General features: G+C 51.8%; 55 protein-coding genes, 1 tRNA gene, 3 rRNA genes and 1 pseudogene. 35 read left to right on the top strand and 25 right to left on the bottom strand.

All coding sequences use genetic code 11. The features are described 5' to 3' along the window. Window positions 1–53: 53 nt before the first annotated feature. Entirely contained in the window at window positions 54–1,232 is a 1,179-nt protein-coding gene (locus tag WC593_09150; protein ID MFA4825309.1) for an NDP-sugar synthase, read from the top strand. 542 nt (window positions 1,233–1,774) lie between these two features. Here WC593_09150 and WC593_09145 read toward each other — a convergent pair. Then, window positions 1,775–2,560: a CBS domain-containing protein gene (locus WC593_09145; GenBank protein ID MFA4825308.1), complete on the bottom strand. Its 786-nt coding sequence runs from the start codon at window positions 2,558–2,560 to the stop codon at window positions 1,775–1,777. 393 nt (window positions 2,561–2,953) lie between these two features. On the opposite strand from WC593_09145, the gene WC593_09140 reads away from it, so the two are divergent. Together WC593_09140 and WC593_09135 are read left to right on the top strand one after the other, a co-directional pair. Next, window positions 2,954–3,646 carry a hypothetical protein gene (locus WC593_09140; GenBank protein ID MFA4825307.1) on the top strand — a complete coding sequence of 231 codons (693 nt, stop codon included), beginning with the start codon at window positions 2,954–2,956 and terminating at the stop codon, window positions 3,644–3,646. Between the two features lie 44 nt (window positions 3,647–3,690). Continuing rightward, a complete protein-coding gene (locus tag WC593_09135; GenBank protein MFA4825306.1) occupies window positions 3,691–3,951 on the top strand; it encodes a thioredoxin family protein in 261 nt (86 codons plus the stop codon). Between the two features lie 180 nt (window positions 3,952–4,131). On the opposite strand, the gene WC593_09130 is transcribed toward WC593_09135, so the two are convergent. Then, complete coding sequence (locus WC593_09130; protein MFA4825305.1) at window positions 4,132–4,710, bottom strand: HVO_0476 family zinc finger protein; 579 nt, start codon at window positions 4,708–4,710, stop codon at window positions 4,132–4,134. A 33-nt stretch (window positions 4,711–4,743) separates the two neighbouring features. Between WC593_09130 and WC593_09125 the strand changes: the two genes are divergently transcribed. Beyond that, a complete protein-coding gene (locus WC593_09125) occupies window positions 4,744–5,172 on the top strand; it encodes a DUF371 domain-containing protein (protein ID MFA4825304.1) in 429 nt (142 codons plus the stop codon). On the opposite strand, the gene xseB is transcribed toward WC593_09125, so the two are convergent. Both xseB and xseA read right to left on the bottom strand, forming a co-directional pair. Continuing rightward, on the bottom strand, window positions 5,156–5,341 hold the full coding sequence (gene xseB / locus WC593_09120; GenBank protein MFA4825303.1) for an exodeoxyribonuclease VII small subunit: 186 nt from the start codon (window positions 5,339–5,341) through the stop codon (window positions 5,156–5,158). The genes WC593_09125 and xseB overlap by 17 nt on opposite strands. Then, window positions 5,325–6,575 (bottom strand): exodeoxyribonuclease VII large subunit, encoded by a 1,251-nt coding sequence (gene xseA / locus WC593_09115; protein MFA4825302.1) that lies wholly within the window; start codon window positions 6,573–6,575, stop codon window positions 5,325–5,327. The genes xseB and xseA overlap by 17 nt, the downstream gene beginning before the upstream one ends. A 42-nt stretch (window positions 6,576–6,617) precedes the next feature. Here xseA and WC593_09110 point away from each other — a divergent pair, with 42 nt between their 5' ends. The 14 genes from WC593_09110 (at window position 6,618) to WC593_09045 (ending at window position 17,578) form a co-directional block, all read left to right on the top strand. Beyond that, window positions 6,618–7,439 (top strand): sugar phosphate isomerase/epimerase family protein, encoded by an 822-nt coding sequence (locus WC593_09110; protein ID MFA4825301.1) that lies wholly within the window; start codon window positions 6,618–6,620, stop codon window positions 7,437–7,439. A gap of 94 nt (window positions 7,440–7,533) precedes the next feature. After that, complete coding sequence (locus WC593_09105; protein MFA4825300.1) at window positions 7,534–8,814, top strand: hemolysin family protein; 1,281 nt, start codon at window positions 7,534–7,536, stop codon at window positions 8,812–8,814. Window positions 8,815–8,847: 33 nt separating this feature from the next. Further along, on the top strand, window positions 8,848–9,450 hold the full coding sequence (gene purN / locus WC593_09100) for a phosphoribosylglycinamide formyltransferase (GenBank protein MFA4825299.1): 603 nt from the start codon (window positions 8,848–8,850) through the stop codon (window positions 9,448–9,450). A 115-nt stretch (window positions 9,451–9,565) separates the two neighbouring features. Further along, window positions 9,566–9,895, top strand: coding sequence for a ribonuclease P protein component 4 (locus WC593_09095; protein MFA4825298.1), 330 nt, complete (start codon window positions 9,566–9,568; stop codon window positions 9,893–9,895). Beyond that, window positions 9,876–10,127, top strand: a complete 252-nt coding sequence (locus tag WC593_09090) for a YhbY family RNA-binding protein (GenBank protein MFA4825297.1) — start codon at window positions 9,876–9,878, stop codon at window positions 10,125–10,127. Before WC593_09095 ends, WC593_09090 begins: the two co-directional genes overlap by 20 nt. A 109-nt stretch (window positions 10,128–10,236) precedes the next feature. Beyond that, the gene (locus tag WC593_09085; GenBank protein MFA4825296.1) at window positions 10,237–10,827 is read left to right on the top strand and encodes a 30S ribosomal protein S19e; all 591 of its coding nucleotides are present in this window, start codon (window positions 10,237–10,239) and stop codon (window positions 10,825–10,827) included. A gap of 9 nt (window positions 10,828–10,836) precedes the next feature. Next, window positions 10,837–11,175, top strand: a complete 339-nt coding sequence (locus tag WC593_09080) for a DNA-binding protein (protein MFA4825295.1) — start codon at window positions 10,837–10,839, stop codon at window positions 11,173–11,175. After that, on the top strand, window positions 11,172–11,759 hold the full coding sequence (locus WC593_09075; protein ID MFA4825294.1) for an alpha hydrolase: 588 nt from the start codon (window positions 11,172–11,174) through the stop codon (window positions 11,757–11,759). Before WC593_09080 ends, WC593_09075 begins: the two co-directional genes overlap by 4 nt. Before the next feature lie 15 nt (window positions 11,760–11,774). Next, window positions 11,775–11,927 (top strand): 50S ribosomal protein L39e, encoded by a 153-nt coding sequence (locus WC593_09070; GenBank protein MFA4825293.1) that lies wholly within the window; start codon window positions 11,775–11,777, stop codon window positions 11,925–11,927. A 3-nt stretch (window positions 11,928–11,930) separates the two neighbouring features. Continuing rightward, window positions 11,931–12,197, top strand: coding sequence for a 50S ribosomal protein L31e (locus WC593_09065; protein MFA4825292.1), 267 nt, complete (start codon window positions 11,931–11,933; stop codon window positions 12,195–12,197). After that, the gene (locus WC593_09060) at window positions 12,198–12,860 is read left to right on the top strand and encodes a translation initiation factor IF-6 (GenBank protein MFA4825291.1); all 663 of its coding nucleotides are present in this window, start codon (window positions 12,198–12,200) and stop codon (window positions 12,858–12,860) included. A 5-nt stretch (window positions 12,861–12,865) separates the two neighbouring features. Then, window positions 12,866–13,057, top strand: a complete 192-nt coding sequence (gene rpl18a / locus WC593_09055; GenBank protein MFA4825290.1) for a 50S ribosomal protein L18Ae — start codon at window positions 12,866–12,868, stop codon at window positions 13,055–13,057. Window positions 13,058–14,813: 1,756 nt separating this feature from the next. Next, window positions 14,814–16,886, top strand: a complete 2,073-nt coding sequence (locus WC593_09050; protein MFA4825289.1) for a PAS domain S-box protein — start codon at window positions 14,814–14,816, stop codon at window positions 16,884–16,886. A 212-nt stretch (window positions 16,887–17,098) separates the two neighbouring features. Next, window positions 17,099–17,578 carry a RidA family protein gene (locus tag WC593_09045; protein ID MFA4825288.1) on the top strand — a complete coding sequence of 160 codons (480 nt, stop codon included), beginning with the start codon at window positions 17,099–17,101 and terminating at the stop codon, window positions 17,576–17,578. A 152-nt stretch (window positions 17,579–17,730) separates the two neighbouring features. On the opposite strand, the gene WC593_09040 is transcribed toward WC593_09045, so the two are convergent. The 4 genes from WC593_09040 to WC593_09025 all read right to left on the bottom strand — a co-directional run bounded on the left by WC593_09040 (window position 17,731) and on the right by WC593_09025 (window position 21,791). Further along, complete coding sequence (locus WC593_09040) at window positions 17,731–19,740, bottom strand: PAS domain S-box protein (GenBank protein ID MFA4825287.1); 2,010 nt, start codon at window positions 19,738–19,740, stop codon at window positions 17,731–17,733. 87 nt (window positions 19,741–19,827) lie between these two features. Beyond that, a complete protein-coding gene (locus WC593_09035) occupies window positions 19,828–20,076 on the bottom strand; it encodes a hypothetical protein (GenBank protein ID MFA4825286.1) in 249 nt (82 codons plus the stop codon). Window positions 20,077–20,227: 151 nt separating this feature from the next. Beyond that, window positions 20,228–20,779 (bottom strand): hypothetical protein, encoded by a 552-nt coding sequence (locus WC593_09030; GenBank protein ID MFA4825285.1) that lies wholly within the window; start codon window positions 20,777–20,779, stop codon window positions 20,228–20,230. 4 nt (window positions 20,780–20,783) lie between these two features. Beyond that, window positions 20,784–21,791 carry a PAS domain S-box protein gene (locus WC593_09025; GenBank protein MFA4825284.1) on the bottom strand — a complete coding sequence of 336 codons (1,008 nt, stop codon included), beginning with the start codon at window positions 21,789–21,791 and terminating at the stop codon, window positions 20,784–20,786. Between the two features lie 263 nt (window positions 21,792–22,054). Here WC593_09025 and WC593_09020 point away from each other — a divergent pair, with 263 nt between their 5' ends. The 3 genes from WC593_09020 to WC593_09010 all read left to right on the top strand — a co-directional run bounded on the left by WC593_09020 (window position 22,055) and on the right by WC593_09010 (window position 25,904). Further along, entirely contained in the window at window positions 22,055–22,459 is a 405-nt protein-coding gene (locus tag WC593_09020; protein ID MFA4825283.1) for a pyridoxamine 5'-phosphate oxidase family protein, read from the top strand. 1,531 nt (window positions 22,460–23,990) lie between these two features. Continuing rightward, window positions 23,991–24,425, top strand: a complete 435-nt coding sequence (locus WC593_09015) for a hypothetical protein (GenBank protein ID MFA4825282.1) — start codon at window positions 23,991–23,993, stop codon at window positions 24,423–24,425. Between the two features lie 303 nt (window positions 24,426–24,728). Beyond that, complete coding sequence (locus tag WC593_09010) at window positions 24,729–25,904, top strand: PIN domain-containing protein (protein MFA4825281.1); 1,176 nt, start codon at window positions 24,729–24,731, stop codon at window positions 25,902–25,904. A gap of 386 nt (window positions 25,905–26,290) precedes the next feature. On the opposite strand, the pseudogene WC593_09005 reads toward WC593_09010, so the two are convergent. From WC593_09005 to serA, 3 genes and pseudogenes are all read right to left on the bottom strand, one after another. Further along, window positions 26,291–26,491: pseudogene (locus WC593_09005) on the bottom strand (ACT domain-containing protein). A gap of 94 nt (window positions 26,492–26,585) precedes the next feature. Next, complete coding sequence (locus WC593_09000; protein MFA4825280.1) at window positions 26,586–27,638, bottom strand: Fic family protein; 1,053 nt, start codon at window positions 27,636–27,638, stop codon at window positions 26,586–26,588. Between the two features lie 218 nt (window positions 27,639–27,856). Next, complete coding sequence (serA, locus tag WC593_08995; GenBank protein MFA4825279.1) at window positions 27,857–29,461, bottom strand: phosphoglycerate dehydrogenase; 1,605 nt, start codon at window positions 29,459–29,461, stop codon at window positions 27,857–27,859. Between the two features lie 495 nt (window positions 29,462–29,956). On the opposite strand from serA, the gene ppsA reads away from it, so the two are divergent. The 7 genes from ppsA (at window position 29,957) to WC593_08960 (ending at window position 36,844) form a co-directional block, all read left to right on the top strand. Next, window positions 29,957–32,248, top strand: a complete 2,292-nt coding sequence (ppsA, locus tag WC593_08990) for a phosphoenolpyruvate synthase (protein MFA4825278.1) — start codon at window positions 29,957–29,959, stop codon at window positions 32,246–32,248. Further along, window positions 32,238–33,344, top strand: a complete 1,107-nt coding sequence (gene mfnA / locus WC593_08985; GenBank protein MFA4825277.1) for a tyrosine decarboxylase MfnA — start codon at window positions 32,238–32,240, stop codon at window positions 33,342–33,344. Before ppsA ends, mfnA begins: the two co-directional genes overlap by 11 nt. Further along, window positions 33,337–33,885, top strand: coding sequence for a hypoxanthine/guanine phosphoribosyltransferase (hpt, locus tag WC593_08980; protein MFA4825276.1), 549 nt, complete (start codon window positions 33,337–33,339; stop codon window positions 33,883–33,885). The genes mfnA and hpt overlap by 8 nt, the downstream gene beginning before the upstream one ends. After that, window positions 33,869–34,810, top strand: a complete 942-nt coding sequence (gene dph2, locus WC593_08975; protein ID MFA4825275.1) for a diphthamide biosynthesis enzyme Dph2 — start codon at window positions 33,869–33,871, stop codon at window positions 34,808–34,810. Before hpt ends, dph2 begins: the two co-directional genes overlap by 17 nt. Then, on the top strand, window positions 34,807–35,421 hold the full coding sequence (locus WC593_08970; protein ID MFA4825274.1) for an METTL5 family protein: 615 nt from the start codon (window positions 34,807–34,809) through the stop codon (window positions 35,419–35,421). The genes dph2 and WC593_08970 overlap by 4 nt, the downstream gene beginning before the upstream one ends. Window positions 35,422–35,471: 50 nt before the next feature. Further along, window positions 35,472–36,596: an MFS transporter gene (locus WC593_08965; GenBank protein ID MFA4825273.1), complete on the top strand. Its 1,125-nt coding sequence runs from the start codon at window positions 35,472–35,474 to the stop codon at window positions 36,594–36,596. A gap of 68 nt (window positions 36,597–36,664) precedes the next feature. After that, the gene (locus tag WC593_08960) at window positions 36,665–36,844 is read left to right on the top strand and encodes a hypothetical protein (GenBank protein ID MFA4825272.1); all 180 of its coding nucleotides are present in this window, start codon (window positions 36,665–36,667) and stop codon (window positions 36,842–36,844) included. Between the two features lie 39 nt (window positions 36,845–36,883). Here the strand turns inward: WC593_08960 and WC593_08955 are convergent, their stop codons facing one another. The 4 genes from WC593_08955 to WC593_08940 form a co-directional block, all read right to left on the bottom strand. Further along, window positions 36,884–37,627, bottom strand: a complete 744-nt coding sequence (locus tag WC593_08955; protein ID MFA4825271.1) for a TylF/MycF/NovP-related O-methyltransferase — start codon at window positions 37,625–37,627, stop codon at window positions 36,884–36,886. 85 nt (window positions 37,628–37,712) lie between these two features. Beyond that, complete coding sequence (locus tag WC593_08950) at window positions 37,713–38,138, bottom strand: hypothetical protein (protein ID MFA4825270.1); 426 nt, start codon at window positions 38,136–38,138, stop codon at window positions 37,713–37,715. Window positions 38,139–38,191: 53 nt separating this feature from the next. Then, on the bottom strand, window positions 38,192–38,395 hold the full coding sequence (locus WC593_08945) for a hypothetical protein (GenBank protein MFA4825269.1): 204 nt from the start codon (window positions 38,393–38,395) through the stop codon (window positions 38,192–38,194). A gap of 67 nt (window positions 38,396–38,462) precedes the next feature. Beyond that, window positions 38,463–39,308 carry a DUF6159 family protein gene (locus tag WC593_08940; GenBank protein ID MFA4825268.1) on the bottom strand — a complete coding sequence of 282 codons (846 nt, stop codon included), beginning with the start codon at window positions 39,306–39,308 and terminating at the stop codon, window positions 38,463–38,465. Between the two features lie 263 nt (window positions 39,309–39,571). On the opposite strand from WC593_08940, the gene WC593_08935 reads away from it, so the two are divergent. Next, on the top strand, window positions 39,572–43,177 hold the full coding sequence (locus tag WC593_08935; protein ID MFA4825267.1) for a PAS domain S-box protein: 3,606 nt from the start codon (window positions 39,572–39,574) through the stop codon (window positions 43,175–43,177). A gap of 334 nt (window positions 43,178–43,511) precedes the next feature. On the opposite strand, the gene WC593_08930 is transcribed toward WC593_08935, so the two are convergent. After that, window positions 43,512–44,144, bottom strand: a complete 633-nt coding sequence (locus WC593_08930; protein MFA4825266.1) for a hypothetical protein — start codon at window positions 44,142–44,144, stop codon at window positions 43,512–43,514. Between the two features lie 59 nt (window positions 44,145–44,203). After that, on the bottom strand, window positions 44,204–45,097 hold the full coding sequence (locus WC593_08925; GenBank protein ID MFA4825265.1) for an alpha/beta hydrolase: 894 nt from the start codon (window positions 45,095–45,097) through the stop codon (window positions 44,204–44,206). Window positions 45,098–45,231: 134 nt separating this feature from the next. On the opposite strand from WC593_08925, the gene WC593_08920 reads away from it, so the two are divergent. Continuing rightward, on the top strand, window positions 45,232–45,804 hold the full coding sequence (locus WC593_08920) for a flavin reductase family protein (protein MFA4825264.1): 573 nt from the start codon (window positions 45,232–45,234) through the stop codon (window positions 45,802–45,804). A 43-nt stretch (window positions 45,805–45,847) separates the two neighbouring features. Here the strand turns inward: WC593_08920 and WC593_08915 are convergent, their stop codons facing one another. Continuing rightward, the gene (locus WC593_08915) at window positions 45,848–46,825 is read right to left on the bottom strand and encodes a PEGA domain-containing protein (protein MFA4825263.1); all 978 of its coding nucleotides are present in this window, start codon (window positions 46,823–46,825) and stop codon (window positions 45,848–45,850) included. A 370-nt stretch (window positions 46,826–47,195) separates the two neighbouring features. Here WC593_08915 and WC593_08910 point away from each other — a divergent pair, with 370 nt between their 5' ends. After that, window positions 47,196–47,795 (top strand): hypothetical protein, encoded by a 600-nt coding sequence (locus WC593_08910; GenBank protein ID MFA4825262.1) that lies wholly within the window; start codon window positions 47,196–47,198, stop codon window positions 47,793–47,795. A 202-nt stretch (window positions 47,796–47,997) separates the two neighbouring features. On the opposite strand, the gene WC593_08905 is transcribed toward WC593_08910, so the two are convergent. After that, window positions 47,998–49,032: a zinc-ribbon domain-containing protein gene (locus WC593_08905; GenBank protein MFA4825261.1), complete on the bottom strand. Its 1,035-nt coding sequence runs from the start codon at window positions 49,030–49,032 to the stop codon at window positions 47,998–48,000. Between the two features lie 277 nt (window positions 49,033–49,309). Between WC593_08905 and WC593_08900 the strand changes: the two genes are divergently transcribed. Further along, window positions 49,310–49,609: a hypothetical protein gene (locus WC593_08900; GenBank protein MFA4825260.1), complete on the top strand. Its 300-nt coding sequence runs from the start codon at window positions 49,310–49,312 to the stop codon at window positions 49,607–49,609. Window positions 49,610–49,966: 357 nt separating this feature from the next. Here the strand turns inward: WC593_08900 and WC593_08895 are convergent, their stop codons facing one another. Continuing rightward, complete coding sequence (locus WC593_08895) at window positions 49,967–50,401, bottom strand: hypothetical protein (GenBank protein MFA4825259.1); 435 nt, start codon at window positions 50,399–50,401, stop codon at window positions 49,967–49,969. Between the two features lie 252 nt (window positions 50,402–50,653). Between WC593_08895 and WC593_08890 the strand changes: the two genes are divergently transcribed. The 3 genes from WC593_08890 to WC593_08880 all read left to right on the top strand — a co-directional run bounded on the left by WC593_08890 (window position 50,654) and on the right by WC593_08880 (window position 55,262). Next, window positions 50,654–51,592, top strand: a complete 939-nt coding sequence (locus WC593_08890; GenBank protein MFA4825258.1) for a UbiA family prenyltransferase — start codon at window positions 50,654–50,656, stop codon at window positions 51,590–51,592. Between the two features lie 103 nt (window positions 51,593–51,695). After that, window positions 51,696–52,511 carry a transcriptional regulator FilR1 domain-containing protein gene (locus WC593_08885; GenBank protein ID MFA4825257.1) on the top strand — a complete coding sequence of 272 codons (816 nt, stop codon included), beginning with the start codon at window positions 51,696–51,698 and terminating at the stop codon, window positions 52,509–52,511. A 372-nt stretch (window positions 52,512–52,883) separates the two neighbouring features. Beyond that, window positions 52,884–55,262, top strand: coding sequence for a PAS domain S-box protein (locus WC593_08880; GenBank protein MFA4825256.1), 2,379 nt, complete (start codon window positions 52,884–52,886; stop codon window positions 55,260–55,262). Between the two features lie 187 nt (window positions 55,263–55,449). Here WC593_08880 and WC593_08875 read toward each other — a convergent pair whose 3' ends face one another. The 5 genes from WC593_08875 to WC593_08855 all read right to left on the bottom strand — a co-directional run. Beyond that, on the bottom strand, window positions 55,450–56,556 hold the full coding sequence (locus WC593_08875; protein ID MFA4825255.1) for an endonuclease/exonuclease/phosphatase family protein: 1,107 nt from the start codon (window positions 56,554–56,556) through the stop codon (window positions 55,450–55,452). Between the two features lie 302 nt (window positions 56,557–56,858). After that, window positions 56,859–56,980 (bottom strand): 5S ribosomal RNA (gene rrf / locus WC593_08870). 131 nt (window positions 56,981–57,111) lie between these two features. Then, window positions 57,112–57,233 (bottom strand): 5S ribosomal RNA (gene rrf / locus WC593_08865). Between the two features lie 89 nt (window positions 57,234–57,322). Next, a tRNA-Cys gene (locus WC593_08860) sits at window positions 57,323–57,394 on the bottom strand. Window positions 57,395–57,478: 84 nt separating this feature from the next. Further along, a 23S ribosomal RNA gene (locus tag WC593_08855) occupies window positions 57,479–57,671 on the bottom strand; the annotation flags it as partial.

Below are 57,671 nucleotides of genomic sequence, written 5' to 3'. Positions count from 1 at the left end.
ACCCAAAGCCTTCATCACTATCTTTAAAATGCTCCAGCGCTAAAAACTGCGCTATGAAGGTGTGTATTATGTGCGGGGGCGAGGGCACCCGGCTCCGCCCGCTCACGTTTGAACGGCCAAAACCCTGTATTCCGATTGTTAACCGCCCATCAATTCATCATCTCGTCTCACACCTGTCAAACCTGGGCTTTCGGGAGGTTGTCCTTACCCTTGGCTATATGGGGAGTGCTATTGAAGAAGCACTCGGTGATGGTTCGCTCTTCGGGGTTGAGATCACGTACGTCCACGAGGAGTCCAAGCTGGGAACTGCCGGGAGTGTAAAAAATGCCCAGAAGTATCTCGATGGACAGGATTTTCTTGTCGTCGGTGGCGACCATGTTACGGACTTAAACGTGCTCGAGTTTTACCGTTCGCACCAGAAGCAGAAGGCTACAACATCGATTGGCTTGATCTCGATTGACGATCCAAGTGAGTATGGTATCGCTGAGATCGATGTGAGCTACGAGATAAAAAGGTTCAAGGAAAAACCGGCTCCCGGTGAGATCTTCTCAAATCTTGCCAGTACCGGTATGTATGTATGCAGTCCGGAGATTTTTGATCATATCCCTGCGGGAACCCGGTATGATTTCGCCCGTGATCTCTTCCCCTCACTGATGGATCAGGGATACGTGATCAAAGGCTGGCTCGCACGCGGGAACTGGACAGACGTGGGAAGCCCGCACTCGCTTCGCCAGGCCGAACGCTGGAAACTGCAGGATCTCACGTTCACCGACATTATCGGTAATCTGTCGATGCACGGAGCACAGGTGCAGGGTCCCGTCCAGCTCGGCGATTCGATCACACTGGGGAAGAATACCAAGGTGATCGGTCCGGTTTCTATCGGCCCGGGAACTACCATCGGGGATAATGTCCTGATCGGCCCGTATACGAGCATGGGAGATAAGTGTATTATCCGGAATAATTCCAAGATCTTCTCATCATCGCTGTATAACCGGGTCATTGTCGGGGCGAACAGCACGATCTCGGGAAGTATCATCGATAATGACACGCACATCGGGGAACACTGCAGTATTGAAAACGACACCGTGATCGGCCCCCGCGTGGTGCTGCGGGATCATGTGGTTGTCCATTCCAAGACACGCCTCTGGCCCGAAGTAGTTGTACCGGACGGGATGATTGTAAAAGAGCATGTGCTCAATGAGAAATTTGACCTGCGGTATGACGGGTCATAATAATTAAAATCGGTCAATCTGAAAATTTTTGGTCCGGTAACTCCACCCGCTTTTACATTACCCGGACTATACGTTTTGATTTTAAAAAATTACATTGTAGAAAACCTTTATTTACATAATATATTGCCCCCCTCTTGCGCCACCAGTCCCCTGTTGGGGGACGGGCGCAGCGCGATAGCCCGGGTAAGGTTACAGGTAATACGTCGTCATCGCAATGGGGGGTGCCGCAGTGGCGGGGGCGAAGCCCCAAAGAGCGTCAGAGTTTTCTAAATAATTTTACAGAGCATAAAAAAAGGTTCTTCGCTGTTTGGTGGTGGTAAGATATGTTACTGAAATTTGTTTGTGATATTCCCCCGCATCAAGGCCTCTCTGAGGTACGCCGGGACAATGAGGTTTTATTATTTTTGTCATTGAACCGCCGCGGGGCGCCCTTTGAGGTCGGCGGAATTTATCGTATCTGGGGGTATGGGGATTTCAACCCCCATCTTAATATTCTGCCCCATACATGCGTTACATTTTCAAAACAGCGATGAGCAAAAAAATTACACTCTCCGGACCAGCCGGTGGGTGATTGCAACCAGCGGGTGGCGGGCGTAATCGAGCACCTGCACATCGTCCAGCGTCTTTAAATTCATCGCAGCCGCAGTCCGTTCCATGCCGAGCTCGATATCCTCTTTTATCTCGATGATATAGGCATCCAGTGCAGTAATCCCGAGGCGCTTTGCTGCAATCGCCCGGTGATGGCCATCGACAAGGATGATCCTGCCCGGGCGTCTTACAACGATAATCGGTTCGGCAAGGCCTTTTTTGATCTCATACATTCTCCCTTCCAGCTCATCTTCATAAATTTTTGACTGGGTGGGCAGGAGATCTGTTACCGGCACCGTTCCGCGATCCAAGGCGGGATCCACCCCGTAGAGTTTTTTAAGCGTTGAGATAAAATTAAACACTTTTTCCGGGGATACATGCTCGATCTGGGAGCGTATCACATCCGAGTTGGAGATGATGCCCAGCAAGTGGTTTTTCTCATCAACTACCGGCAGCTTCTGGATGCCGGACCTGAAGATCACCCGTGCTGCATCGTTGATATCCATGTCCGGGTCAGCAACGATGAGGTTCCCGGACATCACCTGCTCAACGGAGGATCCGGGCTGGATAAACAGGAGATCGCGGGCTGAAATATAACCCACCACCACATCACCGTCAACAACCGGAAATCCGTCATGGTTTGTTTTCTGGATCTTCTCGGTGACGTCTTTTGCTGTGCTATGAAGATCAATACTGACGACATCATACGTCATATAATCCTTGACCTTCTTCTTGTCCATCAGTACAGCTTCTGATAAGAGAGTACTAAAAGACATCGGACAAAATGGGGAGTGTTGCCGGTATTGGATCTCACTCCGGGATCTCCCCTGCATGATTGTATTTTATAGCATGCCCTCGGGAATTTTTTTACATGGCTTTTTAGTATCTTTTTAAAAAACATCTTCTGGCAATGTAACAACCCCCCCGCCTTCCATCTGTCTCCTACCACAACGAAGTTAACGATTAATATCGCCGGGTCTTGTAAATTCCATCCTTTGCCAATCTCCCGGTCTCAAGAAACGATGGGGTCTGTTCAGTCAGGGTATTTTTCCATTATTTTTGTGCGTACTCAGGTAACCTGCGGAATAGTTTATGACGGTTGGACTATGATTTAATAAGGAGGATTCAAAACAATGGGCGAAAAGAAACAGAAAGAAAAAACAGTAGCACAGTGGAAAAAGTTTGTCGTGGTTGGCGCCTGTGTACTTTTTGTTGTACTTATGATAGTTTCCGGCATGGGCTCCGGCTGGATCAGCGCATTTACGGTTGTTAAGCCCGGGGATGTAGCCGTGATCGATTACACCCTTTACGATGCCGGGGGAAATCCCATCCTTACGACGGACCAGACGCTCTTTAAACAGGCAGTGGCTCAGGGAAGATCCATGCTTTTTTCCAAGCAGCTCTCCGTAACAGCCAACCAGTCCCTGACACATCAGCTCTTCCCGGTGCAGGTATACTCAACCAGCACGGGCTGGGCCAACCAGTTTGCTCTTTTTGCTCCAGAATATGATGCGATGAGTTCTGGTATCGTCGGTATGAAGGCAAACGAGCTGAAACGGATTCCCATTCCTTCATCTGCGTCAATGACCCAGCTCTGGTCCCCGGAAATGCTCAAGCGCAATGGCGTGAACATGACCGATATCAATGTCGGCAATATCATTGCAATGGGAGTGTCTGATAATCCGGAAGCAATGGCCACAAACCAGTCCACCCAGACATATCTGCGGGTTGGAGAAGTGTCACAGAAAACGTCAGAGGGTGCCGTCGTGGATTTCGGGTACCCCACTGTTGACATCAAGGTAGTATCGATTAACGGCAACAACTGATTCATACCCATACTCTTTTTTATCACTACTGTTCATTCCTGTTCATGGCAGTGCGTGTGATCTGTTTTTACCAGCCGGGATGCATGGGGTGTATGGAGCAGACCCCGATCAACCGGGAAGTGGAAAAAAACCTGGCCGTCAAAATCGAAGAGATAGATGCGGTGAAAAACCCCCAGATGATCAAACAATACGGGTTAAAAGTGACACCGACTATCGTGATCCTGATCAATGACGTGGTCAAAGAGCAGTTTGAAGGAGTTGTCCATACAGAGCAGCTCGAAGCGGCCCTGAAAAAATACCGGTAACGTATCAGGTAAGTGAATGGGAAAGCCGGGGGATACCCACCTCCCCCACGAAACGACAGATCCCGGAGCGGTTCTCTTTTTTTATACTTCATGAGAAAAAATGCATTGCGCTGCGAAGCAAACGGGCAATCCCATGAAAGATGGGATATATCAGGAACAAAAAATAGGGGATAAAAAAAATTACGACCGGACACCGTAGATACGCTTGATCCGGTGCGCTACGGTCTTCCAGCCTTCCTTTCGCATCAGGGGTCCGTCCCGGAGTTTGAGGTGGGAGATCTGGAACCTCTTTCCCGAAACCACGTACTTCTCACCTACGGTAAATTCCTGTTCCCCCTCGCAGGGCAGATACACCGGAATGGTCTTCCTGCCATCGTGGATGGAGATCTTGACTACCACCTGCTCGATGGCCCGTGTCCAGAGGGTAAGGATATCCTTTGCCTTGGCCCGCTGCACCCGCTTGTCCCCGGCCAATTCAATGGAGGCGACCTGGACGCCGAATGCATCATCCCCGCATTCCGCGACAAGGTGTTCTTCTACGCTGCATTCGTCATCTTCTGCGAGTTCGATGGCCCCGACAATCGAGGTTCCTTCACGGGAGATGATCGTTTTGATGAGCAGGGATTGCGGCTCACGCTCTTTTGGAATCCGCTGGTGGTGACCGCAGGTAGTGCACCGGACCAGCTTATCGCGGGATTCGGCTACTACTTCGTGTTCGGTCTCATCCCCGCACTCCGGGCAATGGGCGGTAATAAACATTGAATATGAATGGAAACCCTCACATGATAAAGCATGGAGGCACAGGAAATAATTCATTGCCGTGGTCACCCGCTGGTATCCGGCAACCACCCGACAACCTTTGAAGTAACCGCGGAGTCGCACCTGACGAGCACGGGCAACTGTATCATCGGGATTGCCGCAGACAAAGGTTGTGCCGGGCTCTCATCTGAATTTAAAAAAGTGCTCTCGCACGATGATGCGCGTCTGCTGACCCGGCTTGCGTGCGGGGAAAGTGAAGTGGAGATCCATTCCCGGGGTTCATCCCAGTTCACCCTGACGCACCCGACCGACATGGTCTGGCGCAGGAGCGGTTTTGTGTGCGGGCGGACGATCGGTATCCATTCGGACCGGGTCGCTGCCACATTGCCGGATGCGTTGATCAAAAACCTGATCGCGGAAAAAACAATGATCGTAACCCTGACGGCTACGCGTCCCGGCTGAGGGTCGTGATCCGTACTTCTGCTTCGGCAAGCATGGTCTCGCACTGCTTTACCAGTACCGCACCCTGTTCATAGAGCCGCATGCTCTCATCAAGACCGGTCTTTCCGTCTTCAATCTTTTCAATGATCTGTCTCAGCTGTTCCGTTTTTGTCTCATAGGTTTCTTTCATGGTCCACACGCTCCACGATTACATCGGTGTTTCCGTCATAAAACCGGATTTTCATCCGGTCGTTCTGTGCGATCCCGTCAACACGTTTTACGATTGCGCCATTCTTCTCTGCCACGCAATATCCCCGGGCAAGGACAGCGAGCGGGCTCCTGCTTTCAAGCGCAGTTTTTGTCCCGGCAAGGAGCAGGCGTTCGCGCTCAATGCGTGTCATGCAGGCCCTGTCAAGCCGGTCCGCAAGATCCGCAGTGGTTGTTTTGCGCTCTTCGATCCGGTGCAAAAACCGCTGGGGGCGCAACCGGTCGCGCATGCCGATAAGTTCCTCCCGGGCCCACGCGATTCTTCCCTGTACGGTTGCGATCATCAGGGATTTGAGCTCATGCAGCTGCAGGAGGAGGACCGCACGGTCAGGTACCACCAGTTCAGCTGCTGCTGAAGGGGTGGGTGCACGCAGGTCTGCGGCGAGATCGGCTAAGGTCACATCCACTTCGTGGCCGATCGCACTGACAACCGGGACCGGGCAGGCAGCGATTGCCCGCACGACATCCGGGTGATTGAAGGCAAAGAGATCTTCAAAGCTCCCGCCACCCCGTGCAACAATCACGACATCCACACGCCCGCTGAGACGCCGGATTGCCTGCGCAATCTCGCGATGCGCTTCTTCTCCCTGAACCGCGGTCGGTGAGATGATGATCTCTGCCGGGAAGCGCCGGGTAATCACCGTCCTGATATCATGAATAACGGCTCCCGTCTCTGAGGTGACAATCCCGATTTTTTCCGGAAATGCCGGGAGGGGGCGTTTCTTTTCCGAGGCAAAGCACCCCTCTGCGGCCAGCTCCCGCTTCCATTGTTCCACGAGCAGGTACTTCTCGCCCAGACCGGCCTTCTTTAACTCTTTTACCTGGAGCTGGTACGAACCATGCGGTGCGTACAGGCGGACCGTTCCGGATACGATCACTTCCATGCCCTCTGCTGGGGAGAACTGCAGGCGCTCAGCATCGGAGCGCCACATCACACATTTGATGACCGCCGCGGTACTGCCGCCACCTTTTTCTGAAAGGGAAAAGTAGCGGTGACCCCGTGAATGATGCGTATAGTTGGTCACTTCGCCTTTTACCCAGACACCCTGCAGGCGGGCATCGTCGAGGAGGTCTTCGATGATGGCCGAGAGCTCCGACACCATGAGGGGTGCGGTTTTTCCACCGGGGGATTCATCGGGCTTGTTGAACCAGTCCATCAACAACTATTAGGCAAAAACCGCATATGAATTAGTACTACCATGGTTTCGTTCTCCGTTGCAAGCATGTTCTTTCACGAGTACACGACTCCCGAAATTTTTTCTTTTGTCTCCCGCACGGGTCTGAACGCGATGGAGTTCTGGTTAGAGACACCCCATTTCTGGCTCCGCGACCTTCCGGTGGATGAGGTGATCGCGTGCAGGAACGCTCACCCCGGGCTCCCGGTGCTGACCGTGCACTCCCCGATCCTTGATTTAAATCCCTGTTCCATCAATCCGGAGGTAGCGGACATATCCATAGAGTATGCAGTCCGTTCCTTACGGATTGCCGAACAACTCGGTGCTCCCGTACTTACGGTCCATCCCGGCCGGCGCACCGCAAAGCGTCCCCCGAGTGATGCGGATTTTGTCCGCTTTGATCATTATATCTCTGTATTGCGCGAGGCAGCGGCGGAAAGTCATACGAAAATCGGCATGGAAAATATGGAGCCGATCGTCAACTCGCTGCTCTGTACCCCGGAGCGTGTACGGGAGCTCCTTGACGATGAACCCTGGCTGTTTTTCACGCTCGATGTGGCGCATGCTTTTTCCCGGTCTGAAGCAGAGGCGCTCCGGTATATCGAACTCTGCCATGACCGTCTCATCAATGTGCATATCAGCCGGTTCGATCACGGCAAGGCGCATTTCTCACTCGACCGGTATGCATCCATGGCACAGGTCATGGAGTGCTTAAAAGATCACCGGTTCGATGGCTGCCTTACCCTTGAGATCGAGGACCTGAATTTTAACAGCCCGCTCTCCGCAGAAGAAAAGATCGCGGTACTTGCCCGGGATTGCGCATTTATGAAAGAATGCATGAAATAGGCGCTGGTTTTATTAAATTCACCCCCGAATATAGTAGTGAAATTTCGTTTATGAACAGGAAAAATATGCGTGCACCAGCACGATGTGAAGTACAATGATCCAGGACGCTTTGGAGATCCTGCTCTTTATTATCTGCATCCTCCTGTCCGCTTTTTTTTCCAGTTCGGAAGTTGCGCTTATCTCGATCCACCGGGCAAAAGTGCGGACGCTTGTCAATGAAGGAAAACCCGGTTCACAGGCAGTAGCTGCCCTCAAGGAATCCCCGGAACACCTGCTTATCACCATCCTTATCGGGAACAATATTGTCAATGTTGCAGCCGCTTCACTAGCAACAGCAATTGCGATCCAGATGTTTGGGGACCTTGGGGTGGGGATTGCCACCGGGTTTGTCGTCATCGTGCTGCTCGTCTTTGGCGAGATCGGCCCCAAGATCTATGCTGCACACGCGTCAGATTCCTTTGCCCTGATGGTGGCACCGGTCATCCTCTTCCTCTCCCGTCTCTTTACCCCGATCATCTGGGTTGTCGAACGGGTCAGCCCGAAACTGGGTATCGGAAAAGAATTTGCAGAACCGGTAGTCACGGAAGAGGAGATCAAGGAATGGATCGATGTGGGCAAGGAAGAGGGCACGATCGAGCAGGGCGAGCAGGACATGCTCTACTCGGTGCTCGAATTTGCGGATACCACCGCCCGGGAGATCATGACGCCCCGGGTCAATGTCATTCTCATGGAAGATACGGTCAGCTTTGAAGAGGCGATCAGGATCTTCAACGAGACCGGGTTCTCGCGTATTCCCGTGTTCCACGAGCAGATCGACAATATCACTGGTATCTTAAATGTCAAGGATGTCTTTTCCGCGATGGTCTCCCGGCGCAAGGACTCGGCAATAAAAGAAGTGATGTACGACCCGATGTTTGTGCCCGAAACCCAGAAAATCGATGACCTGTTAAAGGAACTGCAGGTGCACCGGGTGCAGATGGCAGTTGTCATCGATGAGTACAGCAGTTTTGTCGGGATCGTTACGGTTGAGGATATATTAGAAGAACTCGTCGGCGATATCATGGATGAGTATGACAAAGAAGAGCCCGAAGTGCAGGAACTTGCACCGGGGGTTTATGTAGTCGATGCCCAGACGTGGGTTGAGGATATTAACGAGCGAATGCACCTTACGCTCCCGACCGATGAGACCTACGAGACGATCGGGGGACTCATCATTGACCGGCTCGGGCATCTCCCCAAACATCCCGGCGAGAAGGTGGATATTGCGATCGGCAATGGTGTCACGCTCGTAGTCATGCAGATGCACGGGCGCAGGATCGTGAAAGTGAAGATCGTGGTCCATCCTGAACCCCAGGATGCAAAGCGTAACGAATAATCCGGGTGTACAAGTATCGCCTACGAGGAAAAAATGAAACGCATTGCAGTGGTTGCATCGGGCAGGGGTTCAAATTTCCAGGCGATCATCGATGCGATAAAAAAAGGGACGATCCCTGCTGAATGCGTGGCATTGATTACGGATAACCCGAAAGCCTATGCCATAGAAAGGGCGCAGAAAGCCGGTATCCCGTGCAGGATCATCGATTACGCCACGTTTCCCTCGCGGGAAGTCTACGAGCGCTCCCTTCTCGCCTCCATGCAGGAGACAGGTGCGGATCTCTTTGTACTTGCCGGTTACATGCGTATTCTCGGCTCATCTATAGTAAGAGCGTTTCCGGGAAGGATGATCAATATCCATCCGGCCCTCCTGCCCAGTTTTACGGGTCTCCATGCCCAGCGGCAGGCGGTCCTGCATGGGGTAAAAGTGGCAGGCTGTACCGTGCATTTCGTTGACGAGAGCCTTGACGGGGGCCCCATCATTCTCCAGAAATGCGTGCCGGTGCTGGAAACGGACGATGAGGATGCACTGGCGGAACGGATCTTAGAGCACGAGCACGTCACGTTCCCGGAAGCGATCCGGCTCTTCTGCGAGGACCGGCTTGTGATTGACGGGCGGAAGGTCCGGATTCTTTGAAGATCGGGGTGACTGATTCATAAAGCCAGATCGGATTCTGGGGTCGCTATGTTCACCGCGAGTTTTTTATCTGTCAAGCGAATAGTATGCACAACCGGGAGCCGGTGACGAGGCAATGAAAGAGCGATCCAAAACACCCGTGACCAAGCAGATTGCACGGGAGCGTATTGTTGTCCTGTTTGAACAGGCACGGCTCGCATTTGCAGAGTTTCCGGACTTAAGCAACCGTTATGTGGAGCTCGCGCGCAGAATTGCCATGCGCCAGCGGATCCGGATCCCGCAGGAATTGCGCCGCCAGTTCTGCCATCACTGCTATACCTACCTCGTACCGGGAAACAATATGCGGGTGCGGGTGCACCGCGGCAATGTCGTGGTCACCTGTGGCGCCTGCAATAAACATACACGCTATCGTGTGGTGAAACCTCATGTCGGAAGAAGCGAATAAACTGATGCAGGATCTCAAGCCAACCGTATGGATTGGCAAACAGGGCTGTACCGAAACGATGATCGAAGAGATCGTTTCCCAGCTCAAGACCAGAAAGATGATCAAGGTAAAATGGCTCCAGTCCGTAGAAGTCGATCCGGAAGCCATTGCCCTGCAGGCGCATGCGAAACTGGTGGAAACCCGGGGACGGACGATGGTGCTTGCAGATAAAAAAATGACCATAAAAAAATAAATCTGTTTTTCTTCGATCAAAGCGACTTTTCGCTTCTCGAAATATATAAAAACCTTACTCACAAATAAGTAAAGACTGTTATTGAAAAATTCAACAGTGAGGTCTCTAGATGACAACAGTATACGATGTCCCCGCCGACCATATTATCCGAAGGGTCGCTGAGGAGCTCAAGAAGCGGAAGGAAATTGTCCCGCCGGCATGGGCTGCCTTTGCAAAGACCGGGGTACACAAAGAAATGCCGCCTGAAGATCCCGACTGGTGGTTCACCCGGGCAGCAGCAGTGTTGAGACGCGTCTATGTCGACGGCCCCCTGGGCGTCGAGAGGATGCGAAGCTTTTACGGTGGCAAAAAGAACCGTGGATCACGCCCGAATGCATTCCGCAAGGGCAGTGGATCAATCCTGAGAAAATCTCTCCAGCAGCTGGAAGCAGCAGGGTTGATCATCCACGACAAGACCGGCCGTAAAGTATCGCCAGCAGGCATGTCATTCATGGACAACCTGTCCCACGAGGTAAAGATTACCCCGCCGGCACCGGTACCAAAGCGTGTCGTGCCAGTTGTCGAAGAACCCAAGAAGGCAGATGCCAAGAAGGGGAAGGCAAAGGGTGGCGACAAGGCTTCAGAAGGCGCAGACGGTGCCAAGACCGAGAAGAAAGCACCCAAAGCCAAGAAAGCAGATAAATCTGAAGCCCCCAAGTGAGGTTTGATCATGGGAGACGACGAACTGAGTGAACTTCGCAAACGGCGAATGGCACAAATGCAGCAGCAGGCTGGCGATCAGCAGGCAATGCAGGAAGACCTTGAACGCCAGGAGCGGGCAAAGTCTCAGATACAGATGCTCCTCATGCAGGTTCTCGAGCCGGATGCCCGGGAACGATTAAACACCATCAAGCTGACCAAGCCGGAGTTTGTTGCTTCGGTGGAACAGCAGCTGGTATCTCTCGCCCAGAGCGGGAGACTCAAGAACAAGATCACGGATGCGCAGCTCAAAGAACTGCTCAGGCAGCTTGCGCCAGCGAGACGTGATTACTCGATCACACGACGATGAAAGCCGGCGTGCTCTACAGCGGCGGAAAGGACAGTTCCCTTGCAGCAATAATGCTGGGTACGTATTATGAGGTCGAACTCAATACGTTCGTGCTCGACCCACTCCGCCAGATCCCATCGTTGGAGGCTGCGGCACAGGCTCTGGGGTTTCCCCTGATAAAACGTGTGTTTCGTGAAGGACTGAAAGACGAGATGGTGGACCAGGTTGTGTCATGCGGGTACCCGAATGACGCGATCAACCGTATCCACCATATCGCGGTCGAAACCCTCAGCAGGGAGTATAAAGTCGTCGGTGACGGCACACGGTTCAATGACCGTGTCCCGATGCTGACCCGTGCTGAGGTGCAAAGCCTTGGAAACCGGACCGGGTGTTCGTATGTGCGACCCCTGTTGGGCTTTGTCAAGGCGGAAGTCGATCGTCTGGTGGACCGGTTTCTCATCGTGGAATACGGGGAGACCGGGACCATCCGGAACGGTGATTACGAGGCCGAGATAAGGGAGGCGTTCCGCGCACGCGGACTTGATCCCGCCCCCCTCTTCCCGGCACACCATGACCAGTCGCTGGTCATCGGGAGAAAGGCATAATATCAGGTGAGTAAAATGAGCAAAGTAAGCAAAGGCAGGAAGATCCGGTTGGCCAAGGCATGCGACCAGAACCGCCGTGTGCCCCAGTGGGTAATGGTTAGGACCAAACGCGGTGTTGTTGCGCACCCGAAGAGAAGAAACTGGCGCAAGAGCCAGCTGAAGGTGTGAGCCATGGCTGAAATAATGAAGGAACACGTGTATATCATCCCGCTGCGCAATGCAAAGCGGATGCCGCGCTGGAAGCGGTGCAACGGCGCAATGAAGGATATCAAGAAGTATCTCGCCAAGCACATGAAGAGCGAGGATGTCAAGATTGACCAGGGCATCAATGAGAAGGTGTGGTACCGGGGCGCAGAGAAGCCACCGTCAAAGATCCGTATCCGCGCCATGAAAATGGAGGACGGGCAGGTTCAGGCTGAACTTGCACCGGAATCATAGATGGAAAGGACGATCACGTTTGCAGGCGATCCGAACATCGGGGTTTTTGCCCGGGTGGTAGGAAATATCGCAATAATCCCGCCGGATTCCACACCGGAATTCAGGCATGCAGTAAAGGAAGCGCTCCAGGTTGAGGTCATTGAGACCACGATCCAGGGTAGCGAGATCATCGGCTCCTTGGTTGCCGGTAACAGCCGGGGCGTTGTCGTCTCGGGACTGGCAACGGAAGAGGAGATCGAGAAGCTGGCAAAGCACCGCAAGGTGTTCCTGCTCAATGAGACAATGAATGCCGCGGGCAACGTGATCATGGCCAACGATACCTTCGCTGCAGTCCACCCGGACATGCCCGAAGGCCTGGTAAAAGAGATCGGCGATTTCCTTGGTGTTGAAGTGATCCACCTTGTTCTTGGCGGGGTAAAGACCGTCGGTATGGCGGGCGTTGCCACGAACAAGGGCGTCATTGTGCACCCAAGGGCAACCGATGCCCAGATCAAGCAGATCGAAGCGGTTGCAAACGTGCCGGTCGGCACCGGGTCGATCAATATGGGCAGCGGTCTTATCGGTACCGGTCTCATGGCGAACGACACCGGTTACCTTGTCGGGAATGCGACGAGCGGGTTTGAGCTTGGCAGGATTGAAGACGTATTTGGATTTCTGGAGTGATATTGATGGAGAATCAGAAGTTTGAGGTTAAAGGAACCTTTTTAATGGGCGAAGACTGGGCCCCGTACACAAAGATTATCGCGGCCCCCAATGCAAAGCAGGCACAGGAACGCACCTTAGCCGTAATTGGCAGCAAGCACAACCTGAAACGCAGGTACATCAAGATCGATGCGATCAAGGCCGTTAAGGCCGAGTAATTTTTTTTTACTTTTCTTGTTCATTGTTTGAAATTTTTTTTGAACAGCGAATGCCATCTTGATAGAATAGGTCATACCCCACTCTAAAAAATGGCAGGGGGATCGGGGGTACCACCCCCCTCACCTACCACAAAATGGTAAAATTTACGACAGTGACCTACGAAGACGTTCCTCAATCACCAGCCCAAAACAGCCCTTCTTTTCATCTCGACCCTCCTACCACCCATCAGGGCAATGATCGGCCATCCAAAAGGTACCATTAGGGTTTATTTTCAGGCGATTATGTGCCGTGTTTTGGCTTGAATCCCCCGAAATGAGCGCTGTTCAAAAAACAGGATCTATAATTCGCAATTTTGTGCAATTAAATAACCTCTCCCGCTTCAAAGTGTCCCCGCGATCATTGTTCCCTACGACGGAGACCTGCTGAGTAAGGGAACCCGGCCGATCGCACAGGTGTGGGTTGGCTGATGACCCGCTATCTCACCCATATCGTAATCGTAAACTCACGACAGTGACTGACGAGGGGTTCCTCAATCACCAAGTCCAAAACAGGCCTTCTTTTCATCTCGACCCTCCTACCACCCATCAGGGCAATGATCGGCCATCCAAAAGGTACCATTAGGGTTTATTTTCAGGCGATTATGTGCCGTATTTTGGCTTGAATCTCCCGAAATGAGCGCTGTTCAAAAAACAGGATCTGTAATTCGCAATTTTGTGCAATTAAATAACCTCTCCGGCTCCAACGTGTCCTTGCGATCACGGTTCCCCACGACGGAGACCTGCTAAGACCGGGGTTCGGGAAGGATGCACGTATCTCAATCGATCTCACGCGACCCTGATGTATGTATGAAACCCCCCTTTCGATACGGTGTTCCGGCAGGAACGGAATTTTCACCGTCATGAAGAAAGCAAACGCCCGCCACGGTATTCCGGATGGCCGAAAACCGAAATAACAGGCTGACCCAGCGGCCCGAAAAAGAGGGCATTGCAAGACCGCTAAATTGCACGGTAAAATCCTTTTATAATCGGTTATTTTCGCAAAATACCTGAAATTTAAGGTATTTTAAACGTGCGTGGACACCAATTCACCTGCCCAAAAATTGACCTTTCTCCGATTGGCAAAATGAGCCTGAAATGAGGGTATTCGGGTTCAGGGTATAGACCCCGCAACCCCCTATCCCATGCTCCAAAATAGGATGACCATTGCCGCACCAAAAAGTGATGCTCCCGCGGCGGTTTTAGTGACTGAAATGTTGAAACAGTCTTGCCCTGCCGTGCCTCGGTGAGGCGCTGAAGCGGGGGAACATCACATACAAACTTTTGAAAGCGGGTCTTACCCCCATGAATCAATGACGACCCAAAAAATATCAAGCGCAGGCATAAACCCTGTAAAAATAAAAACCGAAGATTAATTGTGGCACATTCCAACAACCATAATTGTTCGCGGCCGGAAAATCCGGGGATCATTATATCATTGTCCACGAGGATTATTGGCTATGGGGTTCTTTGTCGCAGAGAAAGAGCAGTGCATCGCTCCCGGGTCCGGGAACTTTCCCGGGGGGATCAGCCTCTTCGCAGGAGATCCTTAACAATTACCGGCATTACGATCCCTGTAACGGGCGAGCCACGGAAAGAACACCGTTTGGGATGGACGATGCCCAAAGGAGCGTGGCACCTGACAGGAACGGGCATGAGACTTCATGACTGCTGGAGAGAACGCATACTATACCCGGGCGAATGAGAGACCGGTTTGCTTATGACAGGCAGGGTACTTTTGAAACGGGATATCAAGGCGTGGCAGGTCCTCGCACTATGCATCCTCATTGTCGGGATACTCCTTACTGTTTGGTCTGCACAGGAGGAAGACCGCTCCCTGCGCAATGATCTGCTCCTCAAAGCCAGCATTGCACAATCCGCGATCTCTCCCTCTGAGGTTGTATCACTGAGCGGGACCGCTGCTGATATCACATCGCCGGAATACCGGGCACTCAAAGCACAGCTCGAAAAAATTCGGGAAGCCGATCCTGAAATACGGTTTGCCTACCTGATGGGGCAGCAGCAGGACGGGACAATCATCCTCTATGCAGACTCTGAATCCCCGGAATCTGAGGACTATTCTCCTCCGGGGCAGGTATACACCGAAGCACCGGCGGTTCTCAAAACGTTATTTTCGAACGGTGAGAAGGCAAGCGAAGGGCCGTATACGGACCGCTGGGGAACCTGGGTAGGCGGATTTATTCCGGTCACCGATCCAGCAACCGGCCAGGTGATAGCGATCTTTGGCATGGACGTCGATGCGCATACATGGAAAATGGCGATTTTCAGATTCAGCCTGCCCATGCTTATTGCAACATTCTTTATCATTCTTCTTGTTTTGGCATCTGCTTTTTTCCAACGACGCAGTGATGAAGAGAAGCTTCGTCTTAAAATATCCGAGGAGAAATTTTCTGAGACATTCTATTCAAATCCGGCACTCACGACAATATCCACGTTCGAAGAGGGCAGGTTTCTTGATGTCAACACAAGTTTCCTCTCAACGCTTGGCTATTCCCGTGAAGAGGTGATCGGGAAAACGGTTTCGGACCTGGGATTGTATGTTGATCCAGCCCAGCGAAATGCCATCATCAGCAAGATTAAAGAGACCGGGAACGTGAGCAATGTTGAGGTGAAGATATACCGGAAGAACCGGGACATGATGGACGGATCGTTATCCGCATTTTCCATTGACGTTGCCGGCACCCCCCGTCTGTTCACGGTCACCCTTGACAATACCGAGCGTAAGCGGGCTGAATCAGAGCTCAGGGAGAGCAGGGACCGGTTCAGGCAGCTTGCCGAAGTATTTCCCGAAACGATCTTCGAGTCAGATGCCCGGGGTTATGTTATGTATGTGAATAAACATGGCCTTGAAGAATTCGGTTATACCGAAGAAGATTATTCAAATGGTATGAACATCTTCAACCTGGTTTCACCGGAAGATCGTACGAATGTCCAGACAAGGGTGCAGGAGAAGATCCAGGGCAGCCCCAACAAGTACCTGGAATACCGGGCTTTGAGGAAAGATGGCAGTACTTTCTGGGCTCTGGCATTAGCGGCGCCGATTATCGTTAACGGTAAGCATAAGGGATTACGGGGATTTGTTCTCAACATCACCGAGCGCAGGAAGACAGAAGAAGCGCTCCGACAGGCGAACAAAAAACTTACTATGCTCAATACTATCACGCGGCATGATATTCTCAACCAGCTCATGGGATTGCGGACATACCTTGAACTATCCAAAGAAACGATACAAGATCCTGTTATTCTCACGTATATTCATAAAGAAGAACAAGCCGCTGAAACCATCCAGCACCAGATTGAGTTTGCCCGGAACTACCAGGACATCGGGGGACAGGCATCGAAATGGCAGATCCTGTCGGACGCAATCAGCTCTGCAGCCAGCCAGCTGAATCCTCCGGGTGTAGCGATCACTGTTGCTGTTGATCGTGTGGAGGTTTTTGCTGATCCCCTTTTAGAGAAGGTCTTTTACAACCTGATGGAAAATTCTCTTCGTCATGGCGAACACGTGACCCGCATGGATTACTCTGTCAGGGAATCGGAAAGCGGGCTCATCCTCACCTATGGCGATAATGGTGTGGGTATCGCTGAAGAGGACAAAAAGAGACTGTTCCAGAAGGGTTTTGGCAAACATACCGGCTTTGGCCTGTTCCTCTCACGCGAGATCCTCGCTATCACCGGCATCACCATTACGGAGAATGGCGAGCAGGGCAACGGGGCCCGGTTCGAGATCACGGTGCCAAAAGGGGTGTACCGGATCGCCTGTCAGAAGTAAAACCCATAGCAGAGAATGGGAACCAGTAATTTTTTAGTGGAGTAAACAAGGCCCGGTCTTTCTCGTAGGGCAAGCCCACGAAGGCTGTGAGTTCATTACCCTTCTCCGCCCGGAGCATGCGACCACACACCTTGTTTTTTTAAAATACATTTCCGAACGCTTATCGTGTAATCAGCCACTCCCATTACTGAGATTATTCAGAAGGGATACGGATGGCAGAAACGAATAAGATCATTCTTGTGCTGGTGTTTATCTGCGGCCTTCTGGCCGGCTGCGTGATCTACGCAATACTCGCACCCCAACCCATTCACCCGGAAAAACGGGTCGTCTTTACCGAAAACGCACCCAAACCCATCGGGCCGTACAGCCAGGCAGTCCTGTCCGGCGATTTTCTGTTCCTGTCAGGCCAGATCGGTATCGATCCTGCAACCGGCAATCTCTCCGGTACTGCTGATGAGCAGACAACCCGGGCAATGGAGAACCTCCATGCGGTCTTACAGGAATCCGGCCTCGGGTTTGGCGACGTGGTCCAGACAAGGATATACCTGGTGAACATGAGCGACTGGAACACGGTTAACGGGATCTACGGGTCATACTTCACCGGAGGGTACCCGGCACGGGCTACCGTGCAGGTCGCTGAGTTGCCCAAAGGGGCAAAAGTCGAGATCGAGATGGTGGCACAGAAACGGTAGGGGTACCGTTGTCATCAAAAGAGAGAGAGGAATCCTGTTCAGTTCCGGGTATGCCGGCAGGAATGAAAAGTATATTCCGCTGCCGGTAAACTCTTTCTTCAGGAAGATTTCTTTTTGTTACCTGATGCGGATTTGGTTTTTTTCCTGGGCTTTTATTTTTTGTCGGGTTCCGCTGCCTCCCCGTTCTCTTTGAGTATATGGATCATCCCTTCGACTCCGGCAGGATTATTCATCTCGTCATGATAGATGTGGCTCGCAACCGATATTGCCATCGGGGATCCATCCCGCTTCTTTATGAGGACCCGGTACTCATCCAGTTCTCCGGTTTCAGCGAGTTTTTTAAGGAAGAGGTCGCGATCCGCGGGGTTGAAGTAGAAATCATCAGCAACATTTTTCCCAAGCACCTCGTCAACCGAATCGTACCCCAGTTCCAATGCAAATGACGGGCTGACAAGGATAAGGTTGCCCTTCAGGTCTGTCCGGTAAAAGGCGTCCTGCAGGTTCTCGATGATCGACCGGTACTTCTCCTCGCTCTCCCGTATCTTCTGCTGGTTGAATTTCAGTTCGTCAAACTGGGCCTGCAGTTCTTCTTCCGCTGCGGTCAGCTGCTCGTATGCTGCCCGCAGTTCATCCTCGGCTTTCCGCCGTTCGGTAATGTCCACAAGGGATGCCACGCTGTTTTTTGTTCCCGTGATCATGTCGACGTGGACAAAGCAGTTATGAACTGTCTTTTTCGCATCGATAACCCGGCACTCGTATACCGTCGGTGCAAGAGAGGTGTCCTTCCGCCGGGCGTAATGGTACTGTTTCATCCGCTCTACATCATCCTTGTCGATAAAGACCGTCCAGCTGAGTTTTTTCTCCTGATCAGCCCGTGGTACCCCGGTCAGTTTCTCCCAGCCGGCATTTGCCAGCAGGATGGTGGTGTCAGGCGCAATGATAATGGTGGCAGCACCGGTGTTGTCGAAGATTGCCCGGTACAGGTTCTCGGATTTTTTCAGTTCCTCTTCTGCCAGTTTCCGGCCGGTGATATCGATCAGGACGCCGTTCCACAGGATGCTGCCATCGCGACGGGGTTGTTCCGGTAATGATCGTCCAAGAACCCATCGGATTTTTCCGTTGACACGCGTCCTGAATTCGCAATGCCAGAGTTCCCTTGTGGAGGCAGACAGGGCTATCGTGCGGTTGACTTCTGGTACGTCCTCGGGTAATATTGCTGCAAATGTCGATTCTGAAGACACCGCAGCATCTTCCGGAGCAACCCCGAATAATTCCTTCCATCTTCCGCACACGTACAGGAAGTGGTATTTCCCATCAGGAGTCAGCACAAACTGGTAGATTGCACCGGGGATACTCATGCCCAGCGTCTCGAGGCGGTGCTCCCGCTCTCTGAGGGCCTCTTCCGCCCGTTTCCGGTCGGTGATATCTTTCCCTACCGACTGGTATTCGACCAGCCGGCCGGATTCGTCAAAGATGGCATGGTCGCTCCACCAGTGCCAGTGAATGGTGCCATCGGCCATGACGATCCTGTGCTCAATATCAGCGGTGGGATGATCTTTTGTAAGAGAGGCAAGATGGCGTCCAATACGGGCACGATCATCGGCAGGAATCTCCGGGATAAAACGGTGCCCGACTATCTCGTCACGCGGTTTTTTAAAATACCTGCAGTATGCTTCATTGACAAATACATGGGTTCCGTCGGGTTTGAACCGGCTGATGAATTCCGTCTGGGTCTCAACAACATCGCGGTACCTGCGCTCGCTCTCTTCAAGGGCAAGGTCTGCCTGCCTCCTGTGGACGGCAAGCCGGATCTTATGTGCCAGCTCGGCGAACTGGGATTGCGGCTCCCCGCCTTTCTGGAGGTAATAGTCCGCACCATCGTTGAGTGCAAGAATTACGACTTCCTCGCGTCCTCTCCCCGTGAAGAGGATGAACGGCACCTGCCCGTAATGGAGACGGACCTGTCGCAGGAATTCGAGGCCATCCATCACCGGCATCTGGTAGTCGGCAATGATGGCATCATACGTGTGGGTCGCCAGGTGCTCCAGCGCGGCAACTGCAGACTCCTGTAGATCTACCTTGAAGTCCCCGGTCATTTCAAGGAAGTCCCTGCCGAGTTCCAGAAGTCCCGTTTCGTCATCCACGTAGAGGACTGAGATCATGATAGTATTCCTGAAGTGCTCTGCATTCTACAGAAGACTGAGGTTATACAAATACGTTCCTGAAACGATAAAAGAAAAGAATAAAAATCAGCTCTCGCGGCACACCACATCCCCGACGTGGACCCGCTCGATCACCTTGATGCCGATATCCTGTCCCGCGTCCGCTTCCGTGATAGGTATGTGTTCCAGTTCCATCGATGTGACGGACTGGTCGAAGTCCTCGTGTGGCCCGTGGATGTGGATGCGGTCTCCGCGGGCGAGATGATCCTTTAACACTACTGCTGCAACCCCGATTCTCGGGTAATAGTGGGTTACCGTGCCGATCATGGTCTGCATACGATCCTCCCTATAAGGGACTAATACCGGTGCTGAAGCAATAAATTTTTCCTGCACAGCCCGGCTATGCAGCATGTGAAGGAACACCTGATGCAAAAACGCGGTAGGAGGTGATCGCAACCGTGCCGGGAGTAATTACGAGCCCTTATGATCAGCCCATGTCAACAACATTATCAACAAAGGTGGTGAGTTGCGTCATCAGCATCGGATCAAGTCCCTTCTCCACGGCAAGGAATACACCGGAAATATCCATAAGCCGGAGTTTATTGGTAACAAAATGGATAAATTTCGAAATATTTGCCGATGAAAGGTAGATCAGCATGGTACTGACAGAATCGTACATAATGCAGATTTTCTTCCCCGAATGATCTTTGAGAACTTCAGTAACCGCGATGCCCATGTCAGTAAGATTCGCCGGATTATTGATGTACCGTACAACCCCGGGGATATTCTCAACATTCCCGATCGAGTTGCGGGTAACTGCATCGATAAATGAGACACGGGTGGATGGGATCCCGTTCTGGGCATACAATTTTGTCAGGATACTATAGGGAAAATTCGTGGTAATGACAACCGTATGATAGCCCAAGGTCGATACTTCCTTGATAATCTCAATATTGCGCTGGCGGATTGTTCCGGGCGATGCAAGGATCAAAAAGATCTTTTTCTGTTCGAGTTCCTCAGGGTCGATAATATCCGGCACTCCATCACCGTTCCAGGAATTTCCGGTATGCTTCGGGAATCGATCGGTTCTTCTCAACAATCGCGGACTGGAACTGACGGATATTTGCCTCGATCTGGGTGGCGTTACGGGCCTGACCTTCGAGCATCAGGATAATTTCCTGCTGGGTGAGCATCCCCTGTTTTATGAGATCTGCGGATTCCAGGAGGGTAGTACTGATGATCCCGACCGGCTGTTTCAGTCGCATGGTCATCTCGGTCATATAGGCAACCAAAGCATCCTCAGCCTTGCGCTGCTCGGTGATGTCCCTCGCGATAGCGATCTCGTGGTATATCCCGCCGGCCCCAATCTGCCGGGTGTTCCAGGATATGATCCGCGGGTCGCCGTTTTTCGTGCGTATTATCGTCTCAAGGTTTTCAAAATGATTGTGTTCGGAAATAATTCTGGATATCTTCTGCGTTATGCTCCGGCGATATTCAGCATCGGGATAGAGTTTTTTCCAGATATCACGATGTCCGATTACCTCATCGGGGGAATAGCCGGTTATCATCTCTGCTGCCTTGTTCCAGACCTGGATTTTCCCGTCCGGATCGATAACCGTGATGAGTACAAAGGCATTGTCAATGATATTCTCACGGAATGCACTGGCCTCCCGCTCAGCCGTAATATCCATGCCGACGGCAATGGCCCTTGAAAGACCCCCTGCGTCGATCTTTTTGGTATTCCAGAGAATGATATGGGTCTTTCCTGACCGCGTAAGAATGGAGGTTTCAAGATTTTCAAAAGAGTTTTTTGTTTTAAGGATATTCGCAATTTTCTGCGTAACACTTTTACGATAATCCCTGTCAGGATAGAGATTTTTCCAGACCGCGTTGCTGCCGAACACTTCCTCACGTGAATAGCCGGTGATGGTTTCTGCCGCATGATTCCATGAAACGACCCGGCCCTTTTCATCGAGTACAGCGATCATGACAAGAGCATTGTCAAGGAAACCTGCCTCGATACAGAAATTTTCGTTCTGTGTACTTTCCATCTGTATGTATCCCCTGATGACTCGATAACTGTTGAATGAGGATGCATCCTGCGTTTATATGAATGTATAGGGATGTATGCCGTTCAGGGAGCGGGTGGTGACGACAGGAGCGAAAAGGGCGGGTATAGCGGGATGAAGATTCAGGACCGGGTGGACGCTGAGCATTATTATGAGGAATAATGAGCAATGAGCACAATGCATAAGAGTCTGAATAATATAAGACAGTATATGGCGGGTTATGCCCGTACTGTGAGATGATAGAGATGGTTGCACTTACCGGAGAAATAAAGGAATTATTTGCCAAAATCAAGCTCTTCCCCATTGCCACAGCGTCAAAAAAAGGGATTCCGAATGTCACTCCCATCGCGTTTGTCATACTGGTCAACGATGATACGGTCTGGCTTGCAGACAATTTCATGTTAAAAACGCTTGCAAATGTCAAGGAGAACCCGCACATTGCAGTGTACCTGTACGATTCCGACAGCAGGAAGTGCTGTCAGGTCAAGGGCACGGTTGAGGTAAAAACAAGCGGGGCTGATTACGACAGGATGAAAAAGATGGTGCAAGAGAAGAAACCCGGCCTTCCGGCAAAATCACTCCTGATCATGAAGATCACCGAGGTCTATGAATGCATGCCCGGACCGGCGGCAGGAAAAAAGATACTTTGAATTATTTTTAGCTCTGCTGAAATGGACATGAACCAATTGGGTTCACGCTCGAACCTATCAAAAACATCCTATTATTTGTTACACAATCAGGAGCCAAGCCACCCCTTCGCGGGGCCTCGCTGGGCAGATCGGTTTAATGAGAGAACCGTTCCTGAACCGCCGCGGGGGCGCCCTGTCGGGGGTGGGGGGTTCATCATTACCGGGGGTATGGGGGTCTCAACCCCCATCAGCCAAACGATCAATTCTTTCCGTTTTACCCTTTATAACGGTGGTATTTCATCTGGGGTAATCCACCTGGGTAAAATGAATCATCAAATGAATCGTACATCCAATCGGTTCTTTCACCGGTAACGGATTGCAATGAATAGCGACCGGGTTCTTTTTTTGTCCAGTTGCCGGTGTCAGTTGTTTCCTTACGGTTGATAAAAAAATTCGTGGAAAAAAACGTCTGATTTTCATACAGGATTATGTGCCGGTCCGATGCCGGCGGTTCACCTCCAATCCACTGGCCGATGATGGGATCGGGTGTGTTACTGATAATATGCATTCCAGGCAGCTGGATGCACCCTGCTATGAGCATTGAGCAAAAAACGATGATGCAAACAAGGCTCGCCGATTGCATAAATGAGATAGAATAATCCTGACATGATTAACCTTTTCCCGGGAGTCATCGATGTTGCCAAGATGATTCGAGTATCCGGAAATATACCGGCTTTTCTGTAAAGGTTTTCATGGGGGAGGTACCCTGTCTTTTCCAAGAGTGGGGGTGGGTGGGGCAGGTATCCCCCCTCATATTTTAGACAGGGGGGTGGGATACCCCCACTCATTTTGTGGAGAGGGGGAGGGGGTGGTACCCTGTCCGGGCCAAGAGAGGGGGTATCCCCCCTCCCGGATACCCAGCAGAGCGATGCCCTCTCCGTCGTGACTCTACATGAACCACCGCTCCGGTTCATGCGACAAAGGGGAAGGATTTTCATATGACAGGGGGGGGAGGGGGGACCCCCTCTCAAATTTTGGAGTGGGGGTAGGGAGGGCTGGTATCCCCCCCTCGTTTTTTGGAGAGGGGGTGGGTATACCCCCACTCACTTTTTGGACAGGGGGGTAGGGTACCCCCTCTCGAACTTTTGAGTGGGGGGGTCCCACCCTTTTGTTGTGCGTGAGGAAAGGGAAGTTCAGTCGTGACTCCATCGGAAACCGTGGCCGGGTCCGTGCAGCCGGAGGGGGGTGGGGGCCTGTCTTTCGTAAGAGTGGGGGTAGGGTGGGCTGTATACCCCCTCTCGGGTTTTGGAGAGGGGGTGGGTGGGGCCGGTATCCCCCTCTCCAAGTTTGGACAGGGTACCTCCCCCCCAATTTTTTGAAGGTTTTCCTGATAGGCATTTGAAAAAACGAGTAAGCCCACCCCTGCGGGGGTCGCTCGGCCGCCTCAGCGGGGCCTCGCTGGGCAGGGCGGTTAAAGGGCATGGCAGGTCCCTGATCCGCAGCGGGGAAATGGAGCACAAATTTTAATCTGGCTATCTACCCATGTAAGATTATGTGCATTCCAAAAAACCCGGCACAACAGCTCAAATTTTTTTTAATCGGTGGCATTATTATAGCATTAGTATGGCCTTTTTGGGCGTACGGTTTAAAATCCGGAGGCATCGAAAGTCTTTGTACACAATATATTGTCATTTCGACAGCATTAATGGCAATATTATTTGCAGTAATAGCCATCAAACAAGATAAAGTCATTATTGAACGATTGAAACAACCTCTATTTCTAATATCTATATCTCTTTTCACTGATGTGTATGCATTTTTTTTAATTTGGTTAAATTCAACATCCACTTTATTAATTAATATCTTTTTTTCAATAGCGACTATTCTACTTTTTATTACGATATTAGAAATCAATCTGTTGACTTTAGGATTTTTAGAATATTTGAAACATCAAAATGCCATTCCCAAAAAAGAATCAAAACAATAATTTTTACTATTTTTTGACAGTAAATAGTATATTTAAAAAAAAAAAGAATTGCCTAAATCTTTTCGCTCGATATCTTGGCAAACGTAGTAGTGAAGATCCCCATCATCTCGCGAATCTCCTCAATCACACTATTGCCGTAACCTACCTGTCTACATTCAACACCATTAGGGTCTTGGTCAACGGAATTGATTCGACCGACCTGCATGATGGCTAGGTCGATATTGCATTTCCTGAAGGTGTGTTAGGAGCTTATTCGAAAAATATTTCAATATGCTTATTATGTTCAATGAAATGTATAGATTAATGAAAAAAAAATTCCCAGAATATTATAAGCCAACTGATAAAGAGTTAGAAGAATTATGGGAAAATTGTATTTTCATTTTTGATACTAGCGTAATATTAAATTTTTATCAATACTCTGTGAAATCGAGGGATGAATTTTTATCAATACTTAAAAAAATTTCAAACAGAATTTGGATTCCATATCAAGTCGGTAAAGAGTATCAGTCTCGTCGTCCTCATATTATTCGTGAGCAGAGAGAAAAATATCTAAGAATTCAAGAAAAGATCGATGAAATAAAAAATAAATCAATCACGGAAATCGAAAAAGAAAAAAGTGTTGAGTATCATCCGTTTATCAACAAAAATGAATTAAAAAGAAAAATTGAGGAGGCATTTTCAGATTTGGATTCTTATTTAAAAAATTGCGAAAATAAATATCCTGATTTAACGAAAAGAGACATTATTGGTGAAGAAATTGACAAATTATTTGAAGAAAATGTTGGTGAGGAATATTCTCCCAATAAATTAAAAGAACTGTACGAACTCGGAAAGAAAAGATATGAACAAAAAATACCTCCTGGATTTTCGGATCAACAAAAAGGTACTGAGAAACAATATGCTGATTTTGTTTCGTGGGCCCAAATATTAGAATTCGCTGAATTAAAAAATAAATCCGTGATTTTTGTAAACGATGATGAAAAAAATGACTGGTGGCTAATTCACGATTATCAAAAACCAACACAAGAAATTATTTTACCCCATCCAGATTTAATTAAGGAATTTGCATCAGCCACAAAAAACCGAATTTATATGTATAATTCTGAAAATTTTATGAAAGCTTATCAAAAATTCCTCAAAGAAAAAGTCAGCAATGATGCAATCAAAGAAGTTCGAAATTTGAGAAATCAAAATAGGCAACAAACAATTTTTGGCGCATATGTGCCGGTATTTAATCAAAAGGATATGGATACGCTTTTAGAAGACGAAGATTTTAGAAAACTTTTTACAAATCCTGAATATATAGAGATATTTAAAGAAATGAAGGATTTATCTAAAATTGTCTCAAATCCGACAATATTACAATCGATTGAAAGATATGAGAATTTGCGAAAACGTTTCATTTATTTAGAGTCGCTTAAAGTAAGACAAAAGGAACCTGGCAATCAGATAGAAACGGAAGAGAATCATAAAATTTAAAGTGCTTCTCTAAATTTTTGAAAATTAACTTTGTATTAAAAAAAAGATTACCCCTAAATGTTCTCGCCCGGTATCTTGGCAAACGTACGGTGAAGATGCCGGCATCCCGCGTATCTCTTCTATCACACTGTCGGAAATTTCATTGGTCAGGTTTTGCTCCACATGGTTCATTTTTGAACCAATCAAACAAGGTTGTAGAGACAAAATCCTTCAGTCATTTTCACTCGTTCTTGTTTACGTTCACTTGCGTCACGGTCCTTCGGATAATCCGGTAATCGACAACCTAATCGACAACCTAATCGACAACCTAATCGACAACCTGCTCACGCCATCACATACAATGTGACACAAGGAGCCGCGTACCCGGTCCGCAAAAAAAGAGTATCCTAAATCTTCCCGCTCGATATCTTGGCAAACGTTGCGGTGAAGATCCCCGGCATCCCGCGTATCTCTTCCATCACGCTGTCGGGAACATCGCTGTCCACGTTCAGCACCATGATGGCATGCTCGCCGGGCTGGACCCGGCCGACCTGCATGCCGGCAATGTTGATGTTGTTCTTCCCGAGGATGGTAGAAGCACGCCCAACTTTCCGATAATCGACAACCTAATCGACAACCTAATCGACAACCTAATCGACAACCTAATCGACAACCTAATCGACAACCTAATCGACAACCTGCTCAGGCCATCACGTACCGCGTAGAACGCCCCTTTCCTTCGATCCTGATCAGGTTCTGCTCAATCATCTGCCCGAGCTCCTTGCCTGCTGCCTGCCGGGAAATGCCATACAGACGCATCAGATCCCCGCTCTTCACCGAACCGTGGGCATGGATGAACTCGATAATCTTCATCTGCCGCTCGGAAAGAGCCACCTGCCCCCCGGATACCTTCCGGTGCTCATCAGACGAGAGCAGCAACACCCGCTCCTTCACACGGTGTAGGGAGATCTCCACCCCTTCCGTAAAGTACTCCAGCCATACCGTGCAGTCCGGATAGGTCAGGTTCACCGCTTTGAGCACATTGTAGTAGGCAGGCCGGTCGCTGTCGTAGAAATCATCCAAGGTAAAGAACCGCTTGATATCGAACTCCCGCATTGCGAGAACAAGGGTAGCGAGCGCCCGGGCCGTTCGCCCGTTCCCGTCCACAAACGGGTGAATCCGCACGAGTTCGTAATGCGCGATCCCGGCAACCAGTACCGGATGCATCTGGTGCGCTGCATCGGAATTCAGCCAACCGGTAAGCGCGTTCATCTGCGGGACAACCTCTTTTGGGGGGGGTGGGGAATACACCACCTCTCTGGTGAGGCGGTTTCCGACAACAACCTGCACCTTCCGGAACGCCCCCTCCGTTGCCGGGTCATCCAGCGTATCAAGGGTGACGTCGCGGTGCAGGGAAAGGAGGTTCTCTTCTGAGATCATACCGTCCTTCTGGTACCGGTCAATGTGTTCCAGCACCCGGAGGTAGTTGAGCACCTCGTTTTTTGCCCTGCGGGCAGCCATAACCTCCCTGCCCTCGGAAAGCCGGCTCACTTCCTCAAGGGAGAGCGGGTTCCCCTCTATCGCTGTGGATGCATGTGCAGCCCGGACCAGTTGTTCCCTGCGGATCGACACCTCCCATTTCGGGATCAGGTGTGCATGAAGGATCACCTCGCGGGCAGCAGCGATATCCGAAAGCCTTCTCACCATCCGGTGGGTGTAGGTAAAGTCCGGTGAAAAGGTTCGGCTCTCCATCATACCATTGTTCCCTTTCTTCACTGTTGCCCCCCACCTTTTTGGATATTGCAGTTTTTGCTCCGGTACAGTGATATTCCTTTGGATAGCTATCTCAGTTCATCCGCCAGAACGTTAACAGTCGATGCATCTTCGAGACACAATCGCACTCTGGATTACTATATCCCCCTTTGAATTTTTGAGAAGCCGCTTATCCCGGCCCGCACTAAAAAAAAGAATCCTTAAATCTTCCCGCTCGATATCTTGGCAAACGTTGCGGTAAAGATCCCCGGCATCCCGCGTATCTCTTCCATCACGCTGTCGGGAACATCGCTGTCCACGTTCAGGACCATGATCGCATGCTCGCCGGGCTGGACCCGGCCGACCTGCATGCCGGCAATGTTGATGTTGTTCTTCCCGAGGATGGTGGATGCCCGCCCGATAACGCCCGGCTTGTCCAGGTGGCGTGACACGATCACGTAGCCTTCGGGGATCATGTCCATCGTGTAGCCACCGACTGCGACAATGCGGCTGCGGCCCTTAAAAAAGACCGTCCCGCTGACCGTCTCTTCACCCTTGTCGGTCTTGATCCGGATGGTGATAAGGTTCTTGAACCCGCTGGACTCCTGCGTGACGGTCTCGCTGACGGCGATGCCGCGTTCCTTTGCTATGAAATCCGCGTTCACGATATTGACCGGCTGCTGGAGCACCGGGTCGAGAAGCCCCTTGAGGGCAAGGCGGGTAACGTACTTCATGCTGCCGGCATAGGCCGAGAGTTCGCCGCCGTAGATGAGTTCCACGGAGGAGAGCCTGCCGCCCGCGATCTGGGTAACGAAGCGTCCCATCTTCTCGGCGAGCTGGGCAAAGGGTGCAAGCACTTCCGCATGCTCGGGCGGGACCATCGGGGCGTTGACCACGTATTTCGCAGCCCCGCCCTTCAGGACTTCAATGCACTGCTTTGCAACCGAGACTGCGACATTGACCTGCGCCTCGACCGTGCTTGCCCCGAGATGGGGGGTCACGATGATCTGGTCGAGGGTGAGGAGCGGGGATTCGGTCGGGGGCTCGGTCTCGAATACATCGAGGGCTGCCCCGGCCACCTTGCCGCTCTTGACCGCATCGTAGAGCGCCTTCTCATCGATGATACCGCCACGGGCGCAGTTGATGATCCGCACGCCGTCTTTCATCGTCGCGATGCTCTTTTCGTTGATGACGTGCTTCGTCTCGGCGATCAGGGGGGTGTGGACCGTGATGACATCCGCGACCTTGAAGAGGTCGGCCATCGACATCATCTCGACGCCGAGCTGGGCCGCCCGTTCCTTGGTGATGAAGGGATCGTAGGCAACGCATTTCATATCCATCGCGTTTGCCCGCTTTGCCACTTCACGCCCGATGCGCCCGAACCCGACAATACCGAGGGTCTTTTCGTTCAGTTCCACGCCCATGAACTTGCTGCGCTTCCACTCTTTCTTCCTGAGGCTCGCGTTCGCCTGCGGGATATTGCGGGCAAGGGACTGCATCATGGCCATGGTGTGCTCGGTTGCGGCAAGGGTATTTCCCTCCGGCGCATTGGCAACGATAATTCCCTTGCGGGTCGCTGCATCCATATCGATATTGTCCACGCCGACACCGGCACGCCCGATGAACTTCAGCTTTTTGCCTGCCTCGATCACCTTTGCATTGACATCCGTGCTGCTCCGCACGAGCAGGGCATCGTAGTCCCCGATGATCTTGATGAGCTCTTCTTCCTTGAGCTCAGTCTTAACGTCCACATCGACTGCCGCCCGCAGGATAACAAGCCCTTCTTCCGCCAGCGGATCACTGACGAGCACCTTTGCGTTTGCCATAAAAACCCATAGAATATCGCCGCCATACTTAATCAGGGTTATTCTTTGCGGGCCGGCTGGCGCTCAGGCAATATATGGAGAAAGATTGCGCCATGCTGTTCCAAGCAAGTGAAATACGGCATAAAAATATCAGAAAATTTTTGTGAGGCTCCCCCGTCTCAGGGCCTCTCCGAGGCACAGCGGGGCAAGGTGGTTTTATTATCGTAATCGCTTAAACCGTGGCTGGAGTAAGGAAAAGCAGGATCCTCTCCCAGCATAAAACTTGAAAATCAAAGGGGGTCAAGGGGGGCTCCCCTTGGGCTGCCTCCCCCTCTGGGGGAGAGAGGGAGTCACCCTCATTATTTACAACGAGGGGGAATCGGACAATGGAGCAACCGGTTCAGGAAACTAATCCAAACCGTCAATCAATAAGCAACCCCCATAACCACCCCTCCGGCAGGGTAACGCGATGATAATTATTATACGAGTGAAGTCGACATCATAAGTGGTGCGAGCATGAAAAATGTCCCTAATATTCTCTGGTTAGAGGAGATCAGGAAGGAAGATATTATTTCTGTCGGGGGTAAGGGAGCGTCTCTTGGGGAAATGGCCTCTATCGGCCTTCCGGTACCGAGAGCCTTCGTGGTCACCGCCCAGGCCTTCCGCAGGTTTTTAGTAGAGACCAATCTTGAAGAAAAGATTTTTTCATCGTTCGATAAGCTCGATGTGGAGGACAACGCAGCGCTCGAAAAGGCTGCCGACCATGCAAAAGAACTGGTGATGAAGGCAAAGATGCCGGCAATCATCAGCGAGGAGATCAAAAAGGCATACAAGAAGATGTCTGGCGACGATCTCATCGTGGCCGTGCGCTCGAGCGCAACTGCAGAGGATCTCCCGGACGCCAGTTTTGCCGGCCAGCAGGAGACGTTTCTCAATATCAAGGGGGAGGCAAACCTTCTCGACTCCATCCAGAAGTGCTGGGCATCGCTCTACGGGGCACGGGCGATCTATTACCGGGCAAAGCAGGGATTCGATGACCACTCGGTCAATATCGCCGTTGTCATCCAGCAGCTCGTCCATTCCGAAAAGGCGGGAGTTATGTTCACCTCCCACCCGATCACCGGTGAGCCCAATACTATTATAGAAGGCTCGTGGGGACTGGGCGAAGCAGTGGTCTCCGGATCGGTTTCTCCCGACAAATACGTTTTTGATCAGCGGACCGAGAAGGTCATTGACACGCTCATCTCGAACAAGAAAGTCGAGATCATCGCCGACGGGAATCACGGGACAAAACTGGTGGATGTTTCCCCGGCCCGGCAGGACGCACAGGTGCTCTCGGATGCAGAAGTTGCCAAGCTGGGCATGTACGGCAAGATCGCCGAGAACCATTACGGGATACCGCAGGACGTTGAATGGGGCATAGTGAAAGGGACCATCTACATCCTCCAGTCCCGGCCGATCACCACCATCGGAGCAAAAAAGGAGAACAAGAGCATGACCGGACAGAAATCGGAAGCAAAGATCATCTTAAAAGGTCAGGGTGCAGCACCCGGTATCGCTTCAGGAAAAGTCGTCGTTATCCGGGATGTAAAAGACACGGGTTCGGTCCGTGAAGGTGACATCCTTGTCACGAAGATGACCAACCCGGACATGGTGCCGGCCATGCGCAAGGTCGCAGCGATCATCACTGATGAAGGCGGCATGACCTGCCACGCAGCTATCGTGAGCCGTGAACTCGGCACGCCGGCAATTGTGGGCACCAAGAATGCCACCAACGTGCTCAGGAACGGCCAGCTGATCACGGTCGATGGCGAGATGGGGCTTATCTACGAAGGATTGCTCCCGCAGGCAGCAGCCCCGGTACAGGGAGCCGCTCCCCAGCGGCTGGTTGCCCCGGCCTCCTCGCTCATCACCGCAACCAGCGTCAAGGTCAACGTCTCTATTCCCGAAGCGGCAGCCCGGGCAGCGGCAACCGGTGCTGATGGTGTCGGCCTCCTCCGGATCGAGCACCTTATCCTCGGCCTGAACAAGACGCCGGGCTGGTTTATTGCCAACAACAAGGAAGATGAGTTTGTCAGGGAACTCCACGACGGCATCAAGATTGTCCTCGATGCCTTCCCGGGAAAAACCGTCTGGGTGCGGACACTCGATGCCCCGACCGACGAGTTCCGGAATATGCAGGGCGGCGAGACCGAGCCCCTCGAGCACAACCCGATGCTCGGCTGGAGAGGCATCCGGCGCGATCTCCAGAGCCCGGACCAGTTCCGGATGCAGGTCGAAGCGTTCAAGCGCCTCTGGAAAGAGGGATACGAGCACCTCGGTATCATGTTCCCGATGGTCTCCCACCCCAAGCAGTTCCTTGCAGCAAAGGAGATGATGCGGGCCTGCGGTGTCGATGTCGAGAACGTCACGCTCGGCATCATGATCGAGATCCCGTCGAGTGCGATCATGATCGAGGAGTTCTGCCGGTGCGGGATCAAATTCGCCTCGTTCGGCACCAACGACCTTGTTCAGTACACGCTCGCCATCGACCGCAACAACGAGAATGTGGCGGATATGTACGAGCCGCAGCACCCGGCCGTCCTGCACCTGATCCATAACGCGATCCAGACATGCCGGGCTTACAACATTGAATGCTCAATCTGCGGCCAGGCCGGCTCTGACCCGAAGATGGCAACATGGTTGGTCGAACACGGGATCACGAGCATCTCGGCCAACATCGATGCCATCGCCAAGATCCGCGAGGCGGTTGCCCGCACGGAAAAGCGCATTATCCTCGAAGCCGCGAGATCAAAAGATGCTGAATAAGGGTTGTCCTGAAGAAGAACTCTTCTCTTTTTTCTCCCAAAAAAAACGGGAGGACCTGGATCACGATTACATCCTGAGCTCCATGTGCACGCTCCCCCACCCGGTTGCGGTGCGGGCACACTGTATGTTTATGGAGACAAACCTTGGCGACCCGGGACTGTTTCCCGGGACTGCATCCCTTGAACAGCTCCTGATCAAACGATTCGGCGTGCTCTATAACTGCCCGGGTGCCGGGGGATATGCCACCAGCGGGGGCACCGAATCCAACCTCCAGGCACTCCGGCTGGCAAAGGTGCAGAAAAAAGAGATCGCCTATCCCAATGCAGTAATCCCGGAATCAGCGCATTTCTCTTTCAAGAAATCCTGCGACATCCTGGGCATTGAGATGCGGGGAGTGCCGCTTACCGATGAACTGCGGATGGATGCCGATGCTGCCGCAGAGCAGATTGACAGCAACACGATCGCCCTTGTCGGGATTGCCGGCACCACCGAGTATGGTATGGTCGATCCCATCGCCGCCCTTGCAAAGATCGCGTACCAGCACAGCGTGTTCTTCCACGTGGATGCGGCCTTTGGCGGTATGGTGATCCCGTTTATGGAAAAGCCGATCCCGTTTGACTTCTCCCTGCCCGGTGTCACCACGATAGCCGTCGATCCGCACAAGATGGGCATGAGCACGATTCCCGCCGGCTGCCTGCTCACCCGGGAACCGGACCTGCTCAATTCCCTCAACATCGACACCCCGTACCTTACCGTAAAACAGGAGTTTACCCTTGCCGGCACCCGCCCGGGAGCACCGGTTGTCGGGGCGCTTGCGGTGCTGGATTACCTCGGGTTCGAGGGCATGCGGGCGATGGTAAAAGGGTGCATGAAGAATACGCACCGCCTTATCGCCGGCATGGAAACATTTGGCTTTGGGCGGGCGGCAACACCGGACGTGAATGTTGCCACCTTTATTGCAGCAAAAGAAGATATCCCGAAACCGTGGAAGGTCTCGTGGACGAGACCGGGGCACCTGCGGATCGTCTGCATGCCCCACGTGCACGGTGCACGCATTGATGCATTTTTAACAGATATTGGTGAATTACATGCTTGACAGACTGGTAGAATCATTAGAAACCTGCCCCATGGTGAAGCGGGGAGAGTATAACTATTTCATCCATCCGATCACCGATGGCGTACCGATCGTTGAACCCGCACTCCTCCGTGATGTCTGCACCGCGATGATCAAGGTGATGGACTTAAACAACGTCGACAAGATCGTGGTCGTGGAAGCGATGGGCATCCATATCGGTTCGGTGCTCTCGATTATGACCGACATCCCGATGGTTGTCATGCGCAAGCGGGTGTACAATCTTCCCCACGAGGTCCCGGTCCACCAGACCACCGGCTACTCGAAAGGCGAACTGTACCTCAACGGAGTCTATAAGGGCGACCGGGTCGTGATCATCGACGATGTGGTCAGCACGGGAGGCACCATGAAAGCGCTCTTAAAGGCTCTCGAGATTGCCGGTGCTGAAGTGGTCGATGTCTGCATCGCAATTCAGCGGGGCGACCCGGATATCGGCCGCCCGTACAAGTCACTCGTAAAGATCGAGGTCGGCGAAAAGGTGCACGTGGTTGAACGATATCTCTGATCTGGTCAGTCAGTTACAGCAGCGGGGGGCACATACCGTTGCCCTCCAGTTTCCGGCCGGACTGAAGCGGCGGGCAGCGGAGTATGCTGCCGGGCTCCGGCAGGCCGGTTTTGCGGTGATCGTCAGCGGCGATCCCTGCTATGGGGCCTGCGATCTCGCGCTCGATACATTAGCCCATGTTGATGTACTCGTGCATATCGGCCATACCCCGGTCGATGACCGGGAAAATGTGATCTTCGAGCCCTACCCGGTCGGGTTCGATGTCACTGTGCTGGCACATGCCCTCCCGCTCCTCAAAGAAAAGACCGTGGGACTCGTCACTACCGTGCAGCACATCCACCTTATTCCGGCAATGGAAACATTCCTTCGGGAGAAGGGGATCGATGTGCGGGTGGCAGACGGGGGAACACGGGCACCCAACCGGGGGCAGGTGCTCGGGTGCAGCTTTGCGGCAGCCCGGGCCACCCATGCTCCCGAAATTCTCTTTGTCGGCACCGGGGTCTTCCACCCGATCGGCATTGCGCTGTCCACGGGAGTACGGGTGATCGCGCTCGATCCCCTGGCCGGCATTGCCCAGGAGGTGAGCGGGGACGCACTCCTGCGTCGGCGGTTCGCGGTGATCGAAAAGGCACGGGGTGCAGAAACCATCGGTATCATCGTGAGCTCCAAGAGCGGGCAGGCACGGATGGCACTCGCAGAACGCTTATCAGTGCTCTCACCCAAAGCAGTGATCGTTACCATGCGGGAGGTGAGCCCTGACGAGCTGCTCAACCTCGGGTTCGCCTGCTACGTGAACACGGCCTGTCCCCGGCTTGCCTACGATGACCAGGTACGCTTTCCCGCACCCGTCCTCTCGCCGCAGGAGTTCGAGATACTCTGCGGTGTGCGGACCTGGGACAACTATGCCATTGACGAGATTGTATGAAACTAAAACAACTTGAGATGACACTCCAGAAGGCGAAAGGGTATGCCAAACCCCGGCCTTCGCTCGAACAATACATGACCCCCGCCCCCCTCGCCGCCCGCATGCTCTACCACGCCCTCATGAAAGGTGATATTGAGGGGAAGAACGTCTGCGATCTCGGGAGCGGTACCGGACTGCTGGCGATCGGCGCTTCACTCCTTGGCGCTAAGTCAGTAAAAGGGGTTGAAAAAGATCCCAATGCCGTGGTCGTGGCACAGGAGAACGCCGCTCTCCTCGGGGCAGAGGTGGAATTTATCACGGCAGATATCCTGGATACAACCCTGCAAGAGAAGATCGGCGCATGCGACACGATTGTCATGAACCCGCCGTTCGGGGCGCAGAAGGTTCATGCCGACCGCCCGTTCATCGACCTTGCGATCCGGACCGCACCGGTGGTCTACAGTATATTTAATGCAGGTTCCACCCCATTTGTAAAAGCCTTCATCCGTAAACGGGCGGAAGTCGCCGAACAGGTCGGCAGTGCATTTGCCATCAGGCGCACCTTTGCCTTCCATACCCGGGACGTGCTGGAGTTTGAGGTCGAGATCCTACGACTGGTACGGAAACCATAACCCCGCCCCGCAGCACGACAAAGACCATCACCGGACTTGCCGCTGCCCATATGGTCACCGACATCTACATGCCGGTGCTCCCTGCGATACTTCCCTTACTCATTTTGAACAACGGTTACTCGTACTTTACCGCGGGCCTTCTGATCACGGCCTACAATGTCACCTCCTCGTTCACCCAGCCGGTGATCGGCTGGCTTTCCGACACAAAAGGATTAACGATCAATATCAGTATCAGCCTGCTCATCTCTGCGGTATTTGTCGCGCTGATGGGTATTGCCCATAACTATTACCTTATCATGCTCTTTGCCATCCTCGCCGCACTCGGGCATGCCTGTTTCCACCCGGCAGCGCTCAGCATGGTGAGCCGCTTATGCACCAGTGAGAACCGGGGCCGGCTCACGTCTTACTTTGTGGTCGGGGGCAATTTCGGGTACGCGATTGGCCCGGTACTTGCCGGGGCCCTTGTCTGGTGGCTGGGACTGCCCGGGCTCCTCCTGCTGGTCCTGCCAGCGATCGTCATGGCCTTTGCCCTGAAGTATATCCTGCCGGGAGGCATCACAAAAGCCTGCCCGCCAAAAGCCGCACCGGGAGATACGCCGCATACGGTCACGTCTAAAAAGCCGTTTATCATCCTGATGATCGCTTCCATCCTCCGGGCATGGGCGATCTTTGCCGCCATCACGTTCCTGCCGATGTATCTCGTCACGCAGGGGTATGACCTCGTTATGGCAAGCATGGTAGTCACCCTGATGCTGCTCGCCGGTGTAGCCGGGCAGGTTGCCGGGGGGCATTTCTCGGACCGGTACGGCAGGAAAGAGTTCATGATCTTCGGGCTGGCCCTCTCGATCCCCCCGTTCTGCGTTTTCATGCTGACGGGCGGGATTCTTTCGATCATGGGGTTGATCCTCTTCGGGTTCTTCCTCTGGTCCACCTTTGCCGTTGCCGTTGCCATGTCCCACGAGCTCCTGCCCGGGAACGTGGGGCTCGCCTCCGGCATCATGCTCGGGCTTGCAATCGGCTTTGGGGGTCTGGGAGTCGCCGTCAATGGCATCATCGCCGACCACTACTCGCTGGCCGCAGCGCTCGGGACCATCCCCATCCCGATTGCTGCTGCCATCCTCCTGATGATCGCGCTCCCCTATCCGTGGAAGCTGCTCCGGCAAAAGGTGCATTAAAACAATACCATAAAATGCCGGTATCCTTATATGGTCGGATTCAGAAATGAGATCATTGAGGTTGTAGTATGGATAAGACAGGTATTGTTGCGTTAATCATCGGAATTGTTCTGTGTGCACTGGGGGGTTATGGCATATGGGCGTTTCTGCCCGAGGTCATTATCGCCGTAAAAGGGTTGATCGGGATCGTAGCCGTCTGTATCGGACTCATGCTGGTTATCTTTGGCATCCTGATCGTCAAGGACTAAAGCTGCACTGATGAATTGAAAAAAGATAAAAAACTATTTTTATATCTTGACAACGAGACACTGGGAGCCTGCGGTTTCGAGCACCGGCTCTTTCTTGTCGGCAAAAAAGTCATCAAATGCCTTTTTCACGCCGGGCGCAGTGACATAGTCATGGGAGAGGATGATGCCTCCCGGGGTCATCCGGGAGTAGAAGAACTCAAGGCACAGCCTGGAGCTCTCGTAGGTATCAACGTCAAGATTCACCATCGAGAAGGCCTTATCGGTTACCGGCCCTGATGTATCGGGGAAGAACCCCTTATAGAAGAACACATTGCTGTTGTCTTTGAGGTAGGCTTTTACCGAATCATAGGAGGCAGCAAATTTGCCCTCGTAAAACGGCCAGACCATGTCGATATCTTCTACTTTGGGCAATCCTTCGAAGGTATCAAAGAGGTGAAGGGATCTGTCGCCCTTTGCCGAACAGATGATCTTTGCCGAACCGCCTTTGTACACACCGACTTCCGCAATATCGCCCGGTACTTTCTGCGTCCGTTTCACTGCCATATAGATATGGTATGCCTCGATGTCTTCGAGCAGAAGTTCGGTTTCAGACCGGATTTTCTTTAAGATCCTTGCAAACTCCTTGCGATCTGAACAGCCGTAGTGAGAGAACCTGCCCCGGTTTGCGATATCGTTTCCAATAAAGGGTTCAAAAAAAACGAATTTGCGGAATTTCAGAATATACCTGCTCGGCACAAGGGAATCAACTGCACTGAACAGGTGCTTCTTAGGAAGAAGGCTCATGTCTTTATGCATTGGTTTTCCTAAAATTTATAGTGTTTTATACAAGGATTCCGGGGTTATCCCATCAAAGGGTTTTTGGGGGGATTTACTGCGGATTGCCATCCACATCCAATTCGTCCAGAAACGGCATCAGCCCGGAAATATACGGCGCAGCCTTCCCACCTTTTGAACGGGTTTCTCCCACGGTTACGATTTCGACCATCAGGGGAAATTCGCGCATGGTCTGTTCAAACGAGGGATCGTTCTCCCGGGTAAACCGGAGGAAACTGCTGACGGCAATATAGGGTCGCTCGAATTCCGGGGTCTGGGCAAACTCTTCCTGGACCGATTCAAGGGTGCGGGTGCGGGCGAGGTCTGCTTCAAAAAAAAGGATCACTACGACTCCATAGGTACGGGCGATCTCATCGAGAAAACGGACATCGAGAGTCCGACCTTCAAAAACGCCAAGAGCACCCAGTTTTTCTATGGGCGTTGTCCCTCCGAGAGCGGACCAGGCTTTCATTTTTTCCATGAAAAAGGTGGGTGGGCGACAGGTGTAAAGCTATGGATTGGGGCGGAAAAAAATTACTCCCTGCCAAACCTGTTGAGCAGCGAGAAGCCAACGCCAAAGAACAGGACTGCCCCGACCGGCCAGACCGACCATGTTATTCTGCCATTGGAGTACACATCCATGCCAACAAAAAACACACAGATCATAACCATGACCGCGATGCCGTACCACCATTTCTTCTCGCTTTTTCCCTGCATGGCTTCCTTCATTATACTCATACTATCACAGAGACATTGTGGCTGATGGTTAAAAAAGAATGCAGGAAAGGGACCCGGGTATCCCGGTTCAGATATTGCCCTGTGTCGATCCCTGTTTTGGCACAAAGGCATTCGCGATGAGGTCCTTGTTGAACGACGAGGGAACGGTGCCCGTCCGTGCGTAGGTATAGAGCGCAGTAACAAAGATCCCCTGCATAGCCGATGCCACAACGAAGAGAATGGCAACAACGATAACCAGCAGCGCGATAGCGAGAAGGAAACTCTGGCTGACCATCCAGATCGCAAAGATCCCCAGGGCTGCGATAATCCCCATCACCAGAAAAACAAGGAAGATTGAGCCGCCGCCAATGATACTCTCTCCCCAGGTCTTTTTGATCAGGGATACGGAGTCTTTTACCGAGTCGACAACGCCTTTGTCCTCAAGGATAAGGATCGGGACGACAAAGAAGGTGACAAGGCCCCAGGCCCCGCCGATCAGGGCAGCTGCGATCTGGCCGATAAAACCAACATTGTCCTCAAGCGCCTGAAGAATGATTCCCACGGTTGCAGAGATCAGTGACCAGGCAAGGATCGATCCGATATGCCGCGTGGCATTTGAGAGCCCGTCACTGATCGTCGTTTCCTTCCCGTTCAGCCGTGCATTGACACAGGTGATCAATGCCGTGTTGAAGAAGATCACCACAAAATAGCTGGCTGCATAGAAGACAAACAGGAGCCCGTAAAACATGACCGGGCTCAGGTTGCTCCTGCTCATGAAACTGCCGGTCAGCAGGAGCGGGAGGGCAAAGGTAAGAATGACAATAAGCGAGACGATCCCCGAGAGTAACGGGAACACGAGAAGCTTTTTGTCGTCCATGAGAATGTCCCAGCTCGTCTTTACGAGCGCGAAACTTCTGCCAATACTTTCAAACATAGGATCGAAAGGTGGGACGTGCAGGAAAAAGAAGGTTGTGCAAAATGAACCGGAAGACATGGGAGTGGACATGATCCGGGATTACCTGTATTTTTTTAGACCGGTGAAAAGATCCGGAGCGCAAAGACGCACCGGTATTCGGGTAATTCTATATATCCCAAAGGTTACCATTACAGAAACACAGAATCGCGCAACTGGTGCCCGGCTGGGATTCGTGTACTGGCTGGAACGGGCAAATCGGAAATCCCTTAAAAGGATTATCTATGATAACCGTCCTCTACGTCGATGATGAAGAGACACTCCTGGAGATTGGAAAGACCTACCTTGAGATGTCGGGCGGAATTTCCGTAGACACCGCCCTGTCGGCTGATGAGGGGCTGCAGAAGATCAGGATAAACGCTTATGATGCAATCGTGTCTGATTACCAGATGCCGGGTATGGACGGTATCCGGTTTCTGACCGTCATCAGGAAAGAGTACCCCCACCTCCCGTTCATCATTTTTACCGGGCGAGGCAGGGAAGAGATTGTCATCGAGGCATACGAGAAAGGGGTTGATTTCTACCTCCAGAAAGGAGGGGCGCCCAAACCTCTCTTCACCGAGTTGTCCCATAAGATCCGGGCGGTTGTGGATCACCGGCGGGACGAGGCGCGGGTAAAAACCTTCAACCGGCTGTATTCCGTCCTGAGTGCCACCAATAAGGCGATCGTCCATGTACGGGACAAAAAAGAACTCCTTTCAGAGATCTGCCGGATTGCCGTGGAGATCGGAGGATTTGCTCTCATATGGGCGGGCATTGCCAATCCTCAGACCCGCACCATTGAACCCGTTACTTCCTTTGGGGATGACGACGGGTACCTCCACGATGTCTATATTTCAATGGACGAAGGGCCCCGGGGGTCCGGTCCGAGCAGTGTAGCATTCCGCACAAAGAAGTACATGATCTGCAATGACATTGCCACGGATCCATGGATGGATACGGTAAAACAGGCTGCACTGCAGCGCGGGTACCGGGCGCTTGCGGCATTCCCCTTCGCACTTGATACCACAGACGCCGGGGTAATCACCTTCTATGCACCGGTCCCGGGTTTTTTTGATGACCACATTGTCAGCCTGCTTGAGGAGATGGCGCATGACATCACGTTTGCCTTTGGCACGATCAATGACGAGTTGCGGAGAAAAGAGGCAGAAGCTTCCTTAAAGAAACGCAATCAGGTCTACCAGACCCTGACAATGAACATCCCCGGTATCGTCTACCGGGTGTTTCTCAGGGAACATGGCCGGATGGAATTTTACAACGATGAACTCCCGGTATTGACCGGGTACACTTGTGAAGAACTTACTGCAGGGAAGATCTGTTCCATAGAGCTCCATATCCTGGATGACGACCGCCAGGTGGTCATCTCCACAGTTGAAAAGGCCATCAGCACTCACTCGCCGTTCCGGGTCGAATACCGGTTCAGGGCAAAGAATGGAGAGATCCGGACATTTCATGAACGGGGTCGCCCGGTGTACGATCCTGAAGGAGTCCCGGAATTTATCGACGGTGTCATATTCGACGCTACTGAACAGAAACGGATGGAGTCTGCCTTGCAGGAAAGCGAACAGAGGCTTATAAATCTGGTAGCAAACCTGCCGGGTATGGCGTACCGGTGCCGGGGGGATCGCAACGGGATTATGGATTACGTGAGCGAAGGGAGCCTCCCCCTGACGGGATATGAACCAGCAGCGCTGGTAAACAATACGAAAATTGCTTACAGCGATCTGATTCATCCTGAAGACCGCACGATAGTCCGGAACCAGATCCTTGATGCTATTGCGCAGAAGAGACGCTTCGCTCTCGTTTACCGTATCTTAACCGCAGACAGAGAACAGAAATGGGTCTGGGAACAGGGGAGTTGCATGGAAGGGCGGGCAGGAGAACCTGCAGTGCTGGAGGGATTTGTCACCGATATTACCGAACGGGTAAACAGCGAGCGTGCACTGGAGGAGAGCGAGAACCGCTATCATACGCTCTTCGAAACAGCAGCTGAAGGAATTATCGTCGTGGATAGCGGAACCCGGGAATTCCTGCATGCAAATCCTGCGATATGTGCCATGCTCGGCTATTCCGAGGATGAATTTGTCGGCATGCACGTGAATGACATCCATCCGGCAGAGGATCTCGCGTTCGTCCTCCGCGAGTTCGAAGCACTCTCCCAGGGGGAGAGACAACGGGCAACTGATATTCCCTGTTTACGGAAGGACAAGGAGGTCATTTACGCGGATATTGCCACGTCCCAGGTCACTATCGACGGCAGGCTTTGTATTGTGGGGTTCTTCTCCGATGTCACTGAGCGCAAACTGCGACTTTTACAGATGCAGGCTGAACATGAATTTTCCATCGCCCTGATAAACAAACGGACACTGCCGGAGCTCCTGTCGTTTGGCGTAAATTCGGCGATCGGGATATCCCGCATGGACTGCGGGGGCATCTACCTCGTTGATCCAAAAACCCGTTCAATGGACCTGGTCTATTCTGCCGGTTTGTCCGATGAGTTTGTAAAAATTATTGCTTATCTCGCAGCGGACTCCCCCCAGGCTCGCCTCGTGTACCGGAAAAAGCCTGTATATTCGCAGCACTCCTCGTTGATTGACCCCGACAACTTGGGGAGGAAAGAGGGGATACGGGCAATTGCCGTCATTCCTGTCCTCCATAATGATGAGGTGATTGCCTGTTTCAACATCGCCTCCCGAACAAGGGATACGGTACCGGAACAGGACAGGGCCCTCCTTGAAACAGTCACTTCCCAGATGGGCAATGTCATCGCACGCGTCCAGGCAGAGGAGGCGTATCACGAGAGCGAGAAGCGTTACCGGCGGCTCGTCGAAGCCGTCACCGATTATATCTATACCGTCCACATTGAGGGGGGCAGGGTAACTGATACAACGCATGGTCCCGGATGTGAAGCGATTACCGGGTACCGCTCCGATGAGTTTGCTACCGACCCCTACCTGTGGTTCCGGATGGTTGTCGAAGAGGACCGCCCCGCAATCGTCAGACAGGCCGAAGAGGTGCTTGCAGGGAAAGACCGGACACCCCTTGAACATCGCATTATCCGCAAGGACGGGTCGATACGGTGGGTGAAGAATACCCCCGTATCGCGGCACAACCAGAAAGGAGAACTGGTTGCATACGATGGTTTGATCGAAGACATCACCGACCGGAAACAGGTCGGTGAGGCATTGAAACTTACCAATAAAAAACTCAATCTCCTCTCCAGTATAACACGCCATGACATCCTCAACCAGATGGTAGCGCTCCTGAATGTTCTCGATATGATCAAGGAGCAGGAACCGGATGAATCTTTAAAAAACCTCCTTGTACTGGGGGAACGGGCAGCAGAGAATATCCACCGCCAGATCCGGTTTACCGAGGAATACCAGGATCTCGGGATCACCACGCCGCAGTGGCAGAATGTCCGGAATACGTTCCTGCATGCTGCAGGACTCCTGCAGACAGGGAACGTGCGGGTAACTGCAGATACAGGTTCCGTCGAAGTATACGCAGATCCGCTCTTTGAGAAGGTCTTTTACAATCTCATCGATAATGCGCTCACCCACGCGGGAAAGATCTCCAGGATCTCACTTCAGTACCATGCAACAAATAACGGTCTAGTCATGACAGTAGAAGATGACGGTATCGGTGTCCCCGCTGAAGAGAAGAGTCTCATTTTCGACCGTGGGTTCGGGAAACACACGGGCCTTGGCCTGTTCCTTTCAAAAGAGATCCTCTCCATCACCGGTATGGCCATCACCGAGACCGGAACGCCGGGGAAAGGGGCACGGTTCGAGATCCATGTGCCAAAAAGCGCCTTCCGTATTGCCTGAACCACATCCTGGCAATCAGATATATCGCCTACCGGGAAATGTGCCGGGGCAAAACCGGCAATTCAGCTTAATTTTCCTGCTCTGTAGAAAACCTTTTTTCATGTAATATATTGCCCCCCTCTTGCGCCACCAGTCCCCCGTTGGGGGACGGGCGCAGTGCGATAGCCCGAGTAAGGTTACCGGTAATACGTTGTCATCGCAATGGGGGGGTGCCCCAGTGGCGGGGGAAAAAGCCCCCGAGAACGTCAGAGTTTTCTAAATGATTTCTACAAAGCAAATTTTCCGGGTACGTGTTTTTAAAACAAGAGTCCCCCCGGTAAAAACAGTCAGGGGTTCAGGCATCCCGCCGGAACCAGATGAAGAGGATTCCCAGTGCGGCAATTCCCGGGATCGCATTAAAGCCGCTGGCCTTTGTCGGCTGGGGGGAGGGTATTATAACCGGGGGGGTGAGTGTGGGGAGCACGGTCGGGACCGCAGTCACCGGTTGTCCCGCCACCGGCTGGCTGAGCGTGATCACGCTGCCCGGCACGACGTTGCCGGTAGTATCGATCTCTTCTGCCTGCAGCAGCATCACCTGACCACTCTGCGGCTGCGGGACGACACCATCTACGGTGACCTGAAGGGAGACGTCGTTGCTGTTGGGGTAGGAGAGGATCTCCCCGTTCACAAACGCAGCCGAGCCCGATGCACTCTGCTGTGCGGCATTCCGGCCATTTTGCAAGACCTGGATGTTCCACCGGGCATTCACCAGCCCGGTCTGCATCTGGAGCTCGTGACCTTTGATAAACGTAGTGGAACCCGAGGGACCGATGTAATACGCTGCGGTTACCTGCTGCTGCCCACCGATTACCAGAGGGGGGTTGGGTGCATAAGAGACAGCAGAGAGGGTGAATGTGGCCGCTGCCGGCGTGACCAGAAGCAGCAGGGCTATAAGGGCAGACGAGATGAGGGCGATTCGGTGCAACATCGGATTCATAAAAGGAATCGCGGCCGGAAAAAGATAGATGTATCGTTCTGCTTCGCAGGTTACCGGTTCAGGGCGTCCTGGACGAATGATCCGATGTGCTCAAGTGCCCGTTTGGCTTCCGGCACATCGCGGGTGAATACCTGCCAGCAGTGGAACATCCCTTCCCAGAGTTCCAGCTGGACGGGGGAGCCGGCCCAGCGCGCTTTCTGGACAAACGCCGCCACATCGGAGAGTAAGAGCTCGTGCGTCCCTATCTGGACATAGAGCCGGGGGAGGTGGTGCAGCCGGGCATGCACCGGTGATGCGAGCGGATCTTTTACATCCTTTCCCGCAAGGTATACGGTGCGGATGGCGTTGAGCCGGGCCGGGGTGATCCAGTCAAGTCCCGTGTTTCTCTCAACAGATTCTCCGGAAAACTGCATATCGGTCAGGGGAGACAGGCAGACTGCTGCCAGCGGGAGTGCCAGCTTTGCATCCCGTGCAGAGATTAAGAGATCGAGCACCAGCGTGCCTCCGGCCGAGATGCCGATCGGGACGATATGGTGGGGGAGAATCCCATGAGCAGTGAGATACTGGTAGGCACAAAGGGCATCGTCGGCGGCTGCCGGAAAGACATGTTCGGGTGCCAGGCGATAGTCCACCGAGAACACCTGTGAGCGGCAGGCACGGGCAAGACTTGTACAAAAGCCGATATGATCGCGGGTTGAGCCTACAGAAAAACCTCCGCCGTGGAAGAAGAGGACGGTGCGTTCCGGGAGAGATTCAGGAACGGTGATCCAGAACCCGTTCAGTCCGTCACGGATCACGACCTGTTCCAGTTTCGGCTGCTCAATCTCCTGGAACTCCACGTACAAAGCGGAGAACTCCTCTCGTGCCCGGGCGGGCAGTTTGTTGGGGTCCGGGATGCCCGCTTTGAGCGCGGAGAAGAGATCCCCGATTGGATCAACTATCATTATCTCTGGATTTGGTGCGACAGGGAAATAAAGTAAGGGGGTGGATCCTGCGCAAAAACGCGGATTAATCCTGATACCGGGCAGGAGAATTCAGGCCAAAAAACATTAATCGTCCGGACGGCAACGAAATCACCATGAAGCGATCCTTTGGGGCACGCACGATTGCCTACCCGCTCCCGGTATTTCTTATCGGGACCTATGACACCGCCGGAAAACCCGATGCAATGGTTGCCGCATGGGGTGGCATCTGTTCTTCCGATCCCCCGAGCATCGCGGTATCGGTCCGACCTTCGCGCCAGACCTACAAGAACCTGATGGCAAAAAAGGAGTTTACCGTAAGTATCCCTTCCGTGGAACAGATGAGCCGGGCGGATGCATTCGGGATCGCATCGGGGGCAGATACCGATAAATTCGTACGGACCGGGTTAACACCGGTTAAAGCAGAAAAGGTCAATGCCCCGTACGTGGGGGAATGCCCGGTGGTGCTGGAATGCCGGGTCTCACAGGTGGTCGTAATCGGTGCCCATACGCAGTTTATCGGCGAAATTCTTGATGTAAAGATCGATGAGAAGATGCTTGATGCGGGGGGAAAACCGGATCTTTCAAAGATCAACCCGCTCATATTTGATGTCATCCGATCAGAGTATTTCAGTTGCGGGAAAAGTGTGGGAAAGGCATTCAGTGCAGGAAAAAAGCATCTGCCCTGACACATCTTTTTTTATCGGGTCCTGGACAAGGGCAGAAAAAATATTATTTCCGGTTTTTTGCACACAGCATGGCGCACGCTCCCCCGATGACCAGGGCTATTCCGGCGATTGCCAGGGGGAGCGGGGACTTGGTCGTGGGAAGAGGTGTTGGGATCGTTGTTGCGGGTTCTGCATTCAGGGTTGCATACAGGTCAACCGTCTGTCCTTTTGCCGGGTACTGAGCGATAGATCCGGTGAACGGAACATATCCCGCTTTATAGACGGTGAATGCCCGGTACGGGGTGCCGGTAACATACACCTGGACACTGAGCGTACCTTTGGCGATTTTACCCTTGTCGTCGTTGTCGAACTTGACCGTAGCACCGTCAACATTGGAGTGGACATTGTACCACCCGATATCCCCGCCAATACTGGCCGGGGTTGCGTTGGGCGTGGGTAGCGGGTTGAGGGTTGCATAGAGGTCTATGCTCTCTCCTTTCAAAGGAACACGGCTGATGGTTCTCTTAAAGGGAGTGTAGCCATCCTTTGTTACGGTGTAAGACTGGTACGGGGTGGCGGTCGAATAGACCGGGACATAGACAACACCTTGTGATATCTCGCCCTTATTCGTCTGATCGAGCAGTACGGTTGCACCTTCGACATTGCAATGGACAATATACCAACCCATATCCCCGCCAACAGTAGCTGCAGTTGTCGTGGGCAGTTCGTTTAAGGTTGCATACAGGTCAACACTCTCTCCCTTGACAGGGATCTGGGTGATGGTATCGACAAATGTCGCATATCCGTATTTCCTGACCGTGAGTGTCTTATAGGGGGTCCCGGTCGTGGGCACCGCTACGGTCAGGGCACCCTGGGGTGCGGTTCCGACAAATTTGTCATCGAGATAGATATTCGCCCCGTATACATTGCAATGGATTTCGTACCATCCCTGGTCGCCGCCAATCTCCTCAGCGGATACAACAGAGAAGCAGGTGATTGCTGCCATTCCCAGGATAACTAACAACAGACACTGGTATTTCATTAAATGCCTCCGGTATGATTACTTCACTTTTGGAAAACTGATGTTAAAAAGGCTCCGTAGTGAGAGAGAGCTTTTTTTGGGGGTCAGGCATATTTCCCGGCAGACCAGGAGAAAATGGGTTTGCCGGGATTTTCCGTGGGTGTCGATTCCTCTCCATACAGGCCAATGGATCCTGCGGGGAGTATGAGGCTACGGTTTTTGATCCTTATCATCCGGGAGAGGATCATACATACCGGACCAATCGGGATAAGGAGCACTGTTTTTAAGGAATTTTTTATATACTCCGGCGGATAGTAATTCTTAACCCGACATCATGCAGTCCCATATACGGGGGGGTGCCCGGGAATTCGTTGAATTGGGAGGTAGATCAATGAAATTTTCACACATCAGCATACTAGCAATTATATTTGTGGTGATTGCAGTCTCGATTGCAGGATGTACCGGTTCCAGTCCGGCCACACCAGCAGTACCCGCAACCGGAGGGGCATCCCCTGTTGGATCGGGAACTCCCGCAGGCACCACAGCGGCTCCGGCAGGAGGGACCGATGTCATGGGTGCAAACATCTTTGGGACCGGCGCATCCTATAACTGGGTCGAATATAAGACGGTAGCATCCGGGATGACCCTGTACACAAAATTTGAAAAATCAGGAAAATGCTCCATGCGGATGGAAGGAAAAGATTTACCCGGGGGGATGATGACGATCGATTGTTCATCGACCGGTCAGACCAGTGGACAGCCGGCCCAAAACAATCCCGCGGATGTTAAATCCGACGTCAAATTCGCCTTTGTGGGTATCGAGCCGGTATCGGTCGGCGCTGGCACCTACCCGACAGCTACCAAATATATGGTAACTTCCCAGGGACAGAAAATCTATTACTGGACTGCTCCCGGCGTCCCGACGTTTGTCAAATTCCTGTCCCCCTCGGGCGATGGCGACATAGTGATGGAACTCAATGGCTGGGGATAACCCGGTAAAAATCCTTTTTTTATTCAGATACGCTTGCATCACCCGACAGACCCTTACGTATCTGCCGTGTCCGGTTCCTTAAGTATTTCTCCGGGGACTCCTCTATCAAATACCCGGACTAAGCGCAGATCACCATACGCGGATGACAAAACTATTCATACCCAATCAATGCCAGAAGCACAGACGGGTCTGATCCTTGTAGTTACCCTCGCGCACGGAAAGTCATAAGTTTGTCCAGTACGACGTATTGATCTCCGGAAAAGAGAACAACGGTCACGACAACGCGATCCGTACCTTTTGATCCGGGAATGACAACTTCCTGACTTGGCCCGGCAGGATTGAGTGTCCCGGTACTGGTCTGGCCATCCGATCGATAGACCGTTCCACGGACTTCTTTTACCACAGACTTGCCGGGTCCGCCAGCGATCTGTAACGAAATGGCACCCGTAACGGTGTCCTTATCGGCAGTGATGAGTACATTGGTTGCAGCCGGCATAACCTGGGTGGGGCCGGGAACCATGGACACCGCACCACCATCCGCAGGCGATGGTGGGGAAGACGGGGAACCGGTGGGTTGTGGGGTTGTTCCGGAAGTATAGGATACGGCCGGCAAAGGGGATGGGGGAGAAGTGGGAACAACGGTTAACGGTTTGGAGGGATCCGTGTCAACATTCAATACAGAAAGTACTATCAGGGCAATGACAATGAGGATAACAATGCCGACCACTGCTGCTAGGGTGACTGTCTTGTTACTCATTATACCCGCGGCAGGGGCAGAAGGTTTTGCTGGGGAAACGGGTTTTGGTCCGGCAACCGTAACAAATTTCCCGGCCGATGACGGGGATGACCCGGACGTGGGGGGCGATGTCGGGGGGGCTGCGTTCTTTCCTGCAGGGGGTATATACCATGACGGTTTTTCTGCATCGGTTTCCTGCCCAACCGGGATTAAATCCGGTTCAGCAGCGGGTGACGGTTCAACGGAAACGAAGGGTTTTGATGGGGGTGCTGGGGGTTGTGAAATGACAGCGGTAGCTTGCGGGGCAACCGTTACCTGATTAAGTGGGGCACCACACTGATCACAGAACTTCATGATAGCCGCTGCCGGTTTACCGCATTTCGGGCAGATTTTTTGCACCGGCATCGCTGCTCCGCACACCTCACAGAATTTACTTCCATCAGGTACCAAGGCCTTACACCGGGGGCAGGGGGTTGAGAAATCATTCAGATTATCGGGCATGGTAATCTCCGGACAATTGTATCCGGCATCGGTAATTTTCAGAGTCCGGATAATACAGGTATTTTGTATGAACATACAGCCAGGAGTAATTTAAGAATTGTGTTTTTATGAGTTATTTTACATCAAAAGATCCTAAATCCGGATCTCTGGAAACACCTCTGGGGTGACACGTATCCTCCGTCCTATAAACCGGGTCATTAATTTTCAAGCAGAAAAATCCAAAAACAGTATAAAAATATGTATATATTCTGCTCCCCAGATTAACATTTGATAAATAATGGCAAAGAAGAACTGCTGGGAATTCAAGAAGTGCGGCCGGGAGCCCGGCGGAATAAAAGTAAAAGAGCTCGGCGTGTGCAGGGCAGCAATCGAGACGCGTGTAGATGGTGTCAATGAGGGAAAAAATGCCGGGCGTGCCTGCTGGGGAGTTACCGGCACCTTATGTGGGGGAACGGTGCAGGGGTCGTTTGCAGCCAAGATGAGCAACTGCCAGGGTTGCGAATTCTATAAAGAGATCCAGAAAGAGGAGGGGCCGAAGATGGTCGGCGTGAAAAAAATCCTCGAGAAACTAACCTGAATTTTGCTTTTTTTCTATTTACCATGCAGATCATGAACCTGACGATACCCGATGTATGGTACAATGACAGAAATTGATCCAGAGCATCCGCTCTCCAATAAAACGTACATAAGAACAAGATACCGTGTAAGAAGGAAAGGTGATAGCTGCGTGGTATAGTTCCCAAGGACACACGTACCTCCGTACAGCATCCTCCGTGTTCCGGCTTAACTGTCGGGTCCGGAGTGAGACCGGGCATTTTTGTTGCCCTGAGTTTACCAAAGGGGAATGATTATGAGTGAAAATAGATCCACAGTATCGTTTCTACGCATCCTGCTCATTTTTTGGGTCGGTTTGTTCCGGGAGCTTTGCCAACACTCATACATTTTTGACGTTCGTTGAGAGGGAATCTGACCAGATCATTTTTTTTTTCTGGTCGGGGGATGATTCAGAATGGGTGGAATCATAATTATGCCTGAATAAATCTGTTTTTGAGGAGATCCTGATATGTTTGTTGCCGAACTCGTCGGTTTCCAGAGCAACAGTCCCTTCAACACAGATCCTTTTTCCAGGTGCTTCCCTGTTATGCGAATAATCGAGAGTATAACTGGCGATCGTAATCGTGGAATTCCCGATCCGGCTGTTGTCAAGGATCATTAAATCTGATTGGTTAAGTATCACCCCGTATTTCCGAAGATTTTCCCGGAAGAAATTATTCTGGTCATTTCGCAGGGATGATGTAAAAAGTTCCCCAATCAGCATAATCTGGAAAAAAAATTCCGTCCGGTCCTGCTCCTCTTTTTCTGGAATCATGGAACCTCAGGTTTTAATGTCGCGTTCATTTGCAGGATTATTCCCTCCTGTTATCCAAAAATCCATTATTGGATGCCATTTGGTAATACTACGGAAACCGGTATAGGGAAATGTCAAGGGCACGATAAGGAATCATCTCTTCTCGAACTTTTAGTATTGGAGGGGTATATTTATCACGGGTTTTCAGATTCATCGCTGCGATTAACATTCGTCAACATAATGAATGTTACCTTTTTCCCGATTATATCTAATATGGTTTTACCTACCCACGTAGTTGTACCGGAAGGGAGCGAACTCTTCCGGTTTACCGGAAGAGCAGTGAACTGGATTGTGGACTTCTATGATTTCCTTGTATTCAGTTCGTTGCTGTTGTCTATTGAATGCATTGCCATGGCATACGTATCCTGCATAATCCAGCAGGTACCCTGGAGTGCAATGACAGGGATCATATCGTTCTTTGTTGCGTTCTCGATCTATAACCTCAACAGGAAGACGGATGAAGATGAGGATGCAATTAACCGGCAGGACCGGTTTGCTTTCACAAAAAGATATGAGACCCCCCTGTTTTATGCGAGCATCCTCTTCCTGATTCTTGCACTCGTTCTCTCGGGGCTTTATGGAATACTGCCTCTGCTTGCAACGGTTGCGCCATTTGTCTGTGGAATCCTTTACAGTTTCCGCTTGCTTCCTGCGTCCCTTGGATATCGAAGGCTCAAGGAGATTCCCGCGGTAAAGAATATCGTTGTCGGTTTTTCCTGGGCAATCCTTCTGTCATTGCTGCCGGTCTACCTCAACCAGGGTATCCCGGATTCCAAAACCGCGATTACATTCCTGTTATTTTTCCTCTGGGGATTCATGGCTTCCATGATCCCGGACATCAGGGACAGGGCCGGTGATGCCAGTGCTGGTGTCAGAACAATTCCCGTGATCTTTGGAGAGAAGCGGACCAGAACCTATCTTACCTGGGTCATTCTTGGGCTTGGATTACCGGCATTAGTCTTCAGTGTCTTCTTTCTGCCACCATTCACTACCTTACTGATCTTAGCCATTAACCTGTATTCGCATGGTTGTGTGTACCTGCTGAACAAGACCTCGCTAATAAATTTCTTAGCAGATGGTATTTCCGATGGACAGTACATCGTCTTAGCTGGGGGGATATTCATCATCACATATATTCATCCGTATTATTGATACCCATCAAGGCCAGAACGGGAAAATATTTTATTTTTTATCGACAGACAGGGATAAAAAAAAGGATCGTAGTATATACCCCCATCACCTTATCAGGTACATAATGGAACCGCTGGAGGTTTACAATAAAAATTACAAGTTGATCCAATCGATCTATTCGTCACGATTGAAAATCCAGATATTACTTGCAATCGCCCAGGGGCCAAAACCACTTGCGGTACTGCGGGAGGTGACCGGGAGCACATCCCAGGCAATTATCCCGAAGATCCGAAGTCTCGAGCGTCTCTCTCTCGTCGAACCGTGGGAACACGGTTACGCCATTACACCCTCCGGCAGGATTCTCGTCACCAAGATCGAGGATTTTGTGATGACTATGGGCGAGCTCACCCAGCACCGGGAATTCTGGGCTACCCATGACATTGAAGGGATCCCCCGGCCATTTCTCCATACTATCGGGGCACTCTTCGGTTCAGAAGTTGAGTTTGACACTACTGACAATATGTTCCATATCTATACCCATTTCATCACCATCCTGCAGCAGGCCGGATACATCCATGCCATCTCATCGGTCATGAGTCCCACGGTTGCCGATGTACTCTCAGAGCGGATCATTGCCGGCATTCCGGTTGAACTGGTTGTCAGCCGCAGCATAGCAGCGGGGCTTTTACAGGAACCGTTTTTAAGTAAAATCCAGAAGCTCAAACCTTACCAGAATTTTAAGATCTGGATTGTCGAGGAACCTCTCAGTCTCGGCCTCACCATCACTGACAAACATCTTTCCCTTGGTCTCAACAAGAAGATCAGTAATATCTATGACAGTTCTGCAGATATGTTCAGCACCGATATTAAAGCACGGGAATGGGCAGAGCAGCTGTTCCAGTACTACCGGAACCGGGCAGTTCTCCTGGAATCAGGATGAAATGCACTTTTGCCAGAGGGAAAACGGGATCGTTTGGTAATTCAGGAAAGGAATAGCGATACTATACTGAACTGGATATGATGCAATACGCACGATACGAACCTGACAATATCGAATGATCGATACCGTGATCTAATAAACGAAAAGCTTCTCTCTTCATTGAAATCTCATAAGAATAGGATACCGATTAAGAAGGAAAAGTGATAGCAGCGTGGTATGGTTCCCGGGCGGTGCGGAGATAAGGGATCGTGACCGGGGCTCAAGGTGCAAATTCGAGACCGAATAAAGCACATGATATATATATATATTGTGAGTCACGGATCTATGATAGTCTGCGTATTATAAAAATACCTGAACTGGTGTGAGCCCCCCGTGATCTCGATCCTGTATATTGATGATGAACCGGAACTGTTGGACATAGCCAGGCTGTACCTTGAACAAAAAAAGGATATGCGGGTTGATACCGGTGTATCCGCAACCGAAGCGCTTGCAAACCTGAAAAAAAATCCCCGGTCCCACGATGTTGTCGTATCCGACTTCATGATGCCCGAACTGGATGGCATCTCCTTTTTGAAAAAAATCCGTGAACTGGACCCGGCGCTCCCCTTCATCATCTTCACCGGGCGGGGGCGGGAAGAGGTTGTGATCGAAGCCCTGAATAATGGAGCAGATTTCTATATCCAGAAAGGGGGTGATCCCACGTCCCAGTTCGTTGAACTGGAACATAAAATACGGCTGGCAGTCGAACACCGGAATGCAAAAGAGAAGATCGTATCACTCAACCGTCTCTATGCGGTGCTCAGCCAGGTCAACCTCGCGATTATGCGGATCCGCACGCGGGAGGACCTCCTTTCCGAAGTCTGCCGCATCGCAGCAACTACCGGAAAATTCCGTCCGGTATGGGTGGGGATGATCGATTACCAGCAGATGGTTCTCCGGCCCATAGCTGTGGAGGCGTTCGGGGAGGATGTTCCCAGGACGATCCCTTTTTTCGCAAACGGGGATCAGCAGGAATACTGCCACGGGCTCCAGGCAATTCTGGAAGGCAGGCATTTTATCTGCAGGAATATCCAGGATTACCCGCAGGAATCAGTACTCCGGGCCGGATCTGAAAAGTACGGCTTCGAGGCATTCGGGGCATTCCCGCTGAAGTTCCACGAAAAAATCATTGGCGCATTCCTTGTGTACGCTGCTGATCCGGAATTATTCAATGCAGAAGAGATCCAGCTGCTGGAGGAAGTTGCATCGGGTATCTCCTTTGCCCTTGAAACCATCGACGAAGAAAAACACCGGGTACAGGCAGAGAGTGCGCTCCGGGATTCGGAACAACAGTATCGCATCTTCATTGATTCCATGGATGACATGGTCTTTTTAAAAGATCACGAGTTCCGGTATATCGTTATCAATAAGGCACTGGAGAAGTATTTAGGGACCGCCGAAAACCTGATCATAGGTAAAACGGATTCTGACCTGATGCCTGTTCACCTAGCCGAACAATGCCAGGATTCGGATAATAAAACACTCGATACCGGGCACGCCACGATTATCCTGGAATACCATGAGAAAAATGTCTATGAAACCCATAAATTCCCGGTAAAATTCCAGGATGGCCGTACCTACATCGGGGGATATATCAGGGATATTACCAGCCAGAAGAACGCAGAACAGTTGGTGAAAGAATCGGAGCTGAAATACCGTATCGTTGCCAACAATACCTATGACTGGGAGCTCTGGTGGAGTCCTGATGAGAACTATCTTTATGTATCTCCATCGGTTGAACGGGTAACGGGCCATACTCCGGAGGAGTTCACACAGGATCCGGATCTGCTCTGGCGTATCATTCATCCGGATGACCGCCGCGATTTCCAGAAACACCAGCAGGACGTAATCAGGACAAAAGAACCCGGTGTTGTCGAATTCCGTATCATCCTGCCCGACGGATCGATACGGTGGATCGAGCATGTCTGCGATTCAGTCTACAGCGACGACGGGAAGTATATGGGTCACCGGGCATGCAACCGGGATATTACCGACCGGAAATACCTGGAAGAGCAGCTGTTCCGGCTTAACCAGGTCCAGATGAGCCTGATCCAGAATGCCCACATCTGGCTCATGATCCTTGATGAGATGGGTAATGTGAAGGTCTGGAATAACGGAGCCGAAATGATCAGCGGTTTTACCGCGGCAGAAGCGGTTGGCAATCCGGAACTCTGGAAACACCTGTATCCGGATACCTGGTATCGTGCATTTGTTACCACGAGGATCCGGGAGATTATCGATAAGAAAATATATTTTGAGAATCTTGAAACCAGGATACGCACAAAAACCGGGGATCTACGCTACATATTATGGAACACGCAGAAACACGACAGCCTTCCCGGGGAGCGGGTGAGTTACATCGCTATCGGACGGGATATCACCGACAGCAGGATTGCGCAGAAAAGTCTTGAGTCGCTGGAACGGTTCATGGACCTTAATCCGAATCCGGTACTGAAGACCGATATCGGCGGGGGTGTCATCTATGCCAACAAAGCCAGCAATCCGCTCCTTGCAGCATGGAATTGTACAACCGGTGGCGCGGTCCCTGAAGAGATCAAGGCGGGCATAGACGAGGTTCTTGAAACGTTCCTGCCAAAAAATCTTATCCTGAAAGTCAACTCGACATCATACCGTTTTGACCTGTTTCCCAATCGCGAGGAGACGAGTGTCACCATCTATAGCAGGGTGTGCGGCGATCCGTGTATTCTCTGACAGGGATCTTTCAGGGGGTCTGCTCTTTCGGGTATCTTCCGGGGATCCATTCACCCTACGGAACCGGTAGGTTGAGGGGTTTTCCCAAGACATGAGGGTGCCGGTATCCGGTCCCGGGCAAACCCCTGCCGGAGGAATACTCGCCCCGGTAATTTCCGCCAAGCAGGGATGGGCCGGGGATTGGATCTCACAGCTCGAATTCAGCCCAGACGGCCCCGTGGTCTGAGGCTGCATCGGCCCATTTTTTTACCGAGGTGTACTCATCTTCGATTGGTACCTTCGCATTGGCTGCCATGGTCATGGCCTTGAGATTGTAGATCCCCCGGCGCTCAACACCGGCTTTGCGGAAACGGTCTTTCAGGGGTGCAGACACGAGAATGAAATCGATCTGTTCGAACTTGTCGTAATGATAAGTCCAGCGTTGCACCGGGTCGTCTTTGAACTGGAGCCCGAGGACATCGTGCAGGCCAGGTACCGCAAGCAGGGGTTGCAGCGGGGCGCTCCCCGGGTTGTCGTTGAAATCCCCGGCAACAACGACCCAGTCCTTTTCCAGGTCATAGGACTCTAGGATCTTTGCAACAGCGGTTGCCTGGCGCTCGCGTTTCTTGTCCGCAGTATTGTCCGCATCATATCCCCGGCTCTTGAAGTGGTTGCAGAGGACATGCAGGGACTGCTGGCCGGGGAGAAACACCTCGGCTTCGAGACAGTCACGACTGAAAATGACCGTCTTGCCATCTTTATCGAACATGTGCGTGCGGAGGGTGCCGAACGGGTACTTGCTGTACAGGCCGACATCGATTCCCCGCTGGTCGTTGCCATCGATGAGAAGATCGTAAGGATACCGCGATCCCAGTAACTGGGCATCGAACGACTTCAGCGTAGGCCGGTCTTCCGCCTCGACAATGCACAGGATGTCCGCGTGGATATCCTTGATCACCTGTGCGGTATTTTCCCGGGTCAGTTCCTTAAACGAGTCCGGCCTGAAGGCAACCTCCCCGTCCCAGTCATCACCTTTCCCGTTCGCTTTCACACCAATGATTTTCTGGCCTTTCCTCAGAAACAACTTCCCGCGGTTCTCCCGGACTTCGATGTACCCGCTCAGTTCCCCGGTATACATCCTGACAATCTCCTGCTTGTCGGATTCTGTATACAAGGTTTTTGCGAGCAGGTCCTGGAACTCATTGATTTTTACCAGGATTTGGTCTACGGTGCTGTGGTTCTGAAAATTGAGGGCTTTTGCGCGCTGGAAAAGATTCTGGACATTGAATGAACCGATCCTGAAATATTTTGCCATAATTGCTCCGGAAGCGGTGCAGCAGTACATCCGGCAGCTGCGAGTTATTCGGCTTCACACGACTATTGTATTTTTAATATAATAAATAATTGTAGTGCGGGCACAATATTATATCCGGAACCGGAGATTCCGGTTGGGGCATTTTCTGAGAGGGTGCCTTATGCCGGCACTGTGCCGGAGATTGGAAGCATCACGCAGGTCCTGAACCTGCCGGTATCGCATGACCGATATGATGACATGAAGAGAGTATCCACTCTTCATAAATTTTCGTAAGAACAGAATTACCGTATAAGAAGGAAAAGTGATAGCAGCTTGGTATGGTTCCCGAGGACTCGCGTACCTCAGTACAGCATACTACGTGTTCCGGCTTAACTGCTGGGTTCGGAATGAGACCAGGTGTTTCCCGAAAGCTATGGCCGCTATCACAAATTTAAACATATCATGAAGGTCGTGAACCTCGTGCTGTCCCATGATGGACAAAGAAGACATTATAACGAGAGGCTTCGCTCACCAGTGAAATTTCATAAGAACAAGATACCGTGTAAGAAGGAAAGGTGATAGCAGCTTGGTATGGTTCCCGAGGACTCGCGTACCTCAGTACAGCATACTACGTGTTCCGGCTTAACTGCTGGGTTCGGAATGAGACCAGGTGTTTCCCGAAAGCTATGGCCGCTATCACCACATGTTGTTTGCTTGTTTTTAGATGCAGTGAAGAATTGCTGACAATTCTTCTCCACGCCATACTCCATTTAAGGAATACAGCGTAAGCCAAGGTCCGGATTTGAACCGGAGTGTAGTTGATCTGCAGTCAACCGCGTGGCCGCTCCGCCACCTTGGCAGCCGTGTATGATGATACCCTATCCAATTGGACAGGATATAATTTAAGGTTTGCACAAAGAATTTCGTCTGGGTTTAACGTGGTGAGCACTAGTGTTCGGACGTTAGTACTTGCGGACTGAACACGTCGTTGCCTTCGTGCGTACATCCCAAGCCTATCAAACGGATCTTTTATCCGTGTCCTCAACGGAGTCTCTTTTTAGGCCGGGTTTCAAGCTTAGATGCTTTCAGCTTTTATCCCTTGGCGCGTAGCTGCTCGGCACTGCCTTGTCAGACAA

It is taken from the genome of Methanoregula sp. (assembly GCA_041645435.1).
Taxonomy (GTDB): Archaea; Halobacteriota; Methanomicrobia; order Methanomicrobiales; family Methanospirillaceae; genus Methanoregula.
The sequence above is the reverse complement of the archived record's forward strand: the minus strand, read 5'-3'. Positions and strand labels throughout refer to the sequence as shown.

Excerpts from the sequence above, each read along its gene's own strand:
- WC593_09085 (MFA4825296.1), top strand. The coding sequence starts at position 10,237 with ATGACAACAGTATACGATGTCCCCGCCGACCATATTATCCGAAGGGTC.
- WC593_08890 (MFA4825258.1), top strand. The coding sequence starts at position 50,654 with ATGGTTTTACCTACCCACGTAGTTGTACCGGAAGGGAGCGAACTCTTC.
- WC593_09150 (MFA4825309.1), top strand. The coding sequence starts at position 54 with ATGAAGGTGTGTATTATGTGCGGGGGCGAGGGCACCCGGCTCCGCCCG.
- WC593_09065 (MFA4825292.1), top strand. The coding sequence starts at position 11,931 with ATGGCTGAAATAATGAAGGAACACGTGTATATCATCCCGCTGCGCAAT.
- WC593_08875 (MFA4825255.1), bottom strand. The coding sequence starts at position 56,556 with ATGGCAAAATATTTCAGGATCGGTTCATTCAATGTCCAGAATCTTTTC.
- WC593_08915 (MFA4825263.1), bottom strand. The coding sequence starts at position 46,825 with ATGAAATACCAGTGTCTGTTGTTAGTTATCCTGGGAATGGCAGCAATC.
- WC593_09050 (MFA4825289.1), top strand. The coding sequence starts at position 14,814 with ATGACAGGCAGGGTACTTTTGAAACGGGATATCAAGGCGTGGCAGGTC.
- WC593_08905 (MFA4825261.1), bottom strand. The coding sequence starts at position 49,032 with ATGCCCGATAATCTGAATGATTTCTCAACCCCCTGCCCCCGGTGTAAG.
- WC593_09135 (MFA4825306.1), top strand. The coding sequence starts at position 3,691 with ATGGCAGTGCGTGTGATCTGTTTTTACCAGCCGGGATGCATGGGGTGT.
- WC593_08965 (MFA4825273.1), top strand. The coding sequence starts at position 35,472 with ATGGTCACCGACATCTACATGCCGGTGCTCCCTGCGATACTTCCCTTA.
- WC593_09020 (MFA4825283.1), top strand. The coding sequence starts at position 22,055 with ATGGTTGCACTTACCGGAGAAATAAAGGAATTATTTGCCAAAATCAAG.
- ppsA (MFA4825278.1), top strand. The coding sequence starts at position 29,957 with ATGAAAAATGTCCCTAATATTCTCTGGTTAGAGGAGATCAGGAAGGAA.
- WC593_09060 (MFA4825291.1), top strand. The coding sequence starts at position 12,198 with ATGGAAAGGACGATCACGTTTGCAGGCGATCCGAACATCGGGGTTTTT.
- WC593_08900 (MFA4825260.1), top strand. The coding sequence starts at position 49,310 with ATGGCAAAGAAGAACTGCTGGGAATTCAAGAAGTGCGGCCGGGAGCCC.
- purN (MFA4825299.1), top strand. The coding sequence starts at position 8,848 with ATGAAACGCATTGCAGTGGTTGCATCGGGCAGGGGTTCAAATTTCCAG.
- WC593_09045 (MFA4825288.1), top strand. The coding sequence starts at position 17,099 with ATGGCAGAAACGAATAAGATCATTCTTGTGCTGGTGTTTATCTGCGGC.
- WC593_08920 (MFA4825264.1), top strand. The coding sequence starts at position 45,232 with ATGAAGCGATCCTTTGGGGCACGCACGATTGCCTACCCGCTCCCGGTA.
- WC593_09035 (MFA4825286.1), bottom strand. The coding sequence starts at position 20,076 with ATGCAGACCATGATCGGCACGGTAACCCACTATTACCCGAGAATCGGG.
- WC593_08960 (MFA4825272.1), top strand. The coding sequence starts at position 36,665 with ATGGATAAGACAGGTATTGTTGCGTTAATCATCGGAATTGTTCTGTGT.
- WC593_09095 (MFA4825298.1), top strand. The coding sequence starts at position 9,566 with ATGAAAGAGCGATCCAAAACACCCGTGACCAAGCAGATTGCACGGGAG.
- WC593_09070 (MFA4825293.1), top strand. The coding sequence starts at position 11,775 with ATGAGCAAAGTAAGCAAAGGCAGGAAGATCCGGTTGGCCAAGGCATGC.
- WC593_09140 (MFA4825307.1), top strand. The coding sequence starts at position 2,954 with ATGGGCGAAAAGAAACAGAAAGAAAAAACAGTAGCACAGTGGAAAAAG.
- WC593_09010 (MFA4825281.1), top strand. The coding sequence starts at position 24,729 with ATGAAAAAAAAATTCCCAGAATATTATAAGCCAACTGATAAAGAGTTA.
- WC593_09145 (MFA4825308.1), bottom strand. The coding sequence starts at position 2,560 with ATGGACAAGAAGAAGGTCAAGGATTATATGACGTATGATGTCGTCAGT.
- WC593_08940 (MFA4825268.1), bottom strand. The coding sequence starts at position 39,308 with ATGTTTGAAAGTATTGGCAGAAGTTTCGCGCTCGTAAAGACGAGCTGG.
- WC593_08895 (MFA4825259.1), bottom strand. The coding sequence starts at position 50,401 with ATGATTCCAGAAAAAGAGGAGCAGGACCGGACGGAATTTTTTTTCCAG.
- WC593_09025 (MFA4825284.1), bottom strand. The coding sequence starts at position 21,791 with ATGGAAAGTACACAGAACGAAAATTTCTGTATCGAGGCAGGTTTCCTT.
- WC593_08950 (MFA4825270.1), bottom strand. The coding sequence starts at position 38,138 with ATGGAAAAAATGAAAGCCTGGTCCGCTCTCGGAGGGACAACGCCCATA.
- hpt (MFA4825276.1), top strand. The coding sequence starts at position 33,337 with ATGCTTGACAGACTGGTAGAATCATTAGAAACCTGCCCCATGGTGAAG.
- WC593_08925 (MFA4825265.1), bottom strand. The coding sequence starts at position 45,097 with ATGATAGTTGATCCAATCGGGGATCTCTTCTCCGCGCTCAAAGCGGGC.
- WC593_09075 (MFA4825294.1), top strand. The coding sequence starts at position 11,172 with ATGAAAGCCGGCGTGCTCTACAGCGGCGGAAAGGACAGTTCCCTTGCA.
- WC593_09125 (MFA4825304.1), top strand. The coding sequence starts at position 4,744 with ATGGAGGCACAGGAAATAATTCATTGCCGTGGTCACCCGCTGGTATCC.
- WC593_09105 (MFA4825300.1), top strand. The coding sequence starts at position 7,534 with ATGATCCAGGACGCTTTGGAGATCCTGCTCTTTATTATCTGCATCCTC.
- WC593_08970 (MFA4825274.1), top strand. The coding sequence starts at position 34,807 with ATGAAACTAAAACAACTTGAGATGACACTCCAGAAGGCGAAAGGGTAT.
- WC593_09130 (MFA4825305.1), bottom strand. The coding sequence starts at position 4,710 with ATGTTTATTACCGCCCATTGCCCGGAGTGCGGGGATGAGACCGAACAC.
- WC593_09040 (MFA4825287.1), bottom strand. The coding sequence starts at position 19,740 with ATGATCTCAGTCCTCTACGTGGATGACGAAACGGGACTTCTGGAACTC.
- WC593_09080 (MFA4825295.1), top strand. The coding sequence starts at position 10,837 with ATGGGAGACGACGAACTGAGTGAACTTCGCAAACGGCGAATGGCACAA.
- WC593_09110 (MFA4825301.1), top strand. The coding sequence starts at position 6,618 with ATGGTTTCGTTCTCCGTTGCAAGCATGTTCTTTCACGAGTACACGACT.
- WC593_08955 (MFA4825271.1), bottom strand. The coding sequence starts at position 37,627 with ATGAGCCTTCTTCCTAAGAAGCACCTGTTCAGTGCAGTTGATTCCCTT.
- WC593_09015 (MFA4825282.1), top strand. The coding sequence starts at position 23,991 with ATGTGCATTCCAAAAAACCCGGCACAACAGCTCAAATTTTTTTTAATC.
- WC593_08885 (MFA4825257.1), top strand. The coding sequence starts at position 51,696 with ATGGAACCGCTGGAGGTTTACAATAAAAATTACAAGTTGATCCAATCG.
- mfnA (MFA4825277.1), top strand. The coding sequence starts at position 32,238 with ATGCTGAATAAGGGTTGTCCTGAAGAAGAACTCTTCTCTTTTTTCTCC.
- WC593_08910 (MFA4825262.1), top strand. The coding sequence starts at position 47,196 with ATGAAATTTTCACACATCAGCATACTAGCAATTATATTTGTGGTGATT.
- WC593_08930 (MFA4825266.1), bottom strand. The coding sequence starts at position 44,144 with ATGTTGCACCGAATCGCCCTCATCTCGTCTGCCCTTATAGCCCTGCTG.
- WC593_09090 (MFA4825297.1), top strand. The coding sequence starts at position 9,876 with ATGTCGGAAGAAGCGAATAAACTGATGCAGGATCTCAAGCCAACCGTA.
- xseB (MFA4825303.1), bottom strand. The coding sequence starts at position 5,341 with ATGAAAGAAACCTATGAGACAAAAACGGAACAGCTGAGACAGATCATT.
- WC593_08945 (MFA4825269.1), bottom strand. The coding sequence starts at position 38,395 with ATGAGTATAATGAAGGAAGCCATGCAGGGAAAAAGCGAGAAGAAATGG.
- rpl18a (MFA4825290.1), top strand. The coding sequence starts at position 12,866 with ATGGAGAATCAGAAGTTTGAGGTTAAAGGAACCTTTTTAATGGGCGAA.
- WC593_09000 (MFA4825280.1), bottom strand. The coding sequence starts at position 27,638 with ATGATGGAGAGCCGAACCTTTTCACCGGACTTTACCTACACCCACCGG.
- xseA (MFA4825302.1), bottom strand. The coding sequence starts at position 6,575 with ATGGACTGGTTCAACAAGCCCGATGAATCCCCCGGTGGAAAAACCGCA.
- serA (MFA4825279.1), bottom strand. The coding sequence starts at position 29,461 with ATGGCAAACGCAAAGGTGCTCGTCAGTGATCCGCTGGCGGAAGAAGGG.
- WC593_08935 (MFA4825267.1), top strand. The coding sequence starts at position 39,572 with ATGATAACCGTCCTCTACGTCGATGATGAAGAGACACTCCTGGAGATT.